This is a genomic window from Deltaproteobacteria bacterium (assembly GCA_022340465.1).
Classification (GTDB): domain Bacteria; phylum Desulfobacterota; class Desulfobacteria; order Desulfobacterales; family B30-G6; genus JAJDNW01.
Window position 1 is genome coordinate 57,672 of record JAJDNW010000024.1, and the last position, 56,968, is coordinate 114,639.

The window sequence follows — 56,968 nt, forward strand, 5'->3', positions numbered from 1 at the left end:
CTGGGGGGCCTATTCAGTGTGCTGAATTTCGTTCTGATCGGGGAAATTCTCCCCATCATCGTCGGAAACTCCAGGAAACGGGCCTCTTTCGTCTCCCTGGGTTCCATCCTATTGCGCTATCTGCTTATGGCCGTGCCGCTGTTTGTGGCACTGAAGCTGGAATGGATCGACTTCACCGCCACCGCCGTAGGGCTGTTCATGGTGCAGTTCATGATTTTGGGAGATCACTTGTTATCACGCTTTTTCCCGACGGGCATCAAACAAACACAGGATTAAACGTCAAGGACCATGGGTGAATTAGGCTTAATACATCAACTGATCATTCCCTTTCTGGGGCATAACATCACCATCAACCTGGAAGTCGTGGCGATGACCTGGATCGTTTTCGCTTTTCTGGTGGTGGTGGGGATCTTGTCCACCCGTAAAAGAAGCATTTTCCCCCGATCGATGCAGATGTTCGGTGAATTGTTCGTCAATCAGTTTTACGGTCTCACCGAAGATGCCCTGGACAAGGAAATGGCCAAAAAATACGGCCCCCTCATCTGCGCGCTTTTCATGTTTCTTGTACTGGCCAACTGGCTGGGTATCATCCCACATCTGGAAGAACCCACCAAGGATCTCAACACCCCACTAAGCCTCGGGCTGATGGGGTTTGTCATCGCCCACTATGCCGGTATCAAGACAAAAGGATTTAAAGCCTATGTAAAGGAATACATGGAGCCGATGTTTTTCATGGCACCCTTGAACATTATCGGGGAGCTTGCCAAGATTGTGTCCATTTCATTTCGGCTTTTCGGCAATATCATGGGCGGCTCCATCATCATACTGGTGGTTTCCCATCTGACCTACAGCATCGTCCTGCCACCCTTGCTGAACGCTTTTTTCGGTCTCTTTGTGGGCACCATACAGGCTTTCGTGTTCACCATGCTTACCGTGGTCTATATATCGGTTCAGGTCAAATAAGCTATGGAATTTGAAACTCAACTTATCATAAAAGCGGCCGCATTTACGGGTGCGGGGATTGCCATGGGACTGGGGGCCATCGGGGCCGCCATCGGCGAAGGCTATACGGCTGCCATGGCCAATGACGCCGTCTCCAGAAATCCGGAACTGTCCGGCGAAATTTTCAAAAACATGCTGGTCGGTCAAGCGGTTGCAGAGTCGGCCTCTATTTTCGCACTGGTGATTGCCATTTTGATGCTGTTTCTGGGTGTACCCCTGGACAACCTCTTGGAAGGCGCATCCATGTTCGGCGCGGGCCTCTGTATGGGTTTCGGTGCGGTTGGCTCCGGTGTCGGGTCTGGATTCCCGGGCGGACAGGCCTGTGTCGGCATTGCCAGGCAGCCGGCCGTCACATCGCGTCTGACCACCAACATGCTTATCGGGTCGGCCGTCTGCCAAACACCGGCAATTTTTTCAATGGTGGTAGCCCTGATGCTGATTTTCATGAACTTTGGCCAGCTGCCGTTGGCCCCGACCTGGGCCGCGCTGATCGGTGCAGGATTAAGCACCGGACTGGCGGCTATCGGGTCAGGATATGGCGGCGGTCTGGCTGCAGGATCAAGCTGCGAGGGTATTGCTAGGCAGCCGGAGTCGGTCGGTAATGTAACCACCGTTATGCTGGTAGGGCAGGCGGTTGCTCAGACACCGTCCATTTTTGGGTTGCTGGTCAGCTTTATCCTGCTGTTTAAAAAGTTTCCTGAATCTTCCACACTGCAGGCCGCAATGGCATTGCTGGGCGCCGGTCTGTGTATGGGATTGGGCGGCATCGGACCGGGTGTCGGCAACGGTATGGCGGCTGAGGGTGCCGTTCGATGGGTGGCCAGAAAAGTCAACAGGTCCGGTGAACTGATGCGGATCATGCTGGTGGGACAGGCGGTTTCTCAATCTACGGCTATATATGCCATGGTGATTGCGTTGGTCCTTATTTTTGTAGTTTGACAAATGGCGGTGAAAAATGCCCAATTTCGACGTTACGCGAATTTCGTTGCTATTTAAACGTACAAAACTGTACGCCTCATAACACAAAATTCGCGGTGCCTTGAACTTGAACATTTTACACCACCATGAACACAGAATTATAATATTAACTCATTAACCAGCGGCGAAGCCGCGTAAAATAAATTCGCTTCCAGCGAATTTATGGAGGTGAAAAATGGCTATTGAAGGCATTGATATTGTAAAAGCGGCAGCTTTTCTCGGAGCTGGAATTTCCATGGGTTTAGGCGCTATTGGACCCGGTGTGGGCGAAGGCATGGTTGCAGCCAAAGCATGTGAAGCGATCGGTAAAAACCCAAGGGAGGCCGGTCTTTTAACCCGAACCATGCTCGTTGGCCAGGCGGTTTCGGAATCCACCGGCATCTATTCACTGGTTATCGCGTTGCTGCTACTCTTCGTGGTCTAACGGCAATGGGCAGATCTTGTATTCAACGCCCTGAAACAACGGTGGAAAACAAGCTATGCAGATTATCAGCAATGTTGCCCTGATCAGCATTAATGAAACCCTGGTGGTTCAGCTGATCTCCTTCTTGATATTCCTCTTTGTCATCAATCGGGTCATGTTTCGCCCGTTGCGCGAATCGATGCAGGAACGGGAGCATTACATAGAGGGGATCCAGCTGGAGATTCGGGATGCGGAAAGGAAGCTGCAGAAAATCATGTTGGAAACCAGGGAGGAAGATGCCGCCGTACGCCGGGCGGGGCAGCAGGTGGCCGCCGAATTGGAAAAGCAGGCTTCCACGGAAGCGTCGGACATTATTGAGGGCGTCAGACAGCAGATCCTAGAGATGGGCGAGAAAAATCGAAAGGAGATCGATGCCCGCGTCGCCGAGGCGCGCAAAACGATCGCCGAGGAGGCGGACAAGTTGTCGTTGAGTATCATGGAAAAGGTTCTCGAGAGGAGACTGGCATCATGAAGGCTCGAAGCCGTAGCCGCATATTCGCGTTGCTGTCGCGGTTGCTGCCGCTTGTATTACTGGCAACGGCCGCCATGTTCATGATTGTGCACGGGGCCATGGCCGCGGAAGATGCCGCTGACTGGCGCCCTGCCTATGATCTTATCCTGCGCTATATCAATTTTGCCATCCTGATGTTTCTCATTTTCAAGTACGCTAGAAAGCCTTTGGTCAACTTTTTCAAGGAAAAAAGCGAGGATGTAAAAAAAGAGATCCAAGATGTGGAAAGGGAAAAGAAGGAGATCCTGGCAAAAGTCGAGGATCTTCTGAAGGCCCGCGACCACAGCAAGGAAAGACTCGAGAAACTGAAGGAGCGCATCATATCCCAGGGCAGAGCCAGCAAACAGCGCATCATCGACAGTGCCCAAGAGGAAGGCACCATTTTATTGGAAAGCGCGAAGCGGAAACTCCATAGCCAGCTGCTGTCGGCCCACGCGGACATCCGAGCGGAGATGATCGACCTAGCCATCGACATGGCCACCCGGAAACTGCCCGACCACATAGACGACCGGGACAACCAGATGATTTTAGAACACTACATGAAAAGCACCGATAGCCTCTGACGCATCACGCAGGCCACCGTCCAGCCATGCACCTCCCGCGCCCCCGGCCTCCTTGCGGCGGTTCTTCCAACTTCCGACAAATTGTCTTGACCATCTCATTGTTCTTCATTATAAATTGTACGACAGCCTCAATGCGATGCCCGTTGTGCACCGCATCCAGCCGCTCAAACCCAACCTGAAAAGGATCTTCAGGGTTGATGCAAACCAATTACAATGAAGGGGGGTAAGAATGAAAAAAGTGTTGATTGTTCTCAGTCTGCTGGCTGTAACCGTATTTTTTATTTCCGGCAGCGGCTTTGCCAAGAGCCAGGCGCTGGTCTATGGCACCACGGAAAAAGTCACCGACATGGATCCATGCAATGCCTATGACTTTCACACCTGGGAAATTTTTTACAACATCTACCAGGGCCTGATGGGCTATCCTCCGGGAGAAACCAATCTGGTTCCGGGCCTGGCGGAATCCTACACGATCAGCGACGATGGCAAGGCCTATACCTTCAACTTGAAAAAGGGCCTGAAGTTTTCGGACGGCACCCCGTTCGATTCCCAGACAGTCAAGTGGTCCATCGACCGGGTCATGCGCATCGCCGGGGATCCCTCCTGGCTGGTGACCGATTTTGTAGAGAGCGTCGAGGCCGTCGATAAATACCGCGTGAAGTTCAATTTGAAAAACCCCGTGGCCTATTTCCCCTCTCTCGTGGCCACCCCACCCTACTACCCGGTCAACCCCAATGTCTATCCGGCCGACAAAATCGTCAAAAACCCTTCCGAACTCAAGGGTGGAAAACTGGTGGGCCTCGGACCTTACCAGGCGGTTTCGTTCAAACGGGACGAGGAGATCGTTCTGGATCTCAACCCTTACTATGCGGGCGACAAACCCCTGAATGACCGGGTGGTCATCCGCTATTTCGCCGACGCCACCACCATGCGCCTGGCCCTGGAAAAGGGCGAGCTGGATTTTGCCTTCAAGTCCTTTAACCCGTCCGACATCAAAGACCTGGAAAATTCTTCCAAGATCAAAACCATCAAGGGGCAGGGCCCCTACATCCGTTATGTCTGTTTTCAGTGCGAAACCCCGCCCTTTGACGACAAGGTGGTCCGTCAGGGAATCGCCGCCGCCCTGAACAGAAAGGAAATCATCAAAAAGGTGTTTCTGGGACAGAATGCGCCGCTTTACTCCATGGTGCCAATGGGCATGTGGACCCACACCGACAGCTTCAAGTTTGCCTTCGGGGACGGCAACATCGCCAAAGCCAAGGAGCTTTTGGCCTCCAAAGGATTTAACAGCAGCAACAAGCTGAAATTCGATTTCTGGTACACGCCCAGCCATTACGGCGACACGGAAGTCGACATGGCCGCTGTCATCAAGTCCCAGCTGGAAGCAACCGGCGTCATGGAGGTGACGGTGAAGTCCGCCGAGTGGGCCACCTACAAGCAGAACTGGCACCAAAAGCTGATGCCGGTATACCTCCTGGGATGGTATCCGGATTACATCGATCCGGACAATTACACCGCCGCCTTTGCCGGCACGGCCGGATCCAAAGGCAACGGCATCTATTTTTCCAGCCCCGTATGGGACGCCTTGTTTGTGGAGGGACAGAAAAATCCCGATCCCGCCAAACGGGCCGCCGTATACGGGCAGGTACAGCAAATGTGGACCGACGAAGTCCCCACGGCCCCGATCTTTCAGGGAACGCTTTACCTGTTTTCCCAGAAAAACATAGAGGGCATCATGATTTCGCCCACGCTGCAGTTCATTTATGCACCCATCAAACGTACCGAGTAAGGGACCATCGGCCCGTGTGCCGCGGGAGCGTGTGCGGCACACGGGCCTTTTTAATGTATGAAAAATCTTCTTCGATACATCTTCACACGAACCCTTCTAACCGTTCCCATGCTCTTTATTCTCTTGAGCATCGTTTTTGTGGTGATTCGCATCATGCCTGGGGACCCGGTTTCTTCCATGCTGGGCGGCCACGCTCCCGACAGCGTCATCGAGCAGAAAAAAGAGGAGTTGGGGCTCAACAGGCCCCTGATCGTGCAGTATGGCGATTATCTACTGCAAATCTGCCGATTGGACCTCGGCAACTCCATGATTTTCAATGAACGCGTCATCGATTCCATCAAGATGAAGGTTCCGGCCACCATCGAGCTCACCTTTTTCGGCATGCTGATCACGTTGATCCTGGGGATTCTGCTGGGGGTCTATGCCGCCGACAAGCGCCGGTCCCCCCAGGATTACGCCATCCGCCTTTACGGCATCGTCATATACTGCATTCCGGTCTACTGGCTGGGGTTGATGCTGCAGATGATCTTCGGGGTCTGGTTGGACGTGTTGCCGGTGGCCGGCCGGACCGGTGCGCGCGTGTTCGTGTCGATGTTCGAAAAAACCGGGTTTTACATTCTGGACACAATCCTGGTCAGGGATTTCGAAGCCCTGAAAGATGTCCTCATCCACTTGATCCTGCCCTCGTTCACGCTTGGGCTGACCCTTTCGGGAATTTTTATTCGTTTGACGCGGGCCAACATGCTTGATGTGCTCAAAGCGGACTACATCCTGGCGGCCGAAGCCCGGGGCATCCGGCACAACCGGGTAGTGTACAAACACGCATTGCTGAACGCCTTCGTACCCATATTGACCATGATGGGCCTCCAGGTGGCTCTGCTCATGGCCGGTGCGGTGTTGACGGAAACCACTTTTTCCTGGCCGGGAATGGGGCGGCTGCTCCTGGAGCGGATCTATCTCAGAGACTACCCCACCATCCAGGGCGTCATCGTCATCTTTGCCATGATCGTCGCCCTGGTGTCGCTGGTGGTGGATATCGTCTACGCTCTGGTGGACCCGAGGGTGCGCTACTGATGGATGTGCACATGACCGGAACAGTTATCAACGGAGGATTTTAGTGAAATATTCCCCCTCGGCAGGATTGGGAAAATTGTTGTCCCGCTTTACCGGCATGGGCAAAAAGTACGGGGTGGAGTGGTGGATTCTCGTCGCCGGTGCCCTCATCATTATAGCGGTCCTTTGCATGGCCGCTTTTGCCTCCCACATTGCGCCCTTCGACCCGCACAATCAAGCCGCCGGCCCCCAGCTGGCACCGCCTGGCGGCAAGCACCTTTTGGGCACCGACAACCTGCAGCGGGACGTTTTCTCGCGCATCGTCTTCGGCTCGCGGACCATCCTGGGGGTGGCGATTCTGGCGGCCATCATCTCCTCGCTGTGCGGCATCAGCTTAGGGCTGATCTCCGGATACAGCGGCGGGTTCTTCGACAAAATGCTTTCCCTGGTCATGGATTCGATCTACTCGTTTCCGGGCCTCATCCTGGCCATCGCCTTTGCCGCCATGCTGGAACCGGGGATCATCAGCATCACCCTTGCCGTGGCGGTGATCTACATCCCGACCTATTTCCGCCTGGTTCGCGGCCAGACCCTCAGCATCAAGGAGGAGCTGTACGTCGAGGCGGCTCAAGCCATCGGCGCACCGGGCAAGACGATTTTGTGGAAATACATCTTCCCCAACGTGATCGCCACCACCGTGGTTGTCTTCACCATGAATGTCGGCGATGCTATCATGATCGAGGCGGCCCTGACCTACCTGGGACTCGGCCTGCCGCCAAGTATCGTTGATTGGGGCATGGATCTGGCCATGGGTAAGAAATTTCTGCCCTCCGGCCAGTGGTGGCTGATTACCTTTCCCGGGGTCATGATTTCGATGCTGGCCCTCGGCTTTACCATGCTGGGCGAAGGTTTGGCGGAAATTCTGAACCCCAGGCTGCTGGAGCGTTAGTTTGGAAGAACATCTGCTAGAAATAAGAAACCTCGACGTGCAGTTTCCCATTCACATCGGGACGGTGCGGGCGGTGGAGAATGTCAGCCTCTATCTGAAACAGGGCGAGGTGATGGGCCTGGTCGGAGAATCCGGGTGCGGTAAATCGACCCTGGGGTTTTCCATCCTGAGGATGCTGAGATCTCCCGGCCGCATTACTGCCGGTGAAATCAATTATCGCCAGGAAGATATCGCCGGCATGTCCGCAAGGGAGATCCTGGCCCTGCGCGGCAAAAAGATCGCCATGATATTTCAGGATCCGCTGACATCCCTGAACCCGCTGTTCAAAGTCGGAAACCAGTTTGTGGAAACCATCCAGACCCATGAAAAAAGTGTATCCAGAAAGGATGCCCTGAAGCGGGCGGGCTTAATGCTCGAACGGCTGGGGATCGCCCGGGAGCGACTGTCAGAGTACCCTCACCAGATGTCGGGAGGGATGCGGCAGCGCATCATGATCGGCATGGCTCTGATCCTGAACCCGGACCTTTTGATCGCCGATGAACCCACAACCGCCCTGGATGTTATTGTCGAGGCCCAGTTTCTGGACCTTTTGAACGAACTGCGGGCGGAGTTCAATCTGACCATTCTCCTGATTTCCCACAACCTGGGTATCGTGGCACAGATGGCCGACCGCATCACCGTGATGTATGGGGGCAGAATAGCCGAAACCGGCACCTCGATGGATGTCTTTGCCGAACCCATGCACCCCTACACCCAGGGGCTTCTGGCCTCCATTCCCAACATTCAATTGGAGCAGCCCAAGCTGACCACCATGCCCGGTGCGCCCCCGGATTTGGTGGACCCGCCGAAAGGCTGTGTGTTCAACCCGCGCTGCCCGGAGGTAATGGAGATTTGCAGGGAAAAAAGTCCCGAACTGAACAAAAAGGCCGGGCATGCCGTGGCCTGCTGGCTGTACACGTGATATCTGAAGGCCGAAGATGAAACTTTTGGACATCCAACATCTGAAAAAACACTTTCCCCTGGACACGGGGGTGTTCAACTACTTGTTCACAAAAGACAAACGCGTGGTGCGGGCGGTTGACGACGTTTCGTTCTTTATCCGCAAGGGGGAGGTTTTGGGGCTTGCGGGGGAAAGCGGTTGCGGAAAGACCACCACGGGAAGGCTGGCCTTGAGACTGCTGGAACCCACAGCAGGGCGGATTTTCTACCGGGGGGAAGCGCTGCTCGAGTACTCCCTGGAGGAGATGCGCAGGATGCGGAAAAACATGCAGATCGTTTTCCAGGATCCATTCGCCTCCTTGAACCCGCGCATGCGCATCGGCGATTCCATCGCCCACCCGCTGGCCATTCACTCCAACGGGCGGGCGCAGGAGATCCGTGACAAGACGCTGGAAATCATGGAAAAAGTAGGCCTTTCACCGTCTGCGTTTTTCTTCGACAAGTACCCGCACCAGTTGTCAGGCGGCCAGCGCCAGCGCGTGGCCATCGCCCGGGCGCTGATCACGAACCCGGATTTCGTCGTGGCCGACGAACCCATTGCCATGGCCGATGTCAGCGTGAGCGCCATGATACTGGAGCTGATGGTAAAACTGAAGGAAGAGTTCGACCTGACATACCTCTTCATCACCCACGATCTGGCCACCTGCAAATACATCTGCGACAGAATCGCCATCATGTACCTGGGCAGAATCCTGGAGATCGGCCCCCTCGAATCCGTATTCAAAAATCCGGTCCATCCCTACACGGTTTCCCTGCTGGCGGCTGTGCCGGTTCCGGACCCGAAGTTCAAACGCCGGCACGCAATCCCCAAGGGAGAGATACCCAGCGCCATCGATCCGCCGTCCGGCTGCCGCTTTCATCCGCGCTGCAATGTTGCCGTGCCGGGATGTTCCGTGGCCGTTCCGGAGCTGGTGGAGGTGGGCAGGGATCACTGGGTGGCCTGCCCGGTCAAGGCCGGAGGATGACGGCCCGGGGGGGGCGCATCGACCGGGCGTGTATGCTCAGCCGCAAAAGGGGGTAAAGAAATGAAATATTTACTGACACTGATCTTCGTGTGTTCCGCAATGATCAGCGCCGTAGGCATTGCCGCCAACGCAACGGACAAGGCCGGGAAAGCCGGCGGCGTCACCTGGGAGGTTCCCATTGCCGCCGGTGTCTGGTACCCGGGAGACGGCGAGATTCCCGAAAAGCCCATGCGCTACTACCGGGCCAGGTGTTGGCCGGGATGCCACGTTGGCAGCAGCCAGTACGGCATGTTTCCGAACACGTCCCTTTCGAACGATCGGCCGATCTTTCCAACATCGACCATCGACCGGGTGGCCGACGGGTCCCTGAAAAAGGATTAGGGGAGTTACCAGCCATGTTTCCCAAAGCAGTTTACCACTCAAGACGCAAGCGCCTGGCCGCAGACGTCGGCTCGGGCATCGTCCTTTTCCTGGGCAATGGCCAAAGCCCCATGAATTATGCGGACAACCTGTACCCTTTCCGGCAGGACAGCTCCTTTTTATATTTCTGGGGCCTGGACATGCCCGACCTTGCCGCCGCCATCGACATCGACGCATCCCGGGAGATCATATTCGGCGACGACATGACTCTGGAGGAATCGGTGTGGTCCGGCGCATCGCCGTCCCTGTCCTTTCTATGTGAAAAAACGGACGTTGCGCAGATCGAGCCGGCTGACCACCTGACGCCCTTCATCCAAAAAGCGCGCAGTTCGGGAAGGACCGTGCATATCCTGCCCCAGTACCGGGCGGACAACATCATGGCGATGTCACGGCTGCTGAACACAGCCCCGGGCGACCTGGGCGAGACCGTGTCGCCCGAGCTGATCCGCGCGGTTGTCGCCCAGCGATCCATCAAGAGTGCGGCCGAGGTCGACCAGATGGAATCGGCCCTGGACATCTCCCGCGAGATGCACATGACGGCCATGAGGATGACATCCCCCGGCATGTACGAACTGGAGGTGGTGAGCGCCATGGAGAGCATCGCCTATGCGCGGGGGGGCAGCCGCATGGCCTATCCCACGATTTTCACGGTCAGGGGAGAGATCCTGCACAACCAGTTTCACGGCAACATCATGCAGGCGGGGAATCTGGTTGTCAACGATTCGGGTGCCGAGTCCCCCATGCACTACGCCAGCGATATTACCCGCACCATCCCCGTGGGCGGCAGCTTCAGCACCCGCCAGAAAGAGATTTACCGCATCGTGCTGGCGTCTCAAGAGGCGGCCATCCAGTCCATGCGCCCCGGAACCGCTTTCAGGGACATTCACCTGCTGTCGTGCCGCGTCATAACCGAGGGACTGCAGGCGCTCGGCCTCATGAAGGGCGACGTCGACGCATCGGTGGCTGCGGGTGCCCACGCCCTGTTTCAACCGGCGGGGCTGGGACATATGATCGGGCTGGACGTTCACGACATGGAGGGTCTGGGGGAAGACCTGGTGGGCTATACGGACACCATCAAACGCAGCGACCAGTTCGGGACGCGCAACCTGCGTCTGGCCCGTCCGCTCGAGGAGGGCTTCGTGCTGACGGTGGAGCCCGGCATCTATTTCATCTCCCGGCTGATAGACAGGTGGCGCTCTGAAAACAAATTTTCCGACTTCATCGACTATGACAGGGTGGAGGCGTACAAGGGATTCGGCGGTGTGCGCATCGAGGACAATGTTCTGGTCACCCGCAGCGGCGCGCGCATTCTCGGGAAACCCATACCGAAACGCGTTGAAGAGGTCGAGGCGCTGGCATCGTCATGACAGGGTACCTATAAATCCTTCAACAAAAGGTTGTCGGGCGAGCTGTCGATGATTTCCTGAAAACGGGCTAGGGATGTGGAAATCGCGGCGGTTTCCTTTGTCTTTAACATCGGGATGTTGTCGGAGCCGATCTTTTCCAGCGACGCCAGAATGTAGCCCATGCTCAGAAGGTCGGTGCTCACGGCTGGCTGGTAGACCGGTTCGTCCTGATCAATCCCCGCCAGTTCCGACAAAATGCCGCTTTCCGTCAGGTCGGCCACGAGCCTGTGCACCAGCCTTATGGGGATCTCGAGCCGGCCTGAAATCTGGCTCATGGTGAGCGGTTCCTTTGCTTCCGTAAAGCGTTGCACAATCAGGTGAGTGATCATCAGCGCCAGATGTTTCTGCATGCCGGAGGAAATCCGTCGGCTCTCCCGGTCGAATTCATAGGCTTCGATATTCTGATGGGCGAAGGAAATTTCCGCCCCGAAAAAAACGATCATCCAGCTCAGGTGCAGCCATATAAGGAACAGAGGCAGTGCGGCGAAGCTGCCGTAGATGGCATTGTAGCTGGCGATGAGAAACTGAAAGTTGATGTAAGTGTGCTGGAGAAGCTGATACAGTCCGCCGGCAATGAACCCTGCCAAGAGGCCCGAAAGAAAGCGGACTTTGGTGTTGGGCATCAGCAGGTAGATGAGGGTGAACAGCATCCAGATCATGAGGAAGGGCAAAAGCTTGAACGAAAAGTAAATGATGGGGCTGACGCCGCCCAGCAGGGAAAACTGTTGAATGATGGTGGTGACCTGTGTCTTGACGTACACGGTGACGCTGCTGGAGAGGATGACAAGCACGGGGGAAAGCACCATAATGGTGAGATAATCGCTGAATTTCCTCCATAGGGAACGGGATTTCTTGACATCCCAGATGTCGTTTAGGGACCGTTCGATATGACTCAACACGTTTACGGAAGCCCAGAACAGGACGATGACGCCGATGCCGGCTATCATGCTGCCCCTGGTCCTTTCGAGCAGATTGTGTGCGGAAGCGACCACCTGCATCATCACCGCTTCCTGTCCGGGAAATTCCTGAAGCAGTCTTTGCTCCAGAGACGTCTCGAAACCGAATCCCTTGGCGATGGCGAAGGCCATGGCCATGATGGGCACGATGGCGAGCAGGCTGTAGTAGGTTAGAGCGGAGGCCCTTAGCTGGAGGCGGTCCTCCCCGATGCCGCGAACTGCCAGCAGCACCATCCTGAGCAGTCGTAAAAGAAAGGACCTTTTGCCCGACAAGTGCCGGGACTGAATGTTCCAGACATCTATTTTCAAAAAGTTCAATAGCTTTGAAACCATGGCGACACCATTGATTGGAAAGCGGTTATATCAGTCAAAGGATCTGAAATTGCCGACACTCCCCGCGAAAAAACAGGCGACCCGGTGGTCGGTATCCACTTCCCGGTATTCGGGTTCACGCTTTCGACAGACATCCTTGGCAAAGAGGCAACGGGTGTGAAAGCGGCACCCAGACGGCGGGTCGATGGGGCTGGGGACATCTCCCGCCAATATGATTCTATTGCGGGTGGCTCTGGGATCCGGCAGCGGCGACGCGGACAGCAGGGCCTGGGTGTAAGGGTGTAGCGGCTTTTTATAAAGCCGTTCACGGGTGGTGCTCTCGACAATTTTTCCCAGGTACATGACGGCAACGCGATTGCTGATGTTCTCCACGACGCTCAAGTCGTGGGAAATGAAAAGGTAGGTCAGGCCAAACTGTTCCTGGAGATCCTTCAGGAGGTTGATGACCTGGGCCTGGATGGACACGTCCAGGGCCGACACCGCTTCGTCGCAGACAATCAATTGAGGGTTGAGGGCCAGGGCCCTGGCCACACCGATACGCTGGCGTTGTCCGCCGGAGAATTGGTGCGGGTATCGGCGCATGTGCTCCTTGCGCAGCCCGACGACTTCCATGAGTTCGAGGACCCGTTCTTCCCTGGCTTTTCGGCTGCCCATGCCGTGCACGAGCAGGGGTTCGCCGATGATGTGAGACACTGTTTTGCGTGGGTTCAGGGAGGAAAAAGGGTCCTGAAAAACGATCTGCATCTCCTTGCGCAGTTTTCTGAGCCGGGTTTGATCGTATGTGACGATATTCTCGTTGTTGAAATATACCGAACCGCTGGTGGGTTCCTCCAGCCTCAGGATGACGCGGCCCAGGGTGGTTTTGCCGCACCCCGACTCGCCCACGAGCCCAAGGGTCTTCCCTTTTTCGACGGTGATGTTCACGCCGTCGACGGCCTTGACCGAAGCTATTTCCTTTAAAAACACGCCGCCCAAGATGGGGTAGTGCTTCACCAGGTTTTCGGTTCTCAGAATTTCCTTTGATCGGGTCTCTGTGTCAGGCATATTTCAGGCACCGTACTACATGATTATCTCCCACGTCACACCGTCGGGGCTTGGTTTTACGACAATCGTCGAAAACATCCGGGCAGCGGTCGCTGAACAGGCATCCATCGGGCAAATTGAACAGGGACGGAACCACACCCGCAATGGTGGGCAGGCGTTTTTTTTCTTCCTGCCGACCGAGGATGGGGATCGATTCCATCAGTCCTATCGTGTAGGGGTGTTTGGGGTTCAGGAACAGCGACTCCACGTCGGCATACTCCATGACGCGGCCGGCGTACATGACCGCAACGTGCTGGGCCATCTCCGCGATCACGCCCAGGTCGTGGGTGATGAAAAGGATCGAGGCGCCCGTGTCCGCCTTGAGTGTGTTCATCAGGTCCAGAATCTGGGCCTGGATGGTTACATCGAGAGCGGTCGTGGGTTCGTCGGCGATCATCAGCTCCGGGTTGCAAGCCAGTGCCATGGCGATCATCACCCGCTGGCGCATGCCGCCGCTCATCTGGTGGGGGTAGTCGTCGAGCCGCCTTTCCGCTGCCGGAATACCCACTTTGCGAAACATGTCGACCACGCGGTTGCGGGTCTCTTTTGCACTCAGGTTCCGGTGCAGGCGGATGACTTCGCCGACCTGGTCTCCCACCGAAAAGACCGGGTTGAGTGAGGTCATGGGTTCCTGGAATATCATGGAAATCCGGTTGCCCCTGATGCCGCGCATCTCCTTTTCGGAAAGATCCAGCAGGTTCGTTCCGTTGAAACGGATGTCGCCGCTCACGATTTTGCCGGGCGGGTCCGGGATGAGCTGTATGATCGAGTGGGCGGTAACGCTTTTCCCGCAGCCGGACTCACCCACCAATCCCAAGGTCTTGCCGGGTTCGATGGACAGGTTGACATCGTCGACGGCCCTGGCCACCATTCCTCGCACGAAGAAGTGGGTTTTAAGATGCAGGATGTCAAGTAGGTTTTGGCTGCTCATGTTTGGCCTTCAATCGCGCAACCGCGGATCCAGCGCATCACGCAGGCCGTCGCCAAAGAGGTTGAATCCGATGACGGCCAGCAGGATGGCGATGCCCGGAAGGGTCATCACCCAGGACGCTCTCAAGATCAGCGACCGGCTCCTGGCGATCATGGCACCCCACTCCGGTGTCGGCGGCTGGGCACCCAGCCCCAGAAAGCTCAAGGCCGCCGCGTCCAGGATGGCCGAGGCAAAGGAGAGCGTTGTCTGGACGATCAAGGGGCCCAGGCAGTTGGGGATGATGGCAATGAAAATGATGCGCCAGTCCCTGGCGCCGATGGAACGGGCCGCGATGACATAGTCCTTTTCACACTCTTCCAGAACGCTGCCACGGACGATGCGGGCAAAGCGCGGGACGTAGGTGATCCCGATGGCCAGCATGGCATTGCGCAGGCTGGGGCCCATGTAGGCCACGACGACAATGGCCAGCAAAAGATAAGGAAAGGCCAGGATGATGTCCATGATGCGCATGATGACACTGTCCAGCGTGCCCTTGTAGTAGCCGGCCACCGAGCCCAACAGGGTGCCGAAAACAAAGGCCAGGCCCACGCTGAAGACAGACACCATCAGCGATACCCGCGATCCGTAAATCAGACGCGAAAGGATGTCCCGGCCCAGGTCGTCGGTGCCCAGCATGTTTTCCCAAGAACCGTTATCGTGCCACACCGGTGGTTTCAGTTGATCGTACAGCGAGGTTTCCACGGGATTGTGAGGGCTCAGCCAGGGGGCAAACACGGCCGCCGCCACGAACACGGACACGATCAACAATCCGGCAATGGCGGTTTTGTTTCGCCAGAGCTGGGCCATCTGTGCGACGAAGGGGTGCCTGTCCAGAGGGCTTATGTCGGTCTTTGTCGCGGCCATGGGCTAGTGCACACTGATCCTGGGGTTGATGACGGCGTAGAGCACATCCACACACAGGTTGATAATGATAAAAAGCGTGGCGATGAACAGGGTCCCTCCCTGGATGACCATGTAGTCCCGCTGCATGACGGCATCGTACATCCATTTGCCCACACCGGGCCAGGCGAAAATGGTTTCGGTTAGAATGGCGCCGCCCAGGGTAACGCCGAACTGCAGCCCGATGGTGGTCACCACGGGTATCATGGCATTGCGCAGGGCGTGCTTGAAAACAACCTTGAAGCGGGAAAGCCCCTTGGCCTTGGCCGTTTTGATGTAGTCCTGGCGCAGGACTTCCAGCATGGCGGAACGGGTCATCCGGGCCACGATGGCCATGGGAATGGTGCTCAGGGTGACCGCAGGCATGATGATGTGCCACAGGGCGTCTTTCAGGGCCACCCAGTTGCGGGTAATGACGGCATCCAGAATGTAGAAATTGGTGATAATATCGAGGTTGACGTCGATACTCAGGCGGCCCGAAAGGGGCAGCCATCCCAGGTTGAGTGAAAAAATCAGCATGAACACCAGGCCCAGCCAGAAAATGGGCATGCTGACACCGGCAAGGGCACCCAGCATGCTTACGTAATCGAAGAGGGAATACTGGCGGGTGGCGGAAACAATACCCAGGATGATCCCGAAGAAGCAGGCGATGATCAGGGCGCACACGGCCAGTTCGATGGTGGCGGGAAAGCGCTGCGTGATTTCAATCCACACCTTCTGCCGCGTCCAGATGGTTTCGCCCAGGTCGCCCTGCATCAGTCTTTTCAGAAACATCCCGTACTGAACATAAAGGGGTTCGTTCAGCCCCAGGTGCTCGCGGATCTCCATCAGCGCCTCGTCGGTGGCGCGCTCACCCAGCAGCAGCTCCGCCGGGTCCCCCGGGGTGACATGCAGCATGAAAAAGACGATGATGGAGACGCCCAACAGCGTGGGGATCAGAATCAGTATCCGTCTTAGGATGTAGGCCAGCATACGATAGATTAAATGCTTCCACCTAAATTGAGCGTTTCATTATGTCATTCCTGCCAGGGCAGGAACCCAGAAATGGAGACTGGATGCCGGATCGAGTTCGGCATGACGGATCAGGCTGTCGATTTACCGGGTCGATCGATCTCCCCCGGGGTAGCCCGGGGGAGGATGGTTTTATATGACGCGGCCTATTGGTCCAGCCACACGTTTTTCAGCCGGACGGAGCTTGTGGGGTGGAGCTTGAAGTTCATGACCTTCTTCTGAGCCGGCCAGATAACGGTCGAGTGGGCTACGGGAATGACTGGGCACTCATCGTAGAGCAGCTGCTGGGCATCTTCGTATATCTTGGTGCGTTTTGCCTGATCCACGGTCTGCTTACCCTGCAGCATGAGTTTGTGGTAGGTTTCGTTGTGCCACTGGGTGCGGACCGAAGGCGAGGCCAGCCCGTCGAAGAGCACGGCCAGAAAGTTGTCCGGGTCGCCGTTGTCGCCGGTCCACCCGAGCTGGAACAGGTCCATGTCTTCGGGCTGTTCGCGCTGGCGTTTCAGGTAGGTGCCCCAGTCGTAACTGACGATTTTGGCAACGATGCCGACCTTTTTCAGGTCCGCAGCCATGGCCACGCCGATTTTTTGCCCGTCCGGGTTGTACGGCCTGGGAACCGGCATGGACCACAGGGTGATTTCACCCAGGCCCTCGCCTTCGGGGAACCCTGCTTTTGCAAGATACTCCTTGGCCAGTTCCGGGTCGTACTTGTAGCCTGGAATGGATTTGTTGTAGCCCCACATGGTCGGGGGGATGGGGTTCTTGGCAACCTGGCCCATGCCCTGGTAGATATTGTCCACGATGGCCTTGCGGTTGATGGCGTGCGCGATGGCTTTTCTCAGGTTGACGTTGCTCTTCCAGGGTTCCTTGGTGTGGTTGAAGGAGAGGTACCCGATGTTCATGCCCGGCTGCGTGGGGAGCTTGAGGTTTTTGTCCTTGCGCGCCAGGTCGATGTCCGCGGGGTTGGGGAACTGGCAGATGTGAATGTTGCCGGTTTTCAGTTCCAGAAAGCGGACCGAGTTTTCGGGAATGGAACGGAAAACGACCTTGTCCAAATAGGGGCCACCCTTCTTGTCCCAGTAGGCCTTGTTCTTTTCCAGGATGATGCGGTCGTCCTTGATCCACTGAACGAACTTGAAGGGACCGGTTCCCACGGGAGTGCGCAGGAACTCCTTCGGATTTTTCAAAAAGGCGGTGGGGCTGATGATGTCCGCGAAATCCATGCCCAGGTTGGCCAGGAAGGGGGCCTCCACGCGTTTCAGGTTGAACACCACCGTGTATTCGTCCACGGCCTCGATGCTGCCCACCGTGTCATCCATTTCCATGGAAACCCAATACTCGGGCGGGCGCTCCTGGGGCGGGATATCCCATCCCTTGCCGGTGAACTTGACCTTGCGGTCCTTCATCATGCGGCCGATGGAAAAGACGACGGCATTGGCGTTGAAAGGGGTTCCGTCGTGGAACTTCACACCCTTGCGCAGGTGAAACGTGTATGTTTTCCCGTCGGCGGAGATGTCCCAAGATTCAGCCAGCCCCGGCTCTAAAGCGGTGCTCTCGTCGGCATAAAAAACCAGTGCTTCGAAGATGTTGTCGCACACTAAAAAGGAGTTGCCGTCGGTTTCATAGGCGGGATCCAGGCCGACGCTGTCGCCGCCCCTGCCGAAAACGAGGGTTCCCCCTGTTTTGGGTGAAGCCGCCATGGCGGCACCCGTGAAAACGAAGACCATTATTATAAGGATCAACGACAGTTTTCTTACCATAGGGTCCTCCTTCTGCATCTTAGGTTTTGTGGGGAAAAGGGCATGCCCTGTGTCGCCGATATGCCCCTTGGTATGGTGAAAGCCAAGCCTTCTTTTTATTTGTGGGTTTTTCGGTTCGGAAGCCGATATGACATAGCTATCACATAGCTATCAGAAGCATTTGGCTTTGTCAAAACAACAATGTGCCATTTAAAAAAAGCCTGCTCATGTCTTCCGAACGGCCGATTGCGCTTGAAAGTTACGGCGGGGTTTGAGACACAGGTGGCATGAAGATGCGCGGTTTTGAAACAGAAACGGGCACCCCGTGGTATGCCGTCGGTGCGGGCGATACCTACAACCGGTGGCTGCTCGCCCTCTTCAGCGGCGTACTCCTGGGCATTCCCTGGGTCTATCCGTCGTTTTCCTCTCTCATCTTCGTCGCCTGGCTGCCGCTGTTTCAGTTGGAAGCCGGTCTGAGGCGACAGGGAAAAACCTACCTGCTTTTCAACTATGCCCTCGTAAGCTTTCTCCTGTGGAACATCCTTGGAACCTGGTGGATCGCACGGGCGTATGTTCCGGGGGCGGTGCTCATCATACTGACCAATGCGCTGCTGCAGGCAGCCTGTTTCCGGTTGGCCAGCGGTCTGGGTAAACATGTGGGGGCGCCGTTCATTCTGCCGTTCACGCTGATATGGATGGGGTTCGAGCATTTTCACGAATGGTGGGACCTTGCCTGGCCCTGGCTCAACCTGGGGAACGCTCTGGCTTCATCGCCGGTGGTGGTTCAGTGGTACGAGTACACCGGCGCCCGCGGGGGGACGCTGTGGATCATTCTGGCCAATTTCGCAGCGTTGAAGGTTCACAGGGACTGGGTCGCCAACCGCAAAAAGCCCCTGGTGCGGTCATGCACCGGCTTCCTGTTGGTGCTGCTGTTGCCGTCCCTGGCTTCCTGGCAGATCTTCCGCAACGTCGCCGCCGGCTCGGACAGCCTGCCCTTTGTCCTGGTGCAGCCCAACCTGGACCCCTATACCCAAAAGTTTGTTCCCGAAGCGCAGGCCGGCCACCTGGACGCCTTTTTTAAAACGGCCGACGCGTCGTGTGACAGCAAGACCCGTCTGCTGCTCGGTCCGGAAACCCTTATTTTGAACCAGATCGACGAAAAGGATCCCACGTCGTCGTCCGAGCTGCGCCGCATGAAGGCCTTTCAGCAGAAATACCCGCAGCTGAGCATTCTCCTGGGCGCGCACAGCTTCGAAAAAATTCCCGCAGGGAAGGTGGTCCCGGGCAGCCGCTGTGACCCTGAAAAGAGAATCCATTTCGAGGCCTTCAACTCGGCGCTGTTCCTGGCCCCGGCATCCACGGCCCGGTTTTATCACAAGACCAAGCTGGTGCCGTTGTTCGAGCGTGTGCCCTTTTTGCCGTACCTGGGGTTTTTGGGGAGATTTTCCCTTGAGCTCGGGGGCTACGTCGGCACCTATTCCAATCGCCAGGCACGGTCGTTTTTCAAAGCTCCCGGCGATGCGCCCGACATCCTGCCCATCGTCTGCTTTGAATCGGTTTTCGGCTCCTATTGTGCAAGGCGTCTGTCGGCGCGCAAGGGAATCGCCGTAATGATCACCAATGACGGATGGTGGAAACACACGCCCGGATACCGGTATCATTTCAATTTCAGCCGGCTGCGTGCCATCGAATGCCGGCGGGACCTTATACGGGCGGCCAACAACGGCATTTCCGCCCTCATCGATGCGCGGGGGACGGTGGTCGCACGGACATCCTGGTGGCAGCCCGCGGTACTCAAAGGGGAGGCGCATCTCAGGGCAGGACGCACATTTTTTTCGAGGCACGGAGACTATCTGGGAAAGGCTACGCTGCTTTGTGCTTGCGTTCTGTGCCTCTGGGCGGCTGTTTGCCGCAGACGGCCGTAACACCGGCGCCGGGAGGGGCCGCCGTTTTCTCGGTATGTTGGCATGCGGGGCAGATATGTGTGCCGCGCTGGGCCACCGTCAGGCGTTGGATCGGCGTCCCGCAGCGCGGGCAGCCAAGGCCGGTTCGGCGAAACACCTTGAGTTCGTCGGCGTTGCGCCCTGTTCTGCCGGCCACCGAATAGAAGTTGCCCTCGCCGGTGCCTAATGATGTGCCCATGTTTTTGAGTCCCTTTTTGAGCACGCGCGGGATGGCCTTGTGCAGGTCGTCCACCTCTTTTTCGGTGAGCGACACGCTGACGCGCTCGGGGTGGATCCTGGCCGCCCACAGCGCTTCGTCCACATAGATGTTGCCCAGGCCGGCAATGAAGGACTGGTCCAGAAGCAGCGGCTTGATCCGGCGCTTTCTGGCCTGCAGCATCTTTGCAAAGCGTTTTCGCGTGAAGCTCCGTTCGAGCGGTTCGGGTCCGATGCGGTCGAGAATCGTGCGTGCTTCCCGGGTCAGGGTGAGGCGGCCGAATTTGCGCGTGTCGTGAAACCGCAACTCGCGCTCACGACCGACCCGCAGCACCACGTGTTCGTGCCGGTCACGGCCGGTCCCGCAGGCCTTCCAGTTCAACCTGCCGGTCATGCGCAGGTGCACCAGCAGCGTCCAGTCCCCGGACAAAGCCATGACGATGTATTTGCCCCTCCGGGTGACGGCCTCGATGGTCAACCCCTTGATTGTTGCGCAAAAGGTTTTCGGGGACATGCCGGCAACCGTCCTGGGCCAGTACACGCGCGCTCCCAGGATGGAACGCCCTGTGATTCCGAGGGCGTTCAGGTTCTCAACCACCGTCTGCACTTCGGGCAATTCAGGCATGCAGAACATCCTTTTCTCAAACCTGATCTCACTGCAGGTTAAAATTTGAAACACTCGGTTTATAGCGTTTGACAGAATACCGACCCGAGACTACGTTTTCCATCTGGCTACCTTACTGCTTCGGAAAAAATATTCCTTATGTTGGACATCGGTTGTATCGGAACATATATGTGACAACCGGTATAGGTGTTGATAATTACCTGGTGGATGCATATCATGATCTTGTTGGCCGTGTCCATGTTGAGGTAAAATCGAAAACGGCGATGCCCTCACTACCTTGGGGCGCATGTCTACAATGACATTTGATGGGCACCATGAAAAGATCCTCGCACGCCAAACAGATGCTGGCAATACAGCTGCTTTTATGTGCACTTGTGTTCGATTCGTTCGTTTATGTTTCGAGGAGCTTTGCGGCGGAAATGCCGGCCGGGGAAAAACGGACGGCAATCTTTCGGCTGTATGCATCCTACATGGACGAATTTCCCGAGGTCCGGGGAATATCGGCACTGCAGGCCATGGCGTTGCACCGCCGGGGAGCGGTGGTCTTCGTGGATGTCCGCAAACCGGCCGAGATGGAAATCTCCACGCTGCCCGGGGCCGTGGGAGCCGACGCCTTTCGAGCCCACCCTGATCGCTACCGGGGCAGGACGGCGGTGGCCTACTGCACCATCGGCTACCGCAGCGGCCTGTTTGCCAAAAAGATGGCCGAACAGGGCGTTCCGGTGTTCAACCTCGAAGGGGGGATCCTGGCCTGGCTGTGGGAGGGCGGCGAACTTCTCGACGCCGGAGACGGAGCGGTGAAGCGTGTCCACGTGTATGCGCAAAAATGGGACCTGGCCCCGCCCGGGTATGAAACCATACGGTTCGGTTTCTGGCAGCGGCTGTTCATTAAGTGAATGCAGCCATTTTTAAAAAAAGGGAACCCTCGAATCAGGGAGGAGAAATTATGGACAGACCCATCTATCTGGACTACAACGGCACGACGCCGCACGACGCGGAGGTGGTCGAGGCCATGCGGCCCTTTCTGGAGACCGAATTCGGCAATCCCTCCAGTTCCCATTGGTACGGGATCAAACCCCGGCAGGCGGTGGAAGCGGCGCGCCGGCAGGTGGCCGGCCTTTTGAACTGCCAGCCAGGGGAGGTTTTTTTCACCAGCGGCGGCACCGAGTCCAACAACCACGCCATCCTGGGAACGGCGCAAGCCCTGCAGGCCCGGGGGAACCACATCATCACCAGCAGTTTCGAGCATCCAGCCGTGTTCGAAGTGTGCGGCTACCTGGAGCGCAACGGTTTCGAGATCACCTACCTGCCGGTAAGCGAGGAGGGGATGGTTGACCCCAACCGGGTGGCGGACGCCGTGCGTCCCGAGACCATCCTGATCTCCATCATGCACGCCAACAACGAAGTCGGGACCGTGCAGCCCATTGCCGCCGTCGGCCGCATCGCCGAGGAACACGGTATTGCCCTGCATGCGGATGCCGCCCAGTCGGTGGGCAAAATCCCCACCGATGTTCAGGTGATGGGGGTGCACCTGCTCTCGGTGGCCGGGCACAAGGTGTATGCCCCCAAGGGGATCGGCGCCCTGTATGTTCGACCGCCGCTCAAGCCGGAACGCTTCTGTCACGGCGCCGGACAGGAAAAAGGGGCGCGGGCCGGCACCGAAAACGTGATGGGCATCGTCGGGTTGGGCAAGGCCTGCGAGATCGCCAAAAGAGACCTGGAAAAAAACATGGCCCACATGAAATACCTGCGTGACAGGCTCCACGAGGGGCTTTTGAGCCGTCTGGCGGACATTCGTGTGAACGGCCACCAGGAACAGCGCCTTCCCAACACCCTGAGCGTTTCCTTCAAGGATATCGAAGCCAACCGTCTGCTGGAGGAAATCGGCCTCGATGTGGCGGTTTCTGCCGGGGCGGCATGTCATGCCGGCACCGTGGCGTTGTCCCACGTGCTCATCGCCATGGGCGTCCCCGTGGAGTGGGCCAAGGGGACCCTGCGCTTCAGTTTGGGCAAGATGACCACCGAGGCGGAGATCGATAAAACCATCCGTGTGGTCGCCGATGCCGTGGGGAAATTGCGGCCGGCCTGTTGAAAGCCGTTATACCGGTTGTCATATATATGTTCCGATACAACCGATGTCCAACACAGGGTGGATGATGAATTTACTTGTATTGTCAGAGGGCTATTAGGGTCACGTCATTCCTGCGGAGGCAGGAATCCAGAACATTTAACTGGGCTACGGGCGGCTCGGGTGTAACGTGGGATTTAGAAATTTTCAACAGGCAAAACGCTAACCGGTCCGTTCCTTGAGCGGCCCCTGCCCGCCGAGAAAACGCAGAATCCAGTCGAACCCCAGCAGCAGCAGTTCGGTTTCGCTGCGCCCGACCTTTTCCAGGCGTTTCTCTGCCACGTGGAACCGTGACAGAAAGCTGCTTTCGAACACGAAGCGGCGGAAAGTGTCCATGTTGTAGGCCGCCATGTAGACCATTTTCATGGCGGGGCTGTCCACACCCTGTCCCCCGAAAGGGTTCCGGCGCAGCAGGGCGTCCACCATCGCCCAGCTGGCGTTGACGGCGTTGTAGGGTTCCATTTCCTGGTCCTGCATCCACTGCTCGGCCGTCCAGGCCTTTTCCTCCCGGTGCCCCAGGCAGTATGAATGCCGGGCCACGTAGAAGCTGTAGTGAACGCGGCCGCTTTTCGTGCCGGACATGGCCGGTTCCAGGGGGTAGGCCCGGCAGGCGTAGGGACGGTCTTCATAAACCTGACAGCCCTCGGGATGCAGAAAGGGGCAGGGTCTGCCTTCCCGGTTGCTCATTTTCAACATCACGTGGGGAAAATAGGGGTTGTCGCGGAAGGCGGTGACGGTGTGTGCGGCCAAAAAGGCCTCGGACGTCATGCCGCAGCGTTGTTTCAACCGGACGATGTCGTATGGGTACAGGTACATGTCCGCATCGTGACAGCAGCGGGTGAAGCATGCCACGCCCCGGTGGCAGGCGAACTCGAAGGTGTCCCCCGCCAGCACATACCGGTCGCTTGTAAGGTGTTTTTCAGGTGTCTTTTCGTTCATGATGGTGTAACCGGCTGCCTTTCCAGGGACTTTTTGATGTTGCGGCGGGCCAGCTGAAGCACGCGCAGGACCAGCACCAGGCCCCCTGCAATACTGACCGCCAGGCTGACGGCCATGGTCTTTTGTCCCACCGGTTTGAACATGGCGCCCGTGACCATAAAGGCCACCAGCATGACGCCCATGACCCAGAACACGAAGGCCGCCGCACACCGCAGGGCGGTCCGCCGGTGGTAGTCGCGTCGTCCGGCGGCGGACATGTGCGCCCACTCCCTGCGCCCGGTAACGAAATCCCCGCCGCAGTGGGGGCAGGTTTCCTTTTCAGGACCCACGGTGTTTCTCGAAAAAAGTCCCGAACGCCACTCGACCTCTTTCCCGCAGTGCGGGCAGTATTCGGAGATGAATGTCTGCATGACATTCAGGTCCCGGCCAGGCATGCCCGCAAGGCCTGGTCCAAATCTTCCCTGATATCATCGGGATCTTCGATGCCCACGGACAACCGCATCAAGCGGTCGGTGATGCCCAGTTCTTCGCGTTCGGCAGCGCTCATCTTGGCATGGGAGGTGGTAACCGGCGCGCAGATGATCGTTTCCACACCTCCCAGGCTCAAGGCCGGCCTTATCATTTTCAGGTTCCTGAGAAATTGATGCGGATCCACCTTGTCTTCATTCAGCTCAAAGGAAACCATGCCGCCGAAACCGTTCATCTGTTGACAGGCGATTGCATGTCCCGGGTGGTCTTCAAGACCGGGATAATACACCTTGCTGATGAGGGGGTTTTTCTTGAGGAAACCGGCCGTGGCCAATGCATTTTCATTCTGACGCTCCACCCGGATGCCAAGGGTTTTCAAGCTTCTTTCAATCAGATAGCAGGTCCCGGCATTCAAGCTTCCGCCGAAATTAGCGGCCGTAGTTTGCATGCGCTCCACCAGGTTTGCGGAAGCGAGTGCGACTCCGCAGCAGATGTCGCTGTGCCCGCCGATATACTTGGTTCCGCTGTGAACAACGATATCCATGCCTAAATCGATGGGATTCTGGTTGATGGGGGAGGCAAAGGTGTTGTCGATGATGGTCAAGATATTTTTCGATCCGGCCAGATCGGCCACCGCCCGGATATCCGTGATCGACAGGAGCGGATTAGAGGGCGTTTCGATGTAGATGATACGGGTGTTTTCACGAATCACTTTTTGGATGTCGGAGAGCTGATTGGAAACGAAATCGTAAGTGATGCCGAAGCGGTCGAACTCGGCCGTGGCAAAATGGTGGGTCCCGCCATATATGTCCTTTTGAAGAACGATGTGGTCGCCCTGGCCGACCAAGGCAAAGACAGCCGTGCTGATGGCGGCCATGCCGGAGCTGAAGATCAGTCCGTTTTCTGCATTTTCCAGCGCACACAGCTTTTTGACGATGGCGGCTTGGTTGGGCGTGTTGAAATAGCGGGGATAAACGTTTTCGTCGCGATCCAGATATTCAAATGATGAGGAGGTGAAAACAGGTGTGTTGATTCCTCTAGTGGTTGGTTCCATATAGGTGCCACTGTGAACGCACTGGGTATGTTTTTTCATGTTTCATTCTCCATCGTTAAAATTTCGGATCTATCGGTTTCACTGCCGGAACGATATCATCCCCGGCTGCCAGCCGCTGCAAACTGCGCCGTAGCAGTATTCCCCCGGGTTTGACACGCAACACAGCAGTGCATAGCTTTGCATTTATATTACAAAGGCAACTATGGGGTAGCGGGTCAAATGAATACCGACAATGGATTGACAACCAGGCCGATTCCGGGCCTGATCGCCCAGCTGGCGATTCCCGCCAGCATCGGCATGTTTTTCAACACCATGTACAACGTGGTGGACACCTGGTTCAGCGGCCTGATCTCCACGGAGGCGATTGCGGCCCTGTCCCTCTCTTTTCCGGTTTTTTTTGTCATCCTGTCCATCGGCTTCGGTATCAGCACCGGAACGACGGCCCTGATCGCCAACGCGTTGGGTGCCGGGGATGAAAATGAGGCCCGGTTGTATGCGGTTCAGTCTGTTTCCTTTACCGTGATCCTGTCCCTGATGCTGTCCACTGTGGGGCTTTATGCGTCCCCCCTTCTTTTCAGGATTCTGGGCGCCCACGGGTCCTATCTCTCGATTTCCCTGGCCTACATCGACGTCATTTTCTACGGGCTGGTGTTTTTTGCCCTGACCTACGTGCTGAATGCCATCCTTGTCGCTCAGGGCGATACCAAAACGTTTCGCAACGTGTTGATATTGGGGTTTTTCCTCAACCTGGCGTTCGACCCCTGGTTTATTTTCGGCGGGTTGGGCCTGCCGGCACTGGGTCTTGCCGGCGTGGCCTGGGCCACCATTCTCATCCAGTTTTTCAGTTTCCTCTTCATGGGGTGGCGCGTGATCCGTACCGGCCTGATATGCCGCGACTGCTGGGGCATGTTCGTGCCGCGGTGGCGCTATTTCGTGGAGATTGCCAGGCAGGGCTTTCCGGCCAGCCTCAACACCATGACCATCGCCATCGGCATCTTCATCATCACCTGGTTTCTCAGTCGGTTCGGTCAGACCGCCGTAGCGGCGTACGGCATCGCCACCCGGGTCGACCAGATCGCCCTGCTTCCCATTATGGGGCTTTCCACCGCCACCCTGACGCTGGTGGGCCAGAACAACGGCGCCGGGAAATACGACCGCTGCCGCGAAGCCTATCACAAGGCCCTCTTTTACGGCATCCTGGTCACCACGGTGAGCATTGTCGTCGTGTTCGCCATACCGCGCCTCATCATGCAGGCCTTTACCGAGGACAGTGCGGTGGTGGGCATCGGCGCCTTTTATTTGAGGATTTCCGCTTTCATCTACTGGGCCTACATCATCCTGTTCGTCGCCGTGGCCGCGATGCAGGGGTTGAAGCGGCCGCTTTACGCCATCTGGATCGGCCTTTACCGCCAGATCACGGCTCCGGCGGTCGTGTTTTACGCCCTGGCCTATCTTTTGGGAATGGGCCTTACCGGCATCTGGTGGGGCATTTTCCTGGTCACCTGGTCGGCCGCCCTCTTCACCCTCTATTATGTCCGGCGCACCATGAACAGGGCATTTTCACCTGAGTCGAGCGTTTCAACGTAAATTCAACTAATTTGTCAAGAGCCCCGGTTACGGCGGGGACAGGTCGAATACCTCGGGACGGGTGAAGTAACCGCTTGTATCTTTTACCGACAGCCACACTTTAAGGGCGCTGTCGATCGGTATGCTCAGGGAGTCGCCCCCTTCTTCCGTCCAGTCGCTGTCGTTGTCGAATTTGTACCGGACCGCCAGCACTTCCCTGCCGGTTTCCTGAGACGGGGCATAGGTCACGTTCAGCAGTTCTCCCTCAACGGAACAAGCGCTCATCTGCGGCTCAAGCTCGGTGGCCATGAGTGCGTAGGGGTTGCCCCTGGTGACTCCGTCACCACCGTCGCACCAGATGTTCACGCTCACCAGGTCTTCCAGATAAATAAGGTGGCCGTTGCTTTCGGGATAGAAAGCGGCCGTGGGGTCGATGATGTTGATGTTGGCCTGATAAGCGTAGCTGTCCACTGACGACGGATTGCCGAAGGGGTCGCTGTAGTAGCTTTCTCCACGGAGAACGCTGTTGACCGTGCCCACGTCCGCCCAGAGTTGGAAATGAACGGCTCCCCTCAATATGGGCGGGTCTTCCAGGATGTTGCCGTCATCGTCTTCGAAGCGGATCGAGAACGAAGCGATGCGGCCCTCTTCATCCACGTTTATCTCAGGGACGGGGTGGAAGCTCTGCTCGCTGTTTTCGAAGACGTAGATGTTTTCCTGGTGGGTCTGTCCGTCGGCCGTGGCGTATTCGACCAGGTAATCGCCCACCGGCGCATTGACAGGGTCGGTAATGTTGCCGCCGGCCTGGGCCGTTAAATCGGAGTCATCGGAATGGTTGCAGCGCAGGTCCAGGGGGACTTCGCTGACATCCGTTTCCTGGCCCTCGACCTGCTGGTCTTCGCAGGGATAGCCGTAAAAATAGGTGACCCGGGTGTCATCGGGAAAAACGACCCGTCCGCCCCGTTCCCCCTGCTCGTCGTAGAGGTCTTTGGCCGTGTAGCCGTTTTTGTTGGTGGTGAACTGCAGCACGAAAGAGCGGTCTGACTCTTGCACGACGTCGTCGCGCCAGTCACCGCTCCCGTCCCAGTCATAGGGTTCAAGGGTTCCCCGGTCCAGGTAAGTGGTGGTCGCATAGTGTAAATCCAGCCTGGCCGTATAGTCCTGAAAGCGGCGCTCGATGATGGAGACGACATATTCCCAGGGGATGCGGGATTTTTCCCGGTCAACCAGGGGATGGAAGGTAACCAGGTCCTGCCAGTCGACCTGACCGTCTCCATTGACGTCCTCACGAATGATCGCCCTGGCCACGCGCCGCAGCACGGTTCGTATGCCTTCGGGGTCCGCGGCCGGATCATAGCCCGGCGGCAGGTTGGAGTCACCCATGGGGTTGGTGGCGTTGGCAATGGCGTCGAATACGGCGTCCGTGGCAAACAGCAGCAGGGGATTGGCCACAACCCGCAGGGTTTCGAGATCGACCGGGCTGGGCAGGACGAATTCGAGGGCCGTCTCGTTGGGCGTGGGCGTTTCGTCCCGGATGCCGTCGTCGTCCGCGTCGACGTCGAATCCGCCGGTGACCCTCACCAGCAGCGGCATATCCGCAATTTCCGTGATGGCGTCGATGGTGATGCTCCCGGCCTCGGTCAACGCCGCTGCATCACTGGTGACCCCGGAGCGGATAACGACATCGGGATCCTTCAACGTCGTGATGGTGAAGTCGGCGTCCACGATGGGCCCCATGACGACGTTGAAGGTCACCGTTGACCCGCCGCCACCTCCCCCGCTGCACGACATGCAAAGCAGCAGCGAAAAGAAAACCGGCAGCAGGTTAAAGCGTGTGGATCCCTTCATTGGCATACCTTCCCATAGAGGTCGTTTAAAGGTGGTTTGCTAGGCCTGTACGAACAGCCCTTTGTCTTCCTCCAGCGCATACAGCTTGTCGACCATGAATTCCACGTATTTCTGGCACTTTTCCTTCCAGATGCCGGAATCCAGGAATTCTTTGTAAACACCGGGTTTGGAGAAATCCATGCCGATAAGCCCGCTGCAGGTGATGTCGCCGAAATGTTGATTGAATTCAGTGACTATTTTGGCTGAATGGGTACGGATGGCATGGCGGGCCTGCTTGGCGCCCTCCTTGTCATCCAGAGAGGCACGATGGCGCAAACCGAGAAAGACCGCCGAGGAGGACACCACCCCGCAGGGGGCGTTCTGAAACCCGCCGATACCGCCTAAAAAAGGGATACCGGCCCACAGAAAGTCTTCGTTTTCCAAACCATAAGCTTCCCACATAACTTGCAGGACGGAAGGCCCTCAGTGGTATCCACCCAACATGAGTTTCTGGGCACGATCCTTGGCCTCTTGGACGGTCATTTTCATCTGCATCAGGGTTTCCTCCTTGCGTTAAGGGTTTTAGGATGAAGATGCTATAAAACCCCGAAAACAGCATTAAAGTCAACCCCGGGCGAAAAAATTTAGGAGATTTCAGCCTTGATTCGCAAATAGCGCCATATTTTTATGCGGGTCATTAACGGGAATTGACAATCCGTGTTTATCTGATTATTGTTTATTAGATAAAAAGGGGTAACATCGGCGCAGCCGAGTTGAGCAAGAATTGTTTTACAATAATTGTCGATCTTTGAAAAATTGGGGGCGAAACGGCTTCGACGGGGATAAGGAAGCTCTGATTGCATGTCGAGCTCCTGTCAGCTCGTAAAACGACGGGAACTAAATATAATCGCAGACGATTATGAATACGCTCTAGCCGCTTAAGGCTAGCGTCCTTCCGGACCATTCCTGCTAATCCGGACAGGGCGACGACTCGCAGGATAGCCGATCACGACTTTTCGCTAAATGAACGGCGAACTTCCAGCGGAATAGCCTTGTGAGCATCTTGTCTGATAGGCACTCGCAGAGGCGAATCCTCAAGATCAGACTAAACATGTAGATATCAGTGTGGAATATTTTCGGACGCGGGTTCGACTCCCGCCGCCTCCACCATGCTTCGCCCTTCGGGCTACGCACGGCAGGCCATTATTAAGAGGCTTGCCGTTCTTGTTTTAAGTGATATATGAATAATTTCAGGCGAAGCATGCCCTGCCAAGTTTCCTGGAACGAAGCGGGGCGCACCAACCTCCCATAAAAACGCATACCTTTGAAAAATATCTGAAATCGCATTCTGGCATTGCGTTTGCTAATAAGCGCCTTTGATAAAGCCCGGCATAATTTTTGAGGCGGTCAATTAGGAAAGAATTTATATATAGAAACAAGCGGTTATATCTTTTCCAAATTATTCCCACCCTAAAAAACGTTTTGATATCGCTCTATGTCCAACCTGATAGAACAGATGCCGGCAAAACATATGAGCGTTAATCGTTTAAAGAGCATATCATTGAAGCAAATGGTCGCAAACGAAGCTTCTGCTCAAAATATGAGATTAAGAAATGAAGGCGCGCACCTGACGCTGGATCAGGCCGAATGCTTGTGTAACGGCGAAGTGGTGCCGGAAGCCGACTCGGATGATGCGCGGGAACTGCTCAATTACCTGTCAGCTATTGAATTCGTTTCCGAGCACACGTCTGAAAATGTCGACAACCTACAATGTCACCGCATCGATGCCTTTTCATATTTGAGCAGTTTAATTTAATATAAACTATTGATTAATCATCATAACCTGTTAATTATCAAACGATTCGAAAAAATGACCACTTTTCAATAAAAATTTCCATGTTGCGTCTATAGCCTCTGATCATATTTCAGCTGGCAACCAGCTACGTTCAAAAGGGAAATATAACGGCATGCAGGAAACGCACAGCAGCGATCCTTCTTCGGCATCACATTCCCACGGTAAATCCCTTGAAGAGGTGCATAGCACGGTTGAAACCCGGCATCCAAATTTATGGAAGCGTATATTTGCCTTTGCCGGGCCGGCCTATCTGGTCAGCGTCGGTTACATGGACCCGGGCAACTGGGCGACCGATCTGGAAGGCGGCTCACGCTTCGGTTACGCGCTGATTTGGGTTATCCTGATGTCGAACATGATGGCGGTGCTCCTGCAGACCTTGTCGGCCCGCCTGGGAATCGTCACCGGCAAAGACCTGGCTCAAGCCTGCCGTGCGGAATATTCGAAGGCCGCTTCATTCGCGCTCTGGATTTTTTGCGAGATCGCCATTGCCGCCTGTGATCTGGCCGAGCTGCTGGGCACCATCCTCGGGTTGAATCTTCTCTTTGGCCTTCCCCTGCTCTGGGGGGCCGCGGTAACCCTGCTCGACACCTTTCTGCTGCTCGCGATCCAGCGTTTGGGGATTCGTAAGATGGAAGCGTTTATTCTTTCACTGATCAGCGTCATAGCGGGCGGTTTTATCGTCAATCTTTTTCTGGCCAAACCGGACTGGGGCCCGGCTGCTGCCGGTTTGATACCTTCCTTGCCCGAGGGATCGCTTTACATCATTCTCGGTATCATCGGTGCAACGGTGATGCCCCACAATCTTTATCTTCATTCGTCTCTGGTGCAGACGAGGCGTGTATCACGCATCGTTGATTCGAGAGCCCAGGCCTGCCGCTATAATTTGATTGATTCCACCATCGCTTTGAATGCGGCCTTTTTCGTCAACACGGCCATTCTTGTCCTGGCGGCGGCCGTTTTTCACCGTCACGGTATAGTTGTCACCGAAATTCAGCAGGCGCACCAAATGCTCGACCAACTTCTGGGGTCCCACGCCGCTCCCATCGCCTTCGGGCTGGCTTTGCTCGCCGCCGGTCAAAGCTCCACGCTGACCGGCACCCTGGCAGGGCAAATCGTCATGGAAGGGTTTGTGAAAATCCGACTCAGGCCTTATTTGCGGCGCTTGATTACACGCGCCATAGCGCTGCTGCCGGCTGTGGTGGTCATCTCGATCTCGGGGGACGAGGGCACCTACAAGCTGCTGATTTTAAGTCAGGTGATTCTCAGCCTGCAACTGCCGTTTGCCATTGTCCCCCTTGTGCATTTCACCAGCGACAAATTGAAAATGGGATCGTTCGCCAGTAAGTGGTGGGTGAAGGTGCTGGCATGGATCACATCCATCATCATCATCCTTTTAAACGGCAAGCTGGTTTATGATCAGATCATGGAGTGGCTCACGGGTGGCGCTCCTATGCTTTTTTCTATATTGGCGGTGATGATTGCGGCTGCCATTTCACTTTTCCTTGTCTACATCATTCTCCTTCCGCTGGTGCGCGGGGAAAAGACTTGGACAGAAGAAAAAGCCAGCGGTGCCTCGGCAGTCATCGAGGACATAGCAACGCATCCCGTGAAACATATTGCCGCCGCATTGGGGCGTGACGCCAACGATGCGGCCATCGTCGGCCGGGCGCTCTCATTGGCCAAAACGGAAAAAGCCCTGCTAACCCTTATCCATGTAGCCGATACCGCCCTGGCACATGTTTACAGCGACGATGGCTATGACGCGCATACCCGTGACGACGAGCAATACTTGTTGGAAATAATGGAAGAAGTGCGGTCGTCCGGCGTGATGGTGGAGATTGAGCTCGCTTATGGCGATCCCGCCAAGGAACTGGTTCGCTTCGCCATATCGCACCACGTGGATATGCTGGTCATGGGCTCGCACGGGCACCGCTTGTTGGGGGATCTTCTGTGGGGGCAAACCGTGGATCCGGTCCGTCACCGGGTAAAGATACCTGTCTTGGTGATATGATAAAAAATGCGAAACGCGAATGGACTATTTTGGGAAAAGCAGCACGAATATAACGCGTACACCAAATCCTTCCGGTCCGCTGTCCGGGCTTTCCGCCCAATAGCGGATGCCGCCGCCTACATTGACAAGCTGCTTGCCCAAACTTAACACCTTCGTGGCCGTGAAATTCAGCGGTACTGACCACTTTTCAGCTTCCCAGTCATAGGTGGACTCCGTGTTGACCGTCAGGGTTACGGCACTCTTTGACGTATATGAGATGAACGGTTGTAAAAACGTGCTGCTGACATCCGCGCGATCATCGTCACCTGCCACCGACCAGATATGGTTTGCAAGCGTACCTAACGTCCAAGGTCCAGCCTGCTTGAGCGCTACAGCGGTGGGGCCCGTTCCCCATTTGTCCGCTCCGAGCAAATCATCCGTGGCCGTTGGAATAAGAAACACGGGCCCGACACCCCATATCAAGCCTCTCTCTGTTGGTTCTTTCGGCGAAAAGAAAACGCTTTGCACTACATCTCCCAGGCCCGACTGGCTTCCCGCACCGGGATAGATGTCATCCTGCGAGACTATCGGCAAAATAGTCCTGGAAATGATATTCCAGTCATCGTTCATTGAAATCGGAACGACCGGCTGGATATTCAGTAAATAACGCTCCCCGTCGTCGTTTTGTCCGATATTGGAATCGTAGTTGAGTTGGAACGGAAGGCTGATGAGTGAAGCGATGGGATTGGCTAATTTCTTGGCAAGCGACTCCTTTTCTGCCGCAACTGCGTTTTGTGCCGTGAATACGGCGATGATCAACGCACATAGGATTGCGCATAGTCCCTGAGGGCGTGGCATGCATTTCATGCATTACTCCTTTCGTTACATATTGTCCAAAACCGACAACAAAACAAGAAATTGACGAAACTCGATTCCCGGAAAAATAAAAAGCGGACGGGAAGTGGAGGGTGGAACTAACCCCGGCGTATACAGCGCCGGGGTTATCGCTCCGCCCTCCATCGACCTCTAAATTATTTACCTTCTCCGACACGTGTAAAATCCGACATTACCTCTTCCAGATTAAAAGAGGCTGGTTTCTGCCTTGGCGGGAAATCTTTGAACGTGGAAACCATCTTACCAGCAATGGCTTGCGCGCCAACAGCAATGAACTGCGCCCGTTCTTCCATCCATTCATAATAACTATTCGAGTTATGCTGGGCCCTTTCAAATGGGTCCATGCGAAGATCGAAAATTAAGGGTACCCGCAGCTGTACAAAGGGATACATCCACACACCAAACGCCGAGGATTGCTGCTCCATGAATACCACTTTCCAACGATCGTACCGCATGGCGACAAGGTCGCCGTCATCGCTCCAGTAGTAGAATTCATGGCGGGGCCAGTTCGTTGAGCCGTATTTGTCTTTGGTAATTTGTTTCTCACCGGTCAAGAAGGGAAGCAGGTTATAACCATCCAGGTGCACCTTGTACGTCCTGTCGACGCCTTTATAACCCTTCAAAAGTTTCTCTTTTATCTGGGGTTCGCCGGCAGCTGCCATCAGGGTCGGGACCCAGTCGTTTCCTGCAACAATTTCATTGACAACACGGTTAGCCGGTATTTTTCCCGGCCAACGAACCAGAAGGGGAACGCGGTAGCCGCCGTCCCAGTTGGTGTTCTTTTCACCCCTAAAAGGCGTAATGCCGCCATCGGGCCACATATTGTAATGCGGTCCGTTGTCGGTCGTGTACACAACGATCGTATTATCGGTGATCCCCAATTCATCGAGTTTATCAAGAAGCTGACCTATCTGGTCATCATGCTGCATCATCCCGTCAGCATAGAAATTTAATCCTGATTTTCCTTTGTATTCGTCCGGAACGTGCGTGACATAGTGCATGCGTGAGGTGTTGAACCAACAGAAAAAGGGCTTGTCAGCCTTTGTCTGTCTTTCGATAAAATCAACGGCAGCATCGAGAAACTCCTGGTCAACCGTCTCCATTCTTTTCTTCGTCAGCGGTCCGGTGTCTTCAATTTTGCCGTCAGCCGTACTTTTTATCACCCCTCGCGGCCCGAAGTTTTTCCTGAAGTTGGGGTTTTTGGGATAATCCGGGTTTTCGGGGGTCTCTTCGGCGTTCAGGTGGTAAAGGTTACCGAAAAATTCATCAAAACCGTGATTGGTAGGCAGAAACTCATCCAGGTCACCCAGGTGATTTTTACCGTATTGCCCTGTAGCATATCCCAATGGCTTCAGCAGTTCTGCCAACGTCGGATCTTCGGGCTGAATCCCGAGGGTCGAACCGGGGAGTCCAACCTTGGTCAGTCCCGTTCGTACCGGCATTTGCCCGGTAATAAACGCCGATCTCCCCGCCGTACAGGACTGCTCGGCGTAATAATCGGTAAACTGCGTTCCTCCGCTTGCGAGGCGGTCGATATTGGGAGTTTTGTAGCCCATCATCCCTTTGTTGTTGTAGCTTAAATTCCAAAAGCCGATATCATCGCCCATGATGACGAGGATATTGGGTTTGTCCGCTGCCTGTACCAGGGTGGCTGCCAACAGCAAAGTTGCGCATAACAGGAGAATGGGAACTTTGTTCAGAATTTTCATGATACCTCCTCTTGGTCTGAGCATTATAAAAGGCAGAGAGCGCCAACTTAGCCGCGTAATTTACGAATATAAAGTCTTATATCCATCAGGTCAATACATCTAATAAATAAAACATAAAGTACCTAACCCATAGCTGCTGATTTTTTATCTGGCGTCTTACCGTTTCATGGCCTTCGGACCACCCGGCAGCATCAGTACGAAGGGAACCGTTGCCAGGAACAACATACCGAAAAGCCAGGCGACATCGTTGTAGGCCAGCATGGTTGCCTGCATGTTGACGACCCTGTCGACCAATGCATAAAGGCCGTGCTGCACGCTTTCGGCATTGAGACCCGCCTGGCCTAACACGTTGGCGGCCAGTCGTCTGTAGTGCTGGTACATCGTGTTAAACGGGCTTATGTAGCCGGAAAGGTTTGCGTGGTGTATTTGCTGAGAGCGGGCCACCATGGTGGCCACCAGGGCGTAGCCGATGTTGCCGCCGATTCGTCGCGCCAACGTATACAGGCTGGTTGCATCCGTCATGTTGGCCCGTGGAATGCTGGCGAGGGAAAGCGTGCTGATGGTCACGAACATGGCCGGCATGCCGACGCCCATGGCCACCATGGCGGGAACAAGGTTCCAGAATCCGGCCTGCAGGGACAGGCGTCCGAGGTCATAATAGCTCCAACAGATAGCGGCGGTGCCGATCAGCACCAGCACCCGCGAGTCGAAGTTGTTGTAAAGCCGACCGACGATCGGCATGAACAGCATCATCATGAGGGCCCGTGGCATTAGTACCAGTCCTGCTTCAAATGCCGGATACCCCAGCAGATTCTGTGTAAATTGCGGTAAAATGAAGGAGGTTCCGAAAAGAGCGATGCCGAAAACCAGCCCCATGGCGGAACCGAGCGCCAGCGGAATATCGCGCAGGATGCGAAAGTTAATCACCGGTTCGGCAACCTTCATCTCCCAGTACACCAGCGCCAGCATGCTGACGGCGCAGACAAGGCTTCCGCCGACAATCATACGCGATTCAAACCAGTTCTGACTTTGTCCGCGCTCCAGCACAATCTGCATGGTTGTCAGCCCCACGGCCAGCAAAGCGATGCCGACCCAGTCGATTTTGCGGATACCGCGGCGGAGATACGCGGGGTCGTGTACGAAGGCGGCGATCATCAGCATGCCGACAACGCTGACCGGCACATTGATAAAAAAGATCCAGGGCCACCCATAATGATCGGTCAGCCAGCCTCCCAATATTGGCCCGACGGCCGGCGCCATCACCACCCCCATGCCGTATACGGCCATTGCCATCCCCTGTTCTTCCTGGGGAAAGGTTTCGCGCAGGATGGCCTGCGAGACCGGAATCAGAGCGCCGCCGCCCAGTCCCTGCAATATCCGGTAGAAAATTATCTGGTGAAAGTCTACCGCCGTGCCGCACAGGATCGATCCCAGTGTAAACAGGCCGAATGAAAACAGGTAAAGGCGTTTGCGCCCCAGGAGGGTACTCAGCCATCCGGCCATGGTTACCATGATAATTTCCGCGATACTGTAAGCGGTGGCGATCCAGGTGACGGATGACAAATCTTCGCTGAAACTCCCCATCATATGCGGCAGGGCCACGTTGACCACGTTGATGTCCATGACCGCCATGAACGTCCCGAAGAGGACGGTGAAAGCCACCAGCCACTTGTTGACCCCAGGCGTCGAAGCGGCGCCCGGATCTGTTTGCCAACGCTTGCTCATGGTTTGGAAAGGGCTATGTTCTGCTTTTTCAGGTCGGATCCGCCGCCGGCGACATTGACTTCCGGAACCACCGACATGCCCGGCACCAGCAGTATGTCGTTCGAGTCGGGGAACCGGTCAATCGCTATCTTGACCGGCACGCGTTGGACGACCTTGACGTAGTTGCCGGTGGCGTTTTGCGGCGGAAGCAGGCTGAATCGAGCACCGGTTCCGTGCTGAATGCTGTCTACATGCCCCTGAAGGGTCACGTCGGGATAGGCATCCACCTCGATTTTCACCGGTTGACCCTGCCGCATGCGCGTGAGCTGGGTTTCCTTGAAGTTGGCGGTTACCCATACCGTGGCCGGTACAATGGCCATCAAGGCCTGGCCCGCTTCCACGGAGATGCCCGGTTCGACCGCTTTCCGGGTTACAAAGCCATCGGTCGGTGCATCGATGTGGGTATAAGAGAGGTTCAGGCGGGCCTGAGCCACTTCGGCTTCGGCCCTGTCGACATCCGCCCGGGTTGCTTCCGACTGGGAAAGGCTTTGCTCCACAAGCTTGGGAGCGGATTGGGCGGCCGCCAGGAGCGCATCGGCCTGCTCCAGGCGCGCACGGGCCGCGGCAACCTCGGCGGTCTGCCGGCGGAGGTTGCTCTGCGCGGCTTTGCGTGCCGCCCGGGCCTGGCGGAGCATGGAACGATAGGTGTCGACTTTTTTCTCGGCGGCCGTCAGGCCCGCTGCCGAAACTTTTTCCGTAGCCACCACGTGATCGAGATCCCGTTCCGATATGGTTTGAGTCAGGCTCATTTCCCGGTATCGTTTCAAGTCCATTGCATCGCGCCGGTGATTCGCAGCGGCTGAAGCGACCTCTGCTTCGGCTTGGCCGAGCGCCGCTTCGGAAACGGCAATCTGGGCCTGGGCCTGTTCATCCTGGCCGGCCGCTGCCGCCTCCTGAGCAAGTGCGGCTTCGACAGCCGCTTTCGCGGCCGATAAATTGGCCTCGGCGCCCTTGAGGTCGGAGGCGGCGTTCAGCGACGTCAGGTCCACGGCCACGCTGCCGGAGCGCTGGTTGGCCCGTGCCGCTGCGAGCGCGGCTTCGGCTGCATCGAGTCGGGCCTTAAAAAGCGCGGGGTCCAACTCTATGAGGCGCTGGCCGGCCTTAACCCACTGGTTGTCGACCACATACACCCCGGCCGTGTGTCCCGACACGCGCGGGCTGATGGTGATGATGTGCCCTTCGATAAAGGCGTCGTCGGTGGACTCGTGTGAAAGTGAATGCAGGTAATAGGGTAAACCCAAAGCCACGGCAACCAGCGCCAAAGCCGGTATTGCCAGCCGCACCAAAAGACGCCGCCGCTGTTTTCGCAGATTTTTATCCAAGGCCGGTGCAGCTTTATTTTCAGGTGAACCGGGCGTTTCATTATCGTTTTCAATCGTGTTCTGGTTTGCTGGAGACATGGACCTTCAACCTTGTCTGGGATCGATGTTTTTCCGCGTCATTTCAGCACCAATCCTGCAGGATATGGGTGCCGTATTGACAAAATGGGCTCTGGACGACCGAGTCCAGACACCATACACAACCCAATAAACCTGTCAAGAACGATGTGGTGCCGGTATAAAAGCATTAGAAAAGAAATATCTGTATGATAACCAAAAAAAACCTTGATCCCATTTTCTACAATGGAATAAGAAGTTGTCTTTATTGAATGATTTATTGGCATCGATAATTTTCCGCACGTTTGTGCGCGGTGGCCCGACGGTTTGAGCTGCAGGCTCTCGCCCGGTGGTCTGGAAGGGAACAGGGCATGATTTTAAAAAACTACATCCGCAACGAATTCGCAAAGACGGACACACCGGAAAACACCGTCCGCAACATAGCAGCCGGGTTCGACCGATTGGGCTATGATATCCAGCATATACCCTTTCAATTTTCAGACCAGATCCACTGGTCCAGCATTTGTATCTACGGCATTAATCTGGAGTGTCAGGGCAAAGGCCTTACCCCGATGCTTTCCAAGGCCAGCGCGCACGCAGAACTGGCAGAGCGGTTCAGCGGCGGTTTGTTCTATCCGGCCTTTGAAGAACAAGTCCGCTTTAACATGCCCGCCCTTTACAGCCGGCAGGTCAGCCGGTTTTTAAATTACGAATGGCTGGACGGCTACGTGAACAGCCACCAGGATAAATTACAGGGCGAATACCTGCCCATTGAAACCCTGCTGCGCAACCAGCCCAACCTGATTCCAGACGACGTCAAAAAAATCAAAGACAGCCAAATGGCAAGACACTGGGTGGACGGCTATTCGCTGATGCAGGGCAAAACCGTCAAGGTTCCCGTCAATTTTATCGCCTACATTAACGCGTCCAACGGCATGGCTGCCGGAAACACATTGGAAGAGGCCCTTGTCCAGGCTGCTTGCGAAATATTTGAACGCCACACTCAAATTCAGATCATCAAGCCCGAACAGACCATTCCCACCATTGACAAGGACACCCTTAAAAGCGACGGCCTGAAATCCATGATCGCGTCTTATGAAAACGAAAATGTTGAAATCATATTGAAGGACCTCTCCATGGACGGACGATTTCCGAGCATCGGCGTGTTGTTCATCAACCACAACATACCCGTTGGACGACTGGAGCACAAAATTCTCATGCCGGGCGTTTCCTTCAATTTGGAGGAGGCACTCAGCCGCTGCCTGACCGAATACATGCAGGGCCGCAGCACCCTGATGGCGACCCGTCCCGATATGGACAGGTCGCTCATCCATCGCTCCCGGGTTTCCAATTTTTACCTGTTGTTCAAGTGCTGCGTGTCTCAAAAAGACATCTCCTTTTTGGAAAAAGGAGACACCATCGCTTTTAGAGGCAGTCCTGGGGGGGATATTTTGTCAGAAATAGAAGCCATCGAAAACATATGCCGTGAGCTCGATACCGATTTGATCGTTTTAAACCTCACCCATCCGGTCCTGGGATTCCCGGTGGTTCGGGTCGTTATGCCGGGCATTTCGGACTTTCTTCCATTTGTTCCCAGCGATATTTTGACCTCGGTTAACACGAATCCCGATTCCGCCTGGCGGGGGGAGCATTTTAAATGCGTAATGGAATCTTTTTTCTAGATCCGGTCTTGTTTTTACCCAAACCAGTCGTTTCAATAATATGATACGTAGGCGCGGAACGTTAACAAATCCAAACGGCGTCGTCACTTACATCAAATTCGCGACGACGATGCTCGATTTGACATCCTCAACGCCTGGTACGGACCGGACGATTTCAGGGATGCGCTCGGCGTCGAGCCTCGAGGTTGACAAGCCGCTGATGGACACCCGGCCGTTTTCTTGAACATCGACATCCAGCATGTACAAGCTGATATCGTTGCGCAAAATTTCGGCTTCCACTTTTTTCTTCTGCGCCAGTTTCTCCATACTTTTCACAGCACTGATGCTGCAGGCGTCGATCTCATTCGATGCCGCCAGCTCCATGATGTGTTTGGCTGCGGTTTCATCGCTCAGCTTTTCCGTGTTCAAAATCAGGTCATAAAGAAACGGGTCCTCCAGGTTCATGTTAAAGGCGTATTTGCAAAAGCCGTTCACCTGCCGGTCGCTTTTCTCAATCAGCTTTTCGGCTTGTGCGCGATTCAGCCCTCGTTCCCGCGTCAGATTTTCGATACGCTTTTCGTACGGGGCGTTGACGCGAACATGCAGGGCGCAGTTGAAATCGCGCAGGAGCATCTGGCTGCAATGCCCCATGATGACGCCTTTGCCCCGTTTCGAAACATCATAAACAACCGATTCCATTACATCGAGGTAGAGCTCCGTATTGGCTCCCAGGATGCGATCGAAAAGGTTGGGTATTTTTTCATCCAGGTGCCGCAGATCATCAGCGCGCACTCCTGATTGCAGCGCCTCGGATTGCAGCCGGTTATCGTCATAAAGTTCGAGGCCGAGGCCCGCGGCGACCAGCTCGGCGATTTTTGTGCCGCCGCTGCCGACGTTTTTTGAAATCGTGATTAACGCCATGGGCGCCTCCTTATATCGAATGGTGGTATAACTTAAATTTAGTTTGAAATATCTATATATTATTGGTTGTGTCGGTCAAATATAAATCACCACATTGTGTCATGCGGATAAATTAAGGAACGATCGCGGTTTGTCAAGATCGTCTGACGTTCGGTTGGAAAAGCGTATGGATGAAATGGGCTGTGCGGGGTGCAAACGACCGGTTTTCCCAAAAGTTGCATAAACAACATGGCAACGATTGCTTAAATTGCGGCGTGCGTTTGATATCACCCACCTCAGAGCTGTGGGCGTTATCTATTTCTCGTCGTCATCAAGCCTGGCGAGCGCCTTGAGCAAGCCCAGCGGCGATTGGTTCCGGGACAGCTTCTCGATCGCCTCCATTCGCTTGCGGTTGCTTTCGAACTTCTTTTGCAGCCTGGCATGGTAGGCTTCCTTGATCGCTTCCACCAGCTTGTCGAAGTCGTAGGGCTTTTCCAGATAGTTGAATGCGCCGAGCTTGGTGCACTCCACGGCGGAATCAACGGTGGCGTGGCCGGTCAGCATGATGGTTTCGATGAATTTGTGATTTTGTTTGAGAATTTTCAAAACCTGCGTACCGTCCATCTCCGGCATCTGCAGGTCGATGACTGCCACATCGAAGCCACCCTTTTGGGCGGCACGCACGGCCGCGTTTCCGCTTTCGGCGGTCGTGACCTCAAACCCCTTGAGGACGAGCCGATCCGCAATGGCTTTCAAGAATTTGACTTCGTCATCGACCAGTAGAATTTTTATCGTATTTTCCGTTTCCATGGCGCCCTCCGCCCAGGCAGGTTAAAACCTGGATAGGGTAAAATGTATTCGAGTTCATACGGATCGGCGATGTGCAGCCGTCATCAAGCGGTTACCCGGCTTCACTTTTAGCAAGGCCGGTTTGAATCGTTAACGGTACGTTCAGCTTCAGATGGCCGCCTTCCCCTTTGATGGCGACACCGATCGATGTCGCCGCCTTCTCGATCCGGTTGTCGGTAAAATCCTGAAGACCATGGGACCCGGGATCCGCAATGCCGATCACCCACCCCGTATTTGACAACGGTTGGACGTCAATGTCAAGTTCCGCCGACGGTCCCTCATTTTTAAAATGCTGCACCACGATTTCGTATACGATGGCCTGGAGTGCGAAAGGACAGGTCTGAACCTCGGGCGGGTCGCCGTCCCACGGGGTGAGACGGATTTTGCCGCAGAAAGAGAGATAATTTGCCAGTTGGCAGATTAAATCCAAAAGCTCCACGAGGTCGACGGAGACGATCGGTGCATCGACGCTGTGGGAGAAGCGGTTCATTTGGCGAATTGTTTTGAACGCGCGCTGAATTTCTTCTATGATGCTGCCGGCGCTGTTCTTAAGCATATCGGGATCGACAGGCGTTCCCGTGGAGGCCATTTCCGACAGGTCAGTCAACAGTCCCGCGGTTTCGGAGATAATGGCCATGATGTTTTTCAGTTCATGGGAGATCGATGCATTGACCCGCCCGAAAAATGCCAGACTGTCGTAGTCAAATAGGTCCTTTTCGTTTTTCATAACCAAGCCTCACCTTGCAATACATGGCACGCGAAGGGTTACAACCATATTCGCGGTGTTGCGCACCCCATCGCCAAAGCGGCCTTACGTTTCTTCTTCCAGTCGCTTCAAAGATGCGATGAGGTCGTTTATGTTCAGGGGTTTCGGCAGATAGGCCTCCGCTTCCTGGACCCCCGCCTGGAAATCTGCATTGGCCCCGTGGCCGGTCAGGAAAATAATCTTCATGCGGGGATATTGCTCACGCAACCTGTTTTTGAGTTCCATGCCGCCGATACCCGGCATTTTTACATCGAGAATGGCGACATCATAGGATGCCTCCTTTTCAACTGCTGCCAACGCGTCTTCACCGGAAAAACAGACCGTAACCTGCATTCCTCTCAATTCGAGGCGCCGGGCCAGCATCGAGGCAAATTTTTTTTCGTCATCGACAAGCAGAAGATTCATGATAAGGAATCCTTCTCGATTCTAACGGGTAAGGTCACTGCAAAGGTCGTTCCTTCATCCGTTTTACTTTGAACCGTGATGTTGCCATGCAGTTTTTGAACCAGCCCGTAGGTAATTGACAGCCCAAGACCGGTTCCCTCGCCCTCTTTTTTGGTGGTGAAGAAAGGATCGAAAATCTTTTTCAGGTGGTTCTCGGATATACCGCACCCATTGTCGCGGATCAACAGCTGCACATGCTCCGGATCCGCCATCTTGGCCCGGATGTCGAGAAAGCATCCGTTGCCGATGGCCTGAAAGGCATTGTTGACCAGATTGAGAATGATCTGTTGCAGTTTGCCGCGGTCCGTCTCAATGAGTGGAATGGTGTCCGGGATGTCCACATGAATCGATATGTCGCGGTATTCCGCTTCTTTTTTGTGAAAATTAATTACATCGGTGACCATTTTGTTGAGATCGATGGACTGGGTCTGGACGTCAAAACGGCGCGCAAAACCGAGCAGCTGCCGTGTGATGGTGCCGCAGCGTTCTACCGCCTCGATAATCGAATCGATGTGCTCCACCAGATCCGGGTCTTCCTGGTATTGCTGCTTGATGAGGAACAGATCTTTGATGTAGCCGGCGGTTTCGTTGATCAACGCCAGTGGGTTGTTGATTTCGTGGGCCACGCCGGCAGCCAGCTGCCCGATGGATGCCAGTTGGCAGTTTTGCTCGGCCATGGCCATGGTCTTGGCTTTTTCCCGGTCAGCCTGGAACAGTTTATTGACCATGACGGACGAGATCATGAAGATAACCAGGCAGATGACGCCGGCGCTGACAGCAAAAAACCAGTTGAACTGGCGGCGAAGATCCAGCCAGACTTTCATCATGCCGGCCTTCTGTTTGACCACCATGAGGATGAAGTTCGTGGGTGCGATGTTGGTGGTGATGTAGGCGTAGCCGACCAGGACGGACTGTTTGCCGGTGTCCGGTATCACCATGGACCGGGTCCTTTCGGAATAGGGTGGTACGGGGATGCGGCTGAAGTTGGAGTCCGTTGCGCGGTATTGCGAGGGCGTCTGCAGCTCTCCCTGACGGTTGGTCAGGAAAATGTCTGCATGTTCTCCGGTCTTATACGTGGACAGGGTCTGGATCAATCTTTCCGTATCGAGGGTGGCGCGCAACACAAAATATCGGCCATTCGGCCGCGAGGCCTTGACCGACACAACGATATGGGGGACATCGCGATAGCCCGAGAAGATCTCGCTGACACAGGCATCGTGCTGTTGGCATTCCATGAACCAGGGCTGCGCACTGTAATCTTTGCCTTTCAGCTGAAAGGGGCCGGCATAAGCCACCTGGGTGCCGTTGTCCGCAATCACACTCAGATCGGTCAGGCCGCCGAACCCCATTTTCAGGTTGTGCAGCACGTCGTCCAGGACGTCGGGGTCCGACAGTTTTACATAGCTCATTTCGTTGGCTGCGAAGGTGAGCGCCGCCAGGCGTTCTTCCAGAAAAAAGGTAACCGCCCGCCTGGCATTGGACGTCAGTCGCTCCGTTCGCAACAGCGACTCGGTGTCGATGGAGCGTTCGATCAGCTGATAGTAGGTGATGGTCGTGATGATCAGCGGGAGCAGGGCGGTGGCCAGCAGGATGAAAATGCCCATCCCCCACATCTGACGGTAATCCCGGAAGGTGAGGTATGGTTTCAGTTGCTCGTCGTCCTTGACGTGAAATCTGGGCAGTATTCCCTGCAGCCCGTTTTTGATCGAGTCGGTCATACCGAACCTTCTTTGACCTTCACCATGATCGCCAGCAACCGGTCCACGTCCAGTGGTTTGTTCATGAAGGCATGAGCCCCCAGGGACATGCACCGCTGTCGGTCCTTCTCCGTTCCGTGCCCGGTCAGGATGATTACCGCCGTTTCCGGCCGGTAGGCCTTGATTTGTTTCAGCACTTCGGTTCCATACAGGTCCGGCAGCCGCAGGTCCAGAACCACGGCCGGCACCGAAATTTCGGATAGGCTGTCAAGCGCCGTCTTCCCGTCGTATCGCACCTCACAGGTCAATCCCCGCAACCCCAGGCGCTTGGCCAGCATGTCAGCATACCCTTTTTCGTCATCGACAATCAATAGGTCAAAACATTTCATAATGCAACACCATTTTGGGTTGACTGGACCCGAAAATTGCTTTATGTGAAACATATAAATCGAAAAGTTTAAATTGTAAACACTAATTTAGGGGTATTGGATAAATGTTAAACAATCGAGTGGTATCCATTTGTCGCCGGCTTTTCATCCTCGTGGTTGTTGTTATCGGTTCTCCCGTTGTCGCCTCCGCCGCAGAAGCTGTGGCCGGCAGTGCAGCGACCCATCCCTGGTGGTTCTGGCCGGTGATCCTGTTTTTCTTTTGTCTGGTTCTCGGCGTGCTGGCGGTTATGGCCGGCGTCGGGGGCGGTGTGCTGTATGTGCCTTTGGTCAGCGGTTTTTTCCCCTTCCACATCGATATTGTCAGGGGCATCGGGTTGATGGTGGCCCTGGCAGGTGCGCTGGCCGCCGGCCCCGGGTTGTTGCGCCGCAACCTGGCCAACTTGCGGCTGGCGCTTCCGGTCGCCCTGATTGCCTCGGCCTGCTCTATCGGCGGGGCCATGCTCGGCCTGTATCTGTCCCGGCTGAATCCCAACCTGATTCAGGCCTGCCTGGGGGGAACCATTGTCGGTATCGCTTTTCTACTGCTGTTTTCAAAAAATACCGAAAAGCCGGTGGTCAAAAAACAGGACGCCATCGGCCTGGCTCTGGGACTGCAGGGGATCTACTGGGATGACGGCGCCCGCGAGAGCGTGTCCTGGAAAACCCACCGCACCCTGCTGGGGCTCTTCATGTTCATCCTGATCGGTATTCTGGCCGGCATGTTTGGACTGGGTGCCGGCTGGGCCAACGTGCCCGTGCTGAACCTTCTCATGGGGGTACCCCTCAAGGTTTCCGTGGCCACCAGCAAATTTCTGCTTTCCATCACCGATACATCGGCCGCATGGATCTATCTGAACCGGGGCTGCGTGATTCCGCTGATTGCCATTCCATCCATCGTCGGGCTGATGCTCGGATCCATTTTAGGGGTTCGCATTCTGGCGGTGGCCAAGCCCAAGTTCATTCGCTACATGGTCATTGCGGTGCTTTTTTTCGCCGGTTTAAAGGCCCTGGACAAGGGGTTGGGCTTGGGTCTCATGGGCTAATTTAATCGAAACGATCAATATTAGATAAGGAGATCACCGATATGTCAGATATGGACAAAGAATCGCTCAAGCCTTCACGGGAGCAGATCATTTACGCAAATTTGTTGCTGATGGGCATGGCACTCGGTATAGTCGTCATGGTCATCACCTACGCGATCTATGTGACTGGCATCTTGCCGTCCCATGTGGACATGCAGGTCATTTCCGCAAATTGGGGCAAAGGCATCCATGAATACCTGGAAATTACCCATTCGCCCCACGGCTGGGGATGGACCGGCCTTTTGCTGAAGGGCGACTTTATCAACTATATCGGTTTCACCTTGCTGGGCCTCATGACCATCTTTTGCTACCTGGTCCTGATCAGAGGCTATGCTCGCAAGAAAGACTGGATTTTTACTGTCATCAGTATACTGGAAATTATCGTTTTGTCATTGGCCGCTTCAGGTATTTTGGGCAGCGGCGGCCATTGAAAGAAAAGTGCCAAATCAACATCATCCCTTTCGAGAACAAAGGTAGGTAGACATGAGCAAAAAAAAAGTGAATATCCTGCTGGTCGATGACAATCCCAAGTTTCTTGCATCCGCCGCCGAACGCGCCAAGCTTAAAGGGTTTAGCGTATACACCGCGGAAAACGGCGGTGCGGCGATGGAAATCGCCCAAAAGACAACCATCCATGTGGCCGTCGTCGACCAACAGATGCCGGATATGGAGGGACTGGTGGTCATCACCAAGCTCAAGGCGATATGGCCGGATATTCGTACGATCCTCTTGACCGGCCACGGGGGCGAAAAACTGAAGAAGGCCACCGAGGCGCTCAACTCGACCTATTTCGATAAGGAAGAGATGGGGAATTTCTGGGAATTTTTGTCCAACCTTCCCATAGGCGGCATCAACATTTTACTGGTGGACGATAACGAAAAATTTGTCAACACACTGGCCGACCGCATCCGGCTCAAGGGCTACGATCCGCTGATTGCCCTAAACGGCCGTGAAGCGTTGGAGATAGCCGCCAGCAACAAGATCCAGATAGCGGTGGTCGATCAGAGAATGCCCGACATGGACGGCCTGGTGGTCATCACCAAGCTCAAGGAGATCGACCCCGACATTGACGCGCTGCTTCTCACCGGCCACGGAGATGAAAAGCTCCGAGAAGCCACCCAGGCCCTCGATGCCCAGTATTTCGAAAAAGCGGAGATGAGCAAATTCTGGAGCTTCATCCGCAGGAACCTGCAGCGGCTGGAAAGGCATTTGGCGGCGGCAGGGATGGCCGAAGGCGGCGACATCGAAGATGCCGTGGGAATTGAAACCAAGCATAAAAAGAAAAGCTGAACCGGAATAGCGGGCGAATCGGAAAAAAGACAACATTCCATACGGTGAAGATTCCCCTCAAGCTTGCTGCGGGGAGTGTTCAATCCACTCATACAAAGCTTGCTGGGATGGGGCCGGAGGAGTGACAACCATGTGATCGCGCACTGGCGCGGAAGATTAAGACGAATATGACAACCCGGGCAAAACAGGTGCTTCTGGTAGATGACGAGGAAGAACTGTTAGCGTCCATTGCCCAGCGCATGGAAGTACTGGGGTTTGTGCCCCATACCGCAACCAACGGAACGGCGGCCATTGAGATCGCCCAAAATCGACCCATCGACATTGCCATCGTCGATTACCAGATGCCCGACATGGACGGGCTGGTCGTCATCACCAAGCTCAGGGAGATCCGCCCCAATTTGAGGACCGTTTTGCTGACCGGCCACGGCGGTGAGAAGGTCCGGCAGGCCACCGAATCACTGAATTCCATTTATTTCGAAAAAGACAGGATGGGTGATTTCTGGCATTTCGTCAGACAACTCAATGCCAATGGCCACGTCGTGGCCATTCATCCCGCATCCGCACCGTCGGCCGGCGAAGCGGCCACTGCGACGATTTCTCGGACGAGCCTGCGCCGGGATGAAGTCGCGCGCAAGAGCGCGGCCCCCGGCACACCCGCCCTAACCGATGCGGGCCTTCAGGAGGAAAAAAATCGTTTGCGGATTGTAGGCGAAACAGCCGCCATGCAGGAGCTGCGCAAAAACATTGCGAGTGCGGCCCCGCTGGATTGTACGGTCACCCTGAAGGGCGAGCCGGGCAGCGGTAAGGAACTGGCGGCCAGGGTCATCCACGCGGGGAGCCGCTATGCCCACAAACGCTTTTTGGCGATAAACTGCGCCAATTTCAACAATGCCCACCTGACCGAGCAGCTTCTCGGCTTTTCGGGCGGCCGGCTTTACGAAGCCATTCGAACCGGCAGCGGAATATTCGGGGCGGAACCCGTTGGTACGTTGTTTCTCGATCAGGTGGAAAAATTGTCCGCCCCCATGCAGGACCAGCTGATGACGACCTTGACCGTGTCCGAGAAGCGGACGGCGGGCAGCCAGGCGGAAACCGACCCGGATATCCGCATCATCGTGACGACGGAGACCGATCTGGTTGCGCTGGTCGAGGCGGGCACCTTCAGCCGGGAACTCTACGATCACCTGGACTTGTTCGAGTTGACCGTTCCACCGCTGCGGGATCGCAAAGATGACATTTATCTCCTTTGCCGCTATTTTTTTGACCAATACCGCCGCGAATTGGACAAACCGGTAGACGCAATTTCACCGGAAGTGGTCGAAATACTGCTCGATTATGACTTTCCGGGCAATGTCCGCGAACTCAAGAATATCATCGAACGGGCGGTGATCATTGTCGGCGGCAAGACAATCACGCGCCGGCACCTGCCCGTAAGATTTCTGCAGGACAAGCAGGACGAATGCCTCATGGAATCGGATCAGCTTGCGACCATGGCCGAACTGGAAAAGCGCTACATCATTAAGGTCCTCGAAGTGACCGGCGGCAACAAGTCTAAAACAGCGGAAATCCTGGGAATAAGCCGCGCCGCCTTATGGCGCAAGCTCAAACTGTTCAAGGCAGAAAGATCGGAAGAATGAATGCGCCTCAAGCTTTTGCAGCGTTGGGGTTAGGGTCGTTTTTGGCGGGCAAGCGCTATGGCCGCGGCCATTTTACACCAGCCAACGGAACCCCAGCGGTGGGGTGAGAGATGTCCCTCAGTGCACCCGGCTTTTCTGGCAATTCCTGCAGATCCCGTCGATGCGTATCTCCACCTTGTCGATGCGCCCCGGAAAGTTTTTCCACAGGGGGTCGGTGTCGACGTTGAGCATTTCCGGGCTCAGGCAGTCCATTTGCCCGCACACCTTGCAGTAAAAATGCGGGTGGGGCCGGTGGTGGTCGTTCGGGGCCAGTCCGTAGTAGAAGGCACGGCCGCCGGTGCTGATGCGGTCCACCAGGCCGTGGTCGACCAGGAGGTCGAGGATGCGGTAGACGGTCACACGGTTGATCGTGCTGCTGCGTTTCAGGGTTTTGTAGATGTCACCCGCGGAAAGGGGGAAGCCGTTGTTTCCCACCACCTCCAGGACACGCATCCGGTTGGTGCTGGCTTCCAGATTGGCTGCCGTCAGGAGGTTTTCGTAATTACATTGGTGGCACATAGGGTGCGCTATCCTTTTTTTTTGCGCAGGCGGATCCGATCGATCAGCAGCGACAGGAAAAAAGCGACGCCGGAAACCATGATGATCGCAGCGCCTGAAGTGAGGTCGTAGCGGTACGCAAGCCAGAGGCCAGCGACGGTGAACACGGCCCCGAGGGCACTGGAGGCCACCATCATTTGAAACAGGGATCGGGCGTGTCTCTCCACAATGAACGGGGGTATGGTCAACAGGGCGATCACCAGGATCAGGCCGACCACCTGGATCACCAGGACGATGGTGACGGCCAGCATACCGATCAGACCGAAATAGAGCCTTTTTACCGGAACCCCCCTGATGCGCGCAAATTCCTCGTCATAGGACATGGCCAACAGGCCCTGGTAGTGATAGGACACCAGGATCGTCATTATGATGCCGACGATCAGCATGGTGAAAAGGTCCGATGTCGGAACCGTGAGGATGCTGCCGAACAGGTAGCTCATCAGGTCCACATGATAGCCCGGCGACAGGTCCACCATGATGATGCCGAAGGCCATTCCCAGCGCCCAGACGACGCCGATGATCGTGTCGGCACGGTGCTTGAGCGTGTGGCTGATGGCCGCCATCAGCATGGCGGCACCCAGTGAGAAACCGACGGCGCCCGGCAGGTAGGGCCAGCCGAAGTAGAGGGACAGCCCGATACCGCCGTAGGATGCATGCGCGATGCCGCCGGATAAAAACACGATGCGATTGACCACCACCAGGGTGCCCATGATGCCGCAGATGATGCTTGCCAGAAGGCCGGCCGCCAGGGCATTGCGCATGAAATCCATTTGAAGGGCTTCAACCATCGGTCTTTTCCTCATGGTCCATCAGCACCCGGTGGGGCAGGCCGTGTGCCACCAATTCCACGGGGCAGACCTCTTCCACGGTGCAGGGGTACATGGTTTCCAGCATATCACCGGTAATTTCGGGTTGGTTGTGATGGTGCAGGCGTTTGTTGACGCAGGCCACGGACTTTACATAGCGGGAGACCACCAATAGATCGTGGCTAACGATCATGATGGTAATCTCCCTGTTGAGTTCGCTGAGAAGCCGGTAAAAATCCGCCTGACCCCTGGTGTCGATGCTGGTGGTGGGCTCGTCCAGCAGAAGCAGCTTGGGGCGGGTCACCAGGGCGCGGGCAATGAACACGCGCTGCCGCTGGCCGCCCGAAAGCAAACCGATTTTCCGGTCGGCATACGCTGCCATCTCCATTTGATCGAGGGCCTCCAGCGCCTTGCGGCGGTTTGCGGACTGCAGCGGCCGGCGGTTCATCGGGTCAAGCGTGCCCATCAGGACCACGTCCAGGGCCGTAATGGGAAAGGTGGCGTTTATCTGGAAATCCTGGGGTACGTATCCGATGCGCGCCGCCGCCTTTCTGGGATGCATGCCATCGACGCTGACAGTGCCCCTGTCAGGCTTCAGCAGACCCAGGATCAGTTTTAAAAGGGTCGTCTTGCCCCCACCGTTGGGACCGATAACGGCCATGAAATCGGGCTGCCGTATGGAAAGGTTCACGTCCTGCAGCACGAGGTCTCCGTTGTAGGCAAAGTCGAGGTCTTTGATTTCGACAATAGGCATTGTGCCTCCATTCATTAGAATCGGTCACGATATCTTTTAACAAGCTGTATAACGGATATAAAATCCTAAGCTGAGCGTTTCAAATTTTAAGAATGATAAAAATATAAATGTCTTCAATGGATTATATCTGTTTGAATTCTTAAAATTTGGAACCCTCCGGGATTTCCGGCTTCACCGCACCTGCGGCGTCAAATGTCATCTCGCATAGACCACTATAGCGAAAAGACATTTTTCTTGCATCTGCGGCAAACCCGAAAATCGCTAAGTTTAGGAAAACATAAGTCATTGAACAAGAGGCGTGCTTTTGTGTGCTTCTAATGTGTATGAAAATTTATTTTAAAGCCTCGATAAATTTTGTTGCCACCCTGCGAAGATTTTCCAGCCAGTCATCGGACAACGGATCGGCAAAGACTATCTGGCCGCCGATTTCCCGGGCAACGAGTCCGGCACTTTTGGTGGAAAACTGGGGCTGAACAAAAATGACAAGGATTCCGTCTTTCCTGGCATTTTCGATAAGCGCTTTCAAATGGGCGGGTTTGGGCGACTTGCCTTCGATTTCGATGGGCACCTGCTCGAGTCCGTAAGCCTGGGCAAAATATCCCCAGGATGGGTGGAAAACCATAAACTTGAGACCCTGCCTGCCTGCAAAATCCTTTTTCAGTTCGTCGTCCAGAGCGTCGATTCGCGCTGCAAATGCCTGGAAGTTGTCGGCAAAGATGCCCGCGTGTTGCGGGTCGGCCTCCTGAAGCGCCGTCAGTATGGTGCGGGCCTGGACCTTCACCAACGGCGGCGATAACCAGATGTGCGGGTCTAAACCGGCATGCTCCCAATCCTCTTTTTCGTGGCGCTTTCCCGTTTCATTTTCATGGCCATGAACCGCCATGACAAGCTTTTCGATGCCGTAATCCGTATGGACCACTTTCATACCGGGGTTGGTGGCGGCAATTTTTTGCAACCAGGCGCTTTCGAAGGGTACACCAATGGCGAAATAGATCCTCGCCTGTGAAAGGGCGGCCATCTGTCTGGGTTTGGGCTCGTACGTGGCCGGGTTGGCGCCCGGTCGGACCATGATCTGAACATCCACCAGGTCCCTGCCAATTTGTTGCACGAAATATTTCTGCGGCAGGATGCTGGCAAACACGGGAAGCCTGCCGGCGGCGGCGCTGTTAGTTGAAAGTAATGATATTAAGGTAAAAATTATCGTAATCAGTTTTGTCGAATCGATCACTGCACCCCCCCCTGATGGGTGGCAACGGCTTTTAGACGCATATGCAAATATATTGCACGGAAGCGGAAGATGCAACACGGCTAACGCGAATTTTAACCGGTCATTATTTTCAATCGAAGCGGTATGGCGACCATCGATGAAGCGCTAACGCGTAAGTTGTACCGGAGATTCCGATAGATTTCGACATTAATATCGGAATATCCAGTTTGACAGATCGAAAAAAGCTATATATTTAGGGCCACGGTATTCAAAACACCCAAACGAGGTCTTTCATGTTGCATTGGATCTACAAATTGCTGCGCTGGGCGCTGGGCGCTCTTTTCATCTATGCCGGAGGCACCAAGCTGCTGGAACCGCAGGTTTTTTCCGTCTTGATCGGGGCATACGGCATCCTTCCCGAGGTGTTGCTTGCGCCGGCGGCGATCCTGCTTCCGATCCTGGAGGTTGCGGCCGGCTTGGGGATCCTTTTTGACATTCGCGGCAGCCTGGCGGCGATCGCAGGTTTGCTGATGGTGTTCATGACCGTGCTGGGCTACGGCATCTGGATGGGACTGGACGTGGATTGCGGTTGCTTCGGAACGGAAGACCCGGAAGCCAAAGCGTTTCATGGGCTCCGCGAGGCTCTGTTTCGTGACATCGCCATGATGGCCGGCGTCATATGCATCTACGCTTGGCGCCGGTTTCAAGCCATAGAGCCGCAGAAAATCATGGCCGGCAATCGTTACACAAGATAAAAAAGGAGAAAAAACAATGCGAATGGGTAGAACAACGGTGAGTGTGGTGCTGATCATCGGTCTCTTGTTGGGTCTGACGGTCCCGGCATCAGCCTGGATGGACAGCAAGTTTGAAAGAGAGCTGCAAAAGGAGACCGGTGCGGTCAAGCTGGTTCGGGAGGTTCAGCGCGGCGGCTACGATCTGGTTACCACTGCTGAGCTCAAAGCATGGGTCGATGCCGGAAAAGAGATCCTCATCGTGGACACCATGCCTTACGAGGCCAGCTACAAAAAGCAACATGTACCCGGTGCAGCCCAATTCCTGTTTCCTATCCCGGAGATGGAAGCGTGGGACACCAAGGAGACCGACGGCAGGACCCAGGCTGAATTTGAAAAACTTCTGGGCAGTGATAAAGATAAATTGATCGTTATTTATTGCGGTTTTGTGAAGTGCACCCGCAGCCACAACGGTGCGGCCTGGGCCGTCAGGTTGGGCTATAAAAACGTTTATCGCTATTCCGGCGGCATTTTTGCCTGGAAGGGTGCCGACTATCCCGTTGAAAAGGCGGAATAGGTTCACGCAACGGTTGATATGATGTCTAAATGGTTGGACGAGAACAACCCCCGGGCCGAGACATTGGTCAAAGCCATCGGCAGGCGGGCTGGCAACCTGTACCTGACCCGGCAGCTGTTGTGCACGGAAGCGGTTCTGATAACCCTGAACAAGGCTTTCGACGGGGGCCTGAGTGAATCCCAGGCATTGACCATGGCGGCTCCCTTCAGCATAGCGATGGGAGAAAGCGGGTGCCTTTGCGGTGCGCTGAGCGGCGCGGTGCTGGCGTGCGGTCTGTTTGTCGGCAAAGGCCGGCCCTATCTCCACCGCAAGGAGATGCGCCGGAGTGCGCGGCAGCTTCACGATGCATTCAAAGCGGCCAACGGCGCCACCTGCTGCCGGGTGCTTTCCCGCAGTGTCAGGCACGATGAAAAGGCGCATTTCCAGCAGTGCGCCCGGTTGACGGAAGCCGCGGCCACCATTGCGGCACGGCTGATTCTGTACCGGCGGCCCGATCTGATGGAAGCGACAGACAACGCATTTCTCCACAGGCGAGACCACTGGATCAATGTCTTGACAATACGACTTCGACATTGGTTTTCCATTAAAAAGTAGAGGGCATCTTGAACATATCCTCTCAATGAAGCGCCGACGCTCTACGAGAGAAAGATGGCGTGCACAACCAGGAGGTAAGCATGGTAAAAGAGATCGATGCGCGCGGACTGTCCTGCCCGGCGCCCGTTTTGCAGACCAGGGCTGCCCTGCAGGATGATCCTGCCAGCAGCGTTACGGTAGTCGTCGACAATGCCGCTTCTCAGGAGAACGTCCGGCGGTTCCTGGAGTCACAGGGATTTGAAACCATGCTCGAACAAAAGGGCGATGATTACCTGGTGGTCGGTAAAAGCGCGGCAAGAGCGGCGGAACCGTCCGACACGGCGCGTCAGCCGGAAACGGAAACGCAAAAGATTATGGTCATGTGTGCCACCGACCGCATGGGATACGGTGACGATGCGCTCGGGATCAAGCTGATGGTCAACTATCTGAAAACCCTTTCCGAGATGGGACCGGAGCTGTGGCGCCTGGTATTCGTGAACAACGGTGTCAAGCTGACAATAGACGGTTCCGAGGTTCTCCCCGATCTGCAAAACTACGAGAAGAACGGCCTCAAGATCATGGTGTGCGGCACCTGCCTGGATCATTTCAATCTGCTGGAAAAGAAAAAGGTCGGCGAGACGACCAACATGCTGGACATCGTTACGGCCATGCAGCTGGCCGACAAGGTCATCAACATTTAAGATGGCATGTTGAGAAAGCCTGCCGTTTTTCAATCCCGCCTGACAGGGTCGAACGGGTTGAGTACGGATGGTTGCCGATCGATCGTTGACAAATGCCGGTGGTCGGACTACTATATGGTCAACGGTATCTGAAGATACGGGTTGCCCTAAAAGGGTGTCGATCTAAAAAAAGCGCTAAATTTGAGAAAAAGCCACGAAGGCTGTGGGCTCTTTGGAAACGAGCCCTGGGCTTCGTGGTTTTTTTATGGCGGAGGGAAACATGCAGAAACGGTTTGGGGCCGTGATGTCGGCCTTTTTTTTACTGGTGATTGGCACCGGCGGATTTGCCGCCGAAGCGGAGCGCACGGTCGTGGATGCCGCCGGCCGGACGGTAACGGTACCGAATCCGGTGAAACGGGTCATTTGTTCCGGCCCCGGGGCGCTGCGGCTTTTGACCTATCTCGCGGGACAAGACCTGGTGGTCGCGGTGGACGACATCGAAACCGGCCGCCGTCGTTTTGACGCCAGGCCCTATGCCCTGGCAACCCCTGCCTATAAAGAGCTACCCGTTTTCGGCGAGTTTCGCGGTTTTGACAACCCGGAGCGGATTCTTTCGCTGGCAAAACCGCCGCAGGTCATCTTCAAAACCTATCCAGGCATGGGCCACGATCCCGTGGAACTTCAGGAGAAGACCGGCATCCCCACGGTGATCCTCGAGTACGGCAACCTCAGCACGCATCGGGTGCGGCTGTTTGAGAGCCTGCGCTCGATAGGCGCCGTCATCGATAGCCGTATCAGAGCCGAAGCGGTTATCGATTTTTTCGATGCCGCCATCGAAGATCTCAAGCGGCGTACGGAAAAGATTCCCCCATCCGAAAAAATGACCTGCTATGTGGGAGGGATCGCGTTCAAGGGCCCCCACGGATTCAGGTCCACCGAACCCGGTTACCCGCCGTTTATGTTCGTGAATGCGGCCAACGTGGCGTCCGGTCCTTCCCGGCCGAAAAAGGCCTCGCAACAGGTCACCATCGCCAAGGAACAGTTGCTGACCTGGGACCCGGACGTGCTGTTTCTGGACCTTGCGACCCTGCAGCTGGAAGGCGAGGCTTCCGGCTACTGGGAGATTCGCAACGATCAGGCCTTCAAATCTCTTACGGCGGTTCGGGAAGGCAGGGTTTACGGCGTGTTGCCCTACAACTGGTACACTAAAAATTTCGGCTCTATTCTGGCAAATGCCTATTTTATCGGCAAGGTTCTCTATCCCGAGCAATTCGAGGATGTGGACCCTGCTGCCAAGGCAGACGACATTTATACCTTTCTGGTCGGTGCACCTGTTTTCAGAGAGATGAGCGCGTTATTCGGGAACATGGCGTTCAAAGCGATCGGGGAGTAGGGCATGCATCTGGCAAACGGACGGGTTTCGCGGAACTACAAGCGTTATATTCACTTCAAGCTGGGCTTTATGGGCGCCGCCCTGCTGCTGCTTTGTCTGGGAATCACGATATCCATTTTTCTGGGGGCGGCGGGCATCCCATTTCCCACAGTCGCTAAGACACTTTTGGGTATCAGCGTATCCAAGCGGTTTGACATGATTGTCTGGAATATCCGTTTGCCTCAGGCACTGGCGGCGGTTACTGCCGGTGCCGGTCTGGCCGTGGCCGGCGGCGCCATGCAGTCGATTCTTCGCAATCCCTTGGGATCGCCCTTTACCCTGGGAATTTCCCAGGCGGCGGCCTTTGGGGCGGCTTTTGCGGTCATGATGCTGGGGGGCGGGGTGATGCAGAGCACCCAGATCGGATCGGTGACAGTATCCAACCCCTACCTCACAACGCTGACGGCCTATGTTTG

The 56,968-nt window shown here is 55.6% G+C and carries 56 protein-coding genes and 1 other RNA gene (2 of these 57 only partly in view); 31 read left to right on the forward strand and 26 right to left on the reverse strand.

Features of this window, described 5'->3' with window-relative positions; all coding sequences use genetic code 11:
- The 13 genes from LJE94_04490 to LJE94_04550 all read left to right on the forward strand — a co-directional run.
- A protein-coding gene (locus LJE94_04490) for an ATP synthase subunit I (GenBank protein ID MCG6909366.1) crosses the window boundary here: on the forward strand, positions 1-276 show its 3' portion. The gene continues 120 nt to the left of window position 1, outside the view; 276 of the gene's 396 nt are visible here — the last part of the coding sequence; its start codon lies beyond the left edge, outside the window; the stop codon is at positions 274-276.
- Positions 277-288: 12 nt separating this feature from the next.
- Positions 289-963: a F0F1 ATP synthase subunit A gene (gene atpB, locus LJE94_04495; GenBank protein MCG6909367.1), complete on the forward strand. Its 675-nt coding sequence runs from the start codon at positions 289-291 to the stop codon at positions 961-963.
- 3 nt (positions 964-966) lie between these two features.
- Positions 967-1,941, forward strand: coding sequence for an ATP synthase F0 subunit C (atpE, locus tag LJE94_04500; protein MCG6909368.1), 975 nt, complete (start codon positions 967-969; stop codon positions 1,939-1,941).
- Between the two features lie 214 nt (positions 1,942-2,155).
- A complete protein-coding gene (atpE, locus tag LJE94_04505) occupies positions 2,156-2,404 on the forward strand; it encodes an ATP synthase F0 subunit C (protein ID MCG6909369.1) in 249 nt (82 codons plus the stop codon).
- Positions 2,405-2,459: 55 nt separating this feature from the next.
- On the forward strand, positions 2,460-2,915 hold the full coding sequence (locus LJE94_04510; protein ID MCG6909370.1) for a hypothetical protein: 456 nt from the start codon (positions 2,460-2,462) through the stop codon (positions 2,913-2,915).
- Positions 2,912-3,517 carry an ATP synthase F0 subunit B gene (locus tag LJE94_04515; protein ID MCG6909371.1) on the forward strand — a complete coding sequence of 202 codons (606 nt, stop codon included), beginning with the start codon at positions 2,912-2,914 and terminating at the stop codon, positions 3,515-3,517. The genes LJE94_04510 and LJE94_04515 overlap by 4 nt, the downstream gene beginning before the upstream one ends.
- A 229-nt stretch (positions 3,518-3,746) precedes the next feature.
- Positions 3,747-5,303: an ABC transporter substrate-binding protein gene (locus tag LJE94_04520; GenBank protein MCG6909372.1), complete on the forward strand. Its 1,557-nt coding sequence runs from the start codon at positions 3,747-3,749 to the stop codon at positions 5,301-5,303.
- A gap of 57 nt (positions 5,304-5,360) precedes the next feature.
- Positions 5,361-6,377, forward strand: a complete 1,017-nt coding sequence (locus LJE94_04525; protein MCG6909373.1) for an ABC transporter permease — start codon at positions 5,361-5,363, stop codon at positions 6,375-6,377.
- Positions 6,378-6,420: 43 nt separating this feature from the next.
- The gene (locus tag LJE94_04530) at positions 6,421-7,305 is read left to right on the forward strand and encodes an ABC transporter permease (protein MCG6909374.1); all 885 of its coding nucleotides are present in this window, start codon (positions 6,421-6,423) and stop codon (positions 7,303-7,305) included.
- A 1-nt stretch (position 7,306) separates the two neighbouring features.
- Positions 7,307-8,266 (forward strand): ABC transporter ATP-binding protein, encoded by a 960-nt coding sequence (locus LJE94_04535; protein ID MCG6909375.1) that lies wholly within the window; start codon positions 7,307-7,309, stop codon positions 8,264-8,266.
- A gap of 16 nt (positions 8,267-8,282) precedes the next feature.
- Positions 8,283-9,269, forward strand: a complete 987-nt coding sequence (locus tag LJE94_04540; GenBank protein ID MCG6909376.1) for an ABC transporter ATP-binding protein — start codon at positions 8,283-8,285, stop codon at positions 9,267-9,269.
- Positions 9,270-9,329: 60 nt separating this feature from the next.
- Positions 9,330-9,650 carry a hypothetical protein gene (locus LJE94_04545; protein ID MCG6909377.1) on the forward strand — a complete coding sequence of 107 codons (321 nt, stop codon included), beginning with the start codon at positions 9,330-9,332 and terminating at the stop codon, positions 9,648-9,650.
- A 14-nt stretch (positions 9,651-9,664) separates the two neighbouring features.
- The gene (locus tag LJE94_04550; protein ID MCG6909378.1) at positions 9,665-11,056 is read left to right on the forward strand and encodes an aminopeptidase P family protein; all 1,392 of its coding nucleotides are present in this window, start codon (positions 9,665-9,667) and stop codon (positions 11,054-11,056) included.
- Positions 11,057-11,064: 8 nt separating this feature from the next.
- Here LJE94_04550 and LJE94_04555 read toward each other — a convergent pair whose 3' ends face one another.
- The 6 genes from LJE94_04555 to LJE94_04580 all read right to left on the reverse strand — a co-directional run bounded on the left by LJE94_04555 (position 11,065) and on the right by LJE94_04580 (position 18,108).
- Positions 11,065-12,384, reverse strand: coding sequence for a YihY/virulence factor BrkB family protein (locus LJE94_04555; GenBank protein MCG6909379.1), 1,320 nt, complete (start codon positions 12,382-12,384; stop codon positions 11,065-11,067).
- Between the two features lie 30 nt (positions 12,385-12,414).
- Positions 12,415-13,428, reverse strand: coding sequence for a dipeptide ABC transporter ATP-binding protein (locus tag LJE94_04560; GenBank protein ID MCG6909380.1), 1,014 nt, complete (start codon positions 13,426-13,428; stop codon positions 12,415-12,417).
- A complete protein-coding gene (locus tag LJE94_04565) occupies positions 13,421-14,398 on the reverse strand; it encodes an ABC transporter ATP-binding protein (GenBank protein MCG6909381.1) in 978 nt (325 codons plus the stop codon). Before LJE94_04565 ends, LJE94_04560 begins: the two co-directional genes overlap by 8 nt.
- A 9-nt stretch (positions 14,399-14,407) precedes the next feature.
- Positions 14,408-15,301, reverse strand: a complete 894-nt coding sequence (locus tag LJE94_04570) for an ABC transporter permease (protein MCG6909382.1) — start codon at positions 15,299-15,301, stop codon at positions 14,408-14,410.
- 3 nt (positions 15,302-15,304) lie between these two features.
- Positions 15,305-16,309, reverse strand: coding sequence for an ABC transporter permease (locus tag LJE94_04575; protein ID MCG6909383.1), 1,005 nt, complete (start codon positions 16,307-16,309; stop codon positions 15,305-15,307).
- Positions 16,310-16,494: 185 nt separating this feature from the next.
- Entirely contained in the window at positions 16,495-18,108 is a 1,614-nt protein-coding gene (locus LJE94_04580) for an ABC transporter substrate-binding protein (protein ID MCG6909384.1), read from the reverse strand.
- 272 nt (positions 18,109-18,380) lie between these two features.
- Here LJE94_04580 and lnt point away from each other — a divergent pair, with 272 nt between their 5' ends.
- Complete coding sequence (gene lnt / locus LJE94_04585) at positions 18,381-20,012, forward strand: apolipoprotein N-acyltransferase (protein ID MCG6909385.1); 1,632 nt, start codon at positions 18,381-18,383, stop codon at positions 20,010-20,012.
- On the opposite strand, the gene mutM is transcribed toward lnt, so the two are convergent.
- Complete coding sequence (gene mutM, locus LJE94_04590) at positions 19,951-20,871, reverse strand: bifunctional DNA-formamidopyrimidine glycosylase/DNA-(apurinic or apyrimidinic site) lyase (protein ID MCG6909386.1); 921 nt, start codon at positions 20,869-20,871, stop codon at positions 19,951-19,953. The genes lnt and mutM overlap by 62 nt on opposite strands.
- Before the next feature lie 314 nt (positions 20,872-21,185).
- Here mutM and LJE94_04595 point away from each other — a divergent pair, with 314 nt between their 5' ends.
- Together LJE94_04595 and LJE94_04600 are read left to right on the forward strand one after the other, a co-directional pair.
- The gene (locus LJE94_04595; protein MCG6909387.1) at positions 21,186-21,767 is read left to right on the forward strand and encodes a rhodanese-like domain-containing protein; all 582 of its coding nucleotides are present in this window, start codon (positions 21,186-21,188) and stop codon (positions 21,765-21,767) included.
- Positions 21,768-21,817: 50 nt separating this feature from the next.
- Entirely contained in the window at positions 21,818-22,963 is a 1,146-nt protein-coding gene (locus tag LJE94_04600; protein MCG6909388.1) for a cysteine desulfurase, read from the forward strand.
- A 198-nt stretch (positions 22,964-23,161) separates the two neighbouring features.
- Here the strand turns inward: LJE94_04600 and LJE94_04605 are convergent, their stop codons facing one another.
- From LJE94_04605 to LJE94_04615, 3 genes are read right to left on the reverse strand one after another with little or no spacing between them, the layout of a single operon-like run.
- A complete protein-coding gene (locus tag LJE94_04605) occupies positions 23,162-23,938 on the reverse strand; it encodes a YkgJ family cysteine cluster protein (protein ID MCG6909389.1) in 777 nt (258 codons plus the stop codon).
- Positions 23,935-24,348 (reverse strand): hypothetical protein, encoded by a 414-nt coding sequence (locus LJE94_04610; GenBank protein MCG6909390.1) that lies wholly within the window; start codon positions 24,346-24,348, stop codon positions 23,935-23,937. Before LJE94_04610 ends, LJE94_04605 begins: the two co-directional genes overlap by 4 nt.
- A 5-nt stretch (positions 24,349-24,353) precedes the next feature.
- Positions 24,354-25,499, reverse strand: coding sequence for a PLP-dependent aspartate aminotransferase family protein (locus LJE94_04615; protein ID MCG6909391.1), 1,146 nt, complete (start codon positions 25,497-25,499; stop codon positions 24,354-24,356).
- Between the two features lie 180 nt (positions 25,500-25,679).
- Between LJE94_04615 and LJE94_04620 the strand changes: the two genes are divergently transcribed.
- Entirely contained in the window at positions 25,680-27,047 is a 1,368-nt protein-coding gene (locus tag LJE94_04620; GenBank protein MCG6909392.1) for an MATE family efflux transporter, read from the forward strand.
- Between the two features lie 27 nt (positions 27,048-27,074).
- Here the strand turns inward: LJE94_04620 and LJE94_04625 are convergent, their stop codons facing one another.
- The gene (locus LJE94_04625; GenBank protein MCG6909393.1) at positions 27,075-28,874 is read right to left on the reverse strand and encodes a hypothetical protein; all 1,800 of its coding nucleotides are present in this window, start codon (positions 28,872-28,874) and stop codon (positions 27,075-27,077) included.
- Positions 28,875-28,913: 39 nt separating this feature from the next.
- The gene (locus LJE94_04630; protein ID MCG6909394.1) at positions 28,914-29,315 is read right to left on the reverse strand and encodes a C-GCAxxG-C-C family protein; all 402 of its coding nucleotides are present in this window, start codon (positions 29,313-29,315) and stop codon (positions 28,914-28,916) included.
- A 356-nt stretch (positions 29,316-29,671) separates the two neighbouring features.
- On the opposite strand from LJE94_04630, the gene ssrA reads away from it, so the two are divergent.
- The 3 genes from ssrA to LJE94_04645 all read left to right on the forward strand — a co-directional run bounded on the left by ssrA (position 29,672) and on the right by LJE94_04645 (position 32,719).
- Positions 29,672-30,023: a transfer-messenger RNA gene (gene ssrA, locus LJE94_04635) on the forward strand.
- Between the two features lie 346 nt (positions 30,024-30,369).
- Positions 30,370-30,669, forward strand: coding sequence for a hypothetical protein (locus tag LJE94_04640; protein MCG6909395.1), 300 nt, complete (start codon positions 30,370-30,372; stop codon positions 30,667-30,669).
- 151 nt (positions 30,670-30,820) lie between these two features.
- The gene (locus LJE94_04645) at positions 30,821-32,719 is read left to right on the forward strand and encodes an Nramp family divalent metal transporter (GenBank protein MCG6909396.1); all 1,899 of its coding nucleotides are present in this window, start codon (positions 30,821-30,823) and stop codon (positions 32,717-32,719) included.
- A gap of 24 nt (positions 32,720-32,743) precedes the next feature.
- Here LJE94_04645 and LJE94_04650 read toward each other — a convergent pair whose 3' ends face one another.
- From LJE94_04650 to LJE94_04665, 4 genes are all read right to left on the reverse strand, one after another.
- Positions 32,744-33,556, reverse strand: a complete 813-nt coding sequence (locus LJE94_04650; GenBank protein ID MCG6909397.1) for a transporter — start codon at positions 33,554-33,556, stop codon at positions 32,744-32,746.
- Positions 33,557-33,729: 173 nt separating this feature from the next.
- Positions 33,730-35,301, reverse strand: a complete 1,572-nt coding sequence (locus LJE94_04655) for an arylsulfatase (protein ID MCG6909398.1) — start codon at positions 35,299-35,301, stop codon at positions 33,730-33,732.
- Positions 35,302-35,457: 156 nt separating this feature from the next.
- On the reverse strand, positions 35,458-37,026 hold the full coding sequence (locus LJE94_04660) for a DHA2 family efflux MFS transporter permease subunit (GenBank protein MCG6909399.1): 1,569 nt from the start codon (positions 37,024-37,026) through the stop codon (positions 35,458-35,460).
- Positions 37,023-38,465, reverse strand: a complete 1,443-nt coding sequence (locus tag LJE94_04665) for an HlyD family secretion protein (GenBank protein ID MCG6909400.1) — start codon at positions 38,463-38,465, stop codon at positions 37,023-37,025. The genes LJE94_04660 and LJE94_04665 overlap by 4 nt, the downstream gene beginning before the upstream one ends.
- 347 nt (positions 38,466-38,812) lie before the next feature.
- On the opposite strand from LJE94_04665, the gene LJE94_04670 reads away from it, so the two are divergent.
- A complete protein-coding gene (locus LJE94_04670; protein ID MCG6909401.1) occupies positions 38,813-40,123 on the forward strand; it encodes a YcaO-like family protein in 1,311 nt (436 codons plus the stop codon).
- An 87-nt stretch (positions 40,124-40,210) separates the two neighbouring features.
- Here the strand turns inward: LJE94_04670 and LJE94_04675 are convergent, their stop codons facing one another.
- The 6 genes from LJE94_04675 to LJE94_04700 all read right to left on the reverse strand — a co-directional run bounded on the left by LJE94_04675 (position 40,211) and on the right by LJE94_04700 (position 45,147).
- On the reverse strand, positions 40,211-41,023 hold the full coding sequence (locus LJE94_04675) for a cytidylate kinase family protein (protein MCG6909402.1): 813 nt from the start codon (positions 41,021-41,023) through the stop codon (positions 40,211-40,213).
- 294 nt (positions 41,024-41,317) lie between these two features.
- Entirely contained in the window at positions 41,318-41,812 is a 495-nt protein-coding gene (locus tag LJE94_04680) for a response regulator (protein MCG6909403.1), read from the reverse strand.
- Positions 41,813-41,903: 91 nt separating this feature from the next.
- Entirely contained in the window at positions 41,904-42,578 is a 675-nt protein-coding gene (locus LJE94_04685) for a hypothetical protein (protein ID MCG6909404.1), read from the reverse strand.
- Between the two features lie 84 nt (positions 42,579-42,662).
- On the reverse strand, positions 42,663-43,022 hold the full coding sequence (locus tag LJE94_04690; GenBank protein MCG6909405.1) for a response regulator: 360 nt from the start codon (positions 43,020-43,022) through the stop codon (positions 42,663-42,665).
- A complete protein-coding gene (locus LJE94_04695) occupies positions 43,019-44,779 on the reverse strand; it encodes a two-component sensor histidine kinase (GenBank protein ID MCG6909406.1) in 1,761 nt (586 codons plus the stop codon). The genes LJE94_04690 and LJE94_04695 overlap by 4 nt, the downstream gene beginning before the upstream one ends.
- A complete protein-coding gene (locus tag LJE94_04700) occupies positions 44,776-45,147 on the reverse strand; it encodes a response regulator (GenBank protein MCG6909407.1) in 372 nt (123 codons plus the stop codon). Before LJE94_04700 ends, LJE94_04695 begins: the two co-directional genes overlap by 4 nt.
- 104 nt (positions 45,148-45,251) lie before the next feature.
- Between LJE94_04700 and LJE94_04705 the strand changes: the two genes are divergently transcribed.
- From LJE94_04705 to LJE94_04720, 4 genes are all read left to right on the forward strand, one after another.
- Positions 45,252-46,229 (forward strand): sulfite exporter TauE/SafE family protein, encoded by a 978-nt coding sequence (locus tag LJE94_04705; GenBank protein ID MCG6909408.1) that lies wholly within the window; start codon positions 45,252-45,254, stop codon positions 46,227-46,229.
- A 41-nt stretch (positions 46,230-46,270) separates the two neighbouring features.
- Complete coding sequence (locus LJE94_04710; protein ID MCG6909409.1) at positions 46,271-46,699, forward strand: DUF1634 domain-containing protein; 429 nt, start codon at positions 46,271-46,273, stop codon at positions 46,697-46,699.
- A gap of 52 nt (positions 46,700-46,751) precedes the next feature.
- Positions 46,752-47,558, forward strand: a complete 807-nt coding sequence (locus tag LJE94_04715) for a response regulator (protein ID MCG6909410.1) — start codon at positions 46,752-46,754, stop codon at positions 47,556-47,558.
- Positions 47,559-47,725: 167 nt separating this feature from the next.
- On the forward strand, positions 47,726-49,195 hold the full coding sequence (locus LJE94_04720) for a sigma-54 dependent transcriptional regulator (GenBank protein ID MCG6909411.1): 1,470 nt from the start codon (positions 47,726-47,728) through the stop codon (positions 49,193-49,195).
- Between the two features lie 117 nt (positions 49,196-49,312).
- Here LJE94_04720 and LJE94_04725 read toward each other — a convergent pair whose 3' ends face one another.
- The 4 genes from LJE94_04725 to LJE94_04740 form a co-directional block, all read right to left on the reverse strand.
- A complete protein-coding gene (locus LJE94_04725) occupies positions 49,313-49,753 on the reverse strand; it encodes a transcriptional repressor (GenBank protein MCG6909412.1) in 441 nt (146 codons plus the stop codon).
- An 8-nt stretch (positions 49,754-49,761) separates the two neighbouring features.
- A complete protein-coding gene (locus LJE94_04730) occupies positions 49,762-50,580 on the reverse strand; it encodes a metal ABC transporter permease (GenBank protein ID MCG6909413.1) in 819 nt (272 codons plus the stop codon).
- A complete protein-coding gene (locus LJE94_04735) occupies positions 50,573-51,352 on the reverse strand; it encodes an ABC transporter ATP-binding protein (protein ID MCG6909414.1) in 780 nt (259 codons plus the stop codon). The genes LJE94_04730 and LJE94_04735 overlap by 8 nt, the downstream gene beginning before the upstream one ends.
- 331 nt (positions 51,353-51,683) lie before the next feature.
- Positions 51,684-52,493: a zinc ABC transporter substrate-binding protein gene (locus LJE94_04740; GenBank protein MCG6909415.1), complete on the reverse strand. Its 810-nt coding sequence runs from the start codon at positions 52,491-52,493 to the stop codon at positions 51,684-51,686.
- A gap of 359 nt (positions 52,494-52,852) precedes the next feature.
- Here LJE94_04740 and LJE94_04745 point away from each other — a divergent pair, with 359 nt between their 5' ends.
- The 6 genes from LJE94_04745 to LJE94_04770 all read left to right on the forward strand — a co-directional run.
- Positions 52,853-53,314: a DoxX family membrane protein gene (locus LJE94_04745; protein MCG6909416.1), complete on the forward strand. Its 462-nt coding sequence runs from the start codon at positions 52,853-52,855 to the stop codon at positions 53,312-53,314.
- Positions 53,315-53,336: 22 nt separating this feature from the next.
- Positions 53,337-53,867, forward strand: a complete 531-nt coding sequence (locus LJE94_04750) for a rhodanese-like domain-containing protein (GenBank protein ID MCG6909417.1) — start codon at positions 53,337-53,339, stop codon at positions 53,865-53,867.
- 18 nt (positions 53,868-53,885) lie between these two features.
- Positions 53,886-54,461 (forward strand): C-GCAxxG-C-C family protein, encoded by a 576-nt coding sequence (locus LJE94_04755; GenBank protein MCG6909418.1) that lies wholly within the window; start codon positions 53,886-53,888, stop codon positions 54,459-54,461.
- Positions 54,462-54,541: 80 nt separating this feature from the next.
- On the forward strand, positions 54,542-55,141 hold the full coding sequence (gene yedF / locus LJE94_04760) for a sulfurtransferase-like selenium metabolism protein YedF (protein MCG6909419.1): 600 nt from the start codon (positions 54,542-54,544) through the stop codon (positions 55,139-55,141).
- A 259-nt stretch (positions 55,142-55,400) separates the two neighbouring features.
- Positions 55,401-56,513: an iron ABC transporter substrate-binding protein gene (locus tag LJE94_04765; GenBank protein MCG6909420.1), complete on the forward strand. Its 1,113-nt coding sequence runs from the start codon at positions 55,401-55,403 to the stop codon at positions 56,511-56,513.
- Positions 56,514-56,516: 3 nt separating this feature from the next.
- Positions 56,517-56,968 carry the beginning of an iron ABC transporter permease gene (locus tag LJE94_04770; GenBank protein MCG6909421.1) on the forward strand. Its footprint extends 619 nt past the window's final position, so the window shows 452 of its 1,071 coding nt (coding positions 1-452); the start codon lies at positions 56,517-56,519; its stop codon lies beyond the right edge, outside the window.

Bases quoted from the DNA above. Each gene is read 5' to 3' on its own strand.
- LJE94_04735 (MCG6909414.1), bottom strand. From the start codon at position 51,352: ATGCCTATTGTCGAAATCAAAGACCTCGACTTTGCCTACAACGGAGAC.
- LJE94_04620 (MCG6909392.1), top strand. From the start codon at position 25,680: ATGAATACCGACAATGGATTGACAACCAGGCCGATTCCGGGCCTGATC.
- LJE94_04640 (MCG6909395.1), top strand. From the start codon at position 30,370: ATGCCGGCAAAACATATGAGCGTTAATCGTTTAAAGAGCATATCATTG.
- LJE94_04675 (MCG6909402.1), bottom strand. From the start codon at position 41,023: ATGGCGTTAATCACGATTTCAAAAAACGTCGGCAGCGGCGGCACAAAA.
- LJE94_04625 (MCG6909393.1), bottom strand. From the start codon at position 28,874: ATGAAGGGATCCACACGCTTTAACCTGCTGCCGGTTTTCTTTTCGCTG.
- LJE94_04650 (MCG6909397.1), bottom strand. From the start codon at position 33,556: ATGCCACGCCCTCAGGGACTATGCGCAATCCTATGTGCGTTGATCATC.
- LJE94_04765 (MCG6909420.1), top strand. From the start codon at position 55,401: ATGCAGAAACGGTTTGGGGCCGTGATGTCGGCCTTTTTTTTACTGGTG.
- LJE94_04715 (MCG6909410.1), top strand. From the start codon at position 46,752: ATGAGCAAAAAAAAAGTGAATATCCTGCTGGTCGATGACAATCCCAAG.
- LJE94_04655 (MCG6909398.1), bottom strand. From the start codon at position 35,301: ATGAAAATTCTGAACAAAGTTCCCATTCTCCTGTTATGCGCAACTTTG.
- yedF (MCG6909419.1), top strand. From the start codon at position 54,542: ATGGTAAAAGAGATCGATGCGCGCGGACTGTCCTGCCCGGCGCCCGTT.
- atpB (MCG6909367.1), top strand. From the start codon at position 289: ATGGGTGAATTAGGCTTAATACATCAACTGATCATTCCCTTTCTGGGG.
- LJE94_04645 (MCG6909396.1), top strand. From the start codon at position 30,821: ATGCAGGAAACGCACAGCAGCGATCCTTCTTCGGCATCACATTCCCAC.
- lnt (MCG6909385.1), top strand. From the start codon at position 18,381: ATGCGCGGTTTTGAAACAGAAACGGGCACCCCGTGGTATGCCGTCGGT.
- LJE94_04545 (MCG6909377.1), top strand. From the start codon at position 9,330: ATGAAATATTTACTGACACTGATCTTCGTGTGTTCCGCAATGATCAGC.
- LJE94_04525 (MCG6909373.1), top strand. From the start codon at position 5,361: ATGAAAAATCTTCTTCGATACATCTTCACACGAACCCTTCTAACCGTT.
- LJE94_04710 (MCG6909409.1), top strand. From the start codon at position 46,271: ATGTCAGATATGGACAAAGAATCGCTCAAGCCTTCACGGGAGCAGATC.
- LJE94_04555 (MCG6909379.1), bottom strand. From the start codon at position 12,384: ATGGTTTCAAAGCTATTGAACTTTTTGAAAATAGATGTCTGGAACATT.
- LJE94_04560 (MCG6909380.1), bottom strand. From the start codon at position 13,428: ATGCCTGACACAGAGACCCGATCAAAGGAAATTCTGAGAACCGAAAAC.
- LJE94_04630 (MCG6909394.1), bottom strand. From the start codon at position 29,315: ATGTGGGAAGCTTATGGTTTGGAAAACGAAGACTTTCTGTGGGCCGGT.
- LJE94_04600 (MCG6909388.1), top strand. From the start codon at position 21,818: ATGGACAGACCCATCTATCTGGACTACAACGGCACGACGCCGCACGAC.
- LJE94_04610 (MCG6909390.1), bottom strand. From the start codon at position 24,348: ATGCAGACATTCATCTCCGAATACTGCCCGCACTGCGGGAAAGAGGTC.
- LJE94_04720 (MCG6909411.1), top strand. From the start codon at position 47,726: ATGACAACCCGGGCAAAACAGGTGCTTCTGGTAGATGACGAGGAAGAA.
- LJE94_04680 (MCG6909403.1), bottom strand. From the start codon at position 41,812: ATGGAAACGGAAAATACGATAAAAATTCTACTGGTCGATGACGAAGTC.
- LJE94_04705 (MCG6909408.1), top strand. From the start codon at position 45,252: ATGTTAAACAATCGAGTGGTATCCATTTGTCGCCGGCTTTTCATCCTC.
- LJE94_04730 (MCG6909413.1), bottom strand. From the start codon at position 50,580: ATGGTTGAAGCCCTTCAAATGGATTTCATGCGCAATGCCCTGGCGGCC.
- LJE94_04685 (MCG6909404.1), bottom strand. From the start codon at position 42,578: ATGAAAAACGAAAAGGACCTATTTGACTACGACAGTCTGGCATTTTTC.
- LJE94_04750 (MCG6909417.1), top strand. From the start codon at position 53,337: ATGGGTAGAACAACGGTGAGTGTGGTGCTGATCATCGGTCTCTTGTTG.
- LJE94_04665 (MCG6909400.1), bottom strand. From the start codon at position 38,465: ATGTCTCCAGCAAACCAGAACACGATTGAAAACGATAATGAAACGCCC.
- LJE94_04565 (MCG6909381.1), bottom strand. From the start codon at position 14,398: ATGAGCAGCCAAAACCTACTTGACATCCTGCATCTTAAAACCCACTTC.
- atpE (MCG6909369.1), top strand. From the start codon at position 2,156: ATGGCTATTGAAGGCATTGATATTGTAAAAGCGGCAGCTTTTCTCGGA.
- LJE94_04725 (MCG6909412.1), bottom strand. From the start codon at position 49,753: ATGTGCCACCAATGTAATTACGAAAACCTCCTGACGGCAGCCAATCTG.
- LJE94_04510 (MCG6909370.1), top strand. From the start codon at position 2,460: ATGCAGATTATCAGCAATGTTGCCCTGATCAGCATTAATGAAACCCTG.
- LJE94_04580 (MCG6909384.1), bottom strand. From the start codon at position 18,108: ATGGTAAGAAAACTGTCGTTGATCCTTATAATAATGGTCTTCGTTTTC.
- LJE94_04575 (MCG6909383.1), bottom strand. From the start codon at position 16,309: ATGCTGGCCTACATCCTAAGACGGATACTGATTCTGATCCCCACGCTG.
- LJE94_04540 (MCG6909376.1), top strand. From the start codon at position 8,283: ATGAAACTTTTGGACATCCAACATCTGAAAAAACACTTTCCCCTGGAC.
- LJE94_04695 (MCG6909406.1), bottom strand. From the start codon at position 44,779: ATGACCGACTCGATCAAAAACGGGCTGCAGGGAATACTGCCCAGATTT.
- LJE94_04690 (MCG6909405.1), bottom strand. From the start codon at position 43,022: ATGAATCTTCTGCTTGTCGATGACGAAAAAAAATTTGCCTCGATGCTG.
- LJE94_04515 (MCG6909371.1), top strand. From the start codon at position 2,912: ATGAAGGCTCGAAGCCGTAGCCGCATATTCGCGTTGCTGTCGCGGTTG.
- LJE94_04520 (MCG6909372.1), top strand. From the start codon at position 3,747: ATGAAAAAAGTGTTGATTGTTCTCAGTCTGCTGGCTGTAACCGTATTT.
- LJE94_04605 (MCG6909389.1), bottom strand. From the start codon at position 23,938: ATGAACGAAAAGACACCTGAAAAACACCTTACAAGCGACCGGTATGTG.
- LJE94_04570 (MCG6909382.1), bottom strand. From the start codon at position 15,301: ATGGCCGCGACAAAGACCGACATAAGCCCTCTGGACAGGCACCCCTTC.
- LJE94_04670 (MCG6909401.1), top strand. From the start codon at position 38,813: ATGATTTTAAAAAACTACATCCGCAACGAATTCGCAAAGACGGACACA.
- atpE (MCG6909368.1), top strand. From the start codon at position 967: ATGGAATTTGAAACTCAACTTATCATAAAAGCGGCCGCATTTACGGGT.
- LJE94_04550 (MCG6909378.1), top strand. From the start codon at position 9,665: ATGTTTCCCAAAGCAGTTTACCACTCAAGACGCAAGCGCCTGGCCGCA.
- LJE94_04755 (MCG6909418.1), top strand. From the start codon at position 53,886: ATGATGTCTAAATGGTTGGACGAGAACAACCCCCGGGCCGAGACATTG.
- LJE94_04595 (MCG6909387.1), top strand. From the start codon at position 21,186: ATGAAAAGATCCTCGCACGCCAAACAGATGCTGGCAATACAGCTGCTT.
- LJE94_04745 (MCG6909416.1), top strand. From the start codon at position 52,853: ATGTTGCATTGGATCTACAAATTGCTGCGCTGGGCGCTGGGCGCTCTT.
- mutM (MCG6909386.1), bottom strand. From the start codon at position 20,871: ATGCCTGAATTGCCCGAAGTGCAGACGGTGGTTGAGAACCTGAACGCC.
- LJE94_04615 (MCG6909391.1), bottom strand. From the start codon at position 25,499: ATGAAAAAACATACCCAGTGCGTTCACAGTGGCACCTATATGGAACCA.
- LJE94_04700 (MCG6909407.1), bottom strand. From the start codon at position 45,147: ATGAAATGTTTTGACCTATTGATTGTCGATGACGAAAAAGGGTATGCT.
- LJE94_04660 (MCG6909399.1), bottom strand. From the start codon at position 37,026: ATGAGCAAGCGTTGGCAAACAGATCCGGGCGCCGCTTCGACGCCTGGG.